General features: G+C 57.7%; 57 protein-coding genes and 1 riboswitch (2 of these 58 cut by a window edge). Of the genes, 24 read left to right on the top strand and 33 right to left on the bottom strand.

Annotation, left to right across the window (positions count from 1 at the left end; genetic code table 11):
- A protein-coding gene (locus tag DK510_RS13815; protein WP_109312582.1) for a type I glyceraldehyde-3-phosphate dehydrogenase crosses the window boundary here: on the top strand, window positions 1–32 show its end. The gene continues 955 nt to the left of window position 1, outside the view; only the last 32 of its 987 coding nucleotides appear in the window; the start codon falls outside the window, past its left edge; its stop codon occupies window positions 30–32.
- 94 nt (window positions 33–126) lie between these two features.
- Here the strand turns inward: DK510_RS13815 and DK510_RS13810 are convergent, their stop codons facing one another.
- Both DK510_RS13810 and puuE read right to left on the bottom strand, forming a co-directional pair.
- Window positions 127–615, bottom strand: a complete 489-nt coding sequence (locus DK510_RS13810; RefSeq protein ID WP_109312581.1) for an ureidoglycolate lyase — start codon at window positions 613–615, stop codon at window positions 127–129.
- Complete coding sequence (gene puuE / locus DK510_RS13805) at window positions 612–2030, bottom strand: allantoinase PuuE (protein WP_109312629.1); 1419 nt, start codon at window positions 2028–2030, stop codon at window positions 612–614. The genes DK510_RS13810 and puuE overlap by 4 nt, the downstream gene beginning before the upstream one ends.
- A gap of 161 nt (window positions 2031–2191) precedes the next feature.
- Between puuE and uraH the strand changes: the two genes are divergently transcribed.
- Window positions 2192–2548 (top strand): hydroxyisourate hydrolase, encoded by a 357-nt coding sequence (gene uraH, locus DK510_RS13800; RefSeq protein ID WP_109312580.1) that lies wholly within the window; start codon window positions 2192–2194, stop codon window positions 2546–2548.
- A 33-nt stretch (window positions 2549–2581) separates the two neighbouring features.
- Here uraH and DK510_RS13795 read toward each other — a convergent pair whose 3' ends face one another.
- Window positions 2582–3505 carry a LysR family transcriptional regulator gene (locus DK510_RS13795; protein ID WP_109312628.1) on the bottom strand — a complete coding sequence of 308 codons (924 nt, stop codon included), beginning with the start codon at window positions 3503–3505 and terminating at the stop codon, window positions 2582–2584.
- A gap of 96 nt (window positions 3506–3601) precedes the next feature.
- Between DK510_RS13795 and DK510_RS13790 the strand changes: the two genes are divergently transcribed.
- The 3 genes from DK510_RS13790 (at window position 3602) to DK510_RS13780 (ending at window position 10865) form a co-directional block, all read left to right on the top strand.
- Window positions 3602–4825: a urate hydroxylase PuuD gene (locus tag DK510_RS13790; RefSeq protein WP_109312579.1), complete on the top strand. Its 1224-nt coding sequence runs from the start codon at window positions 3602–3604 to the stop codon at window positions 4823–4825.
- Window positions 4826–5040: 215 nt separating this feature from the next.
- Window positions 5041–6789, top strand: a complete 1749-nt coding sequence (locus DK510_RS13785) for an autotransporter assembly complex family protein (protein WP_234999083.1) — start codon at window positions 5041–5043, stop codon at window positions 6787–6789.
- On the top strand, window positions 6786–10865 hold the full coding sequence (locus tag DK510_RS13780) for a translocation/assembly module TamB domain-containing protein (RefSeq protein ID WP_234999082.1): 4080 nt from the start codon (window positions 6786–6788) through the stop codon (window positions 10863–10865). The genes DK510_RS13785 and DK510_RS13780 overlap by 4 nt, the downstream gene beginning before the upstream one ends.
- 12 nt (window positions 10866–10877) lie before the next feature.
- On the opposite strand, the gene DK510_RS13775 is transcribed toward DK510_RS13780, so the two are convergent.
- The 7 genes from DK510_RS13775 to ychF all read right to left on the bottom strand — a co-directional run bounded on the left by DK510_RS13775 (window position 10878) and on the right by ychF (window position 19452).
- On the bottom strand, window positions 10878–11399 hold the full coding sequence (locus DK510_RS13775) for a thioesterase family protein (RefSeq protein WP_109312577.1): 522 nt from the start codon (window positions 11397–11399) through the stop codon (window positions 10878–10880).
- On the bottom strand, window positions 11383–12189 hold the full coding sequence (locus DK510_RS13770) for a cyclase family protein (RefSeq protein WP_109312576.1): 807 nt from the start codon (window positions 12187–12189) through the stop codon (window positions 11383–11385). The genes DK510_RS13775 and DK510_RS13770 overlap by 17 nt, the downstream gene beginning before the upstream one ends.
- A gap of 111 nt (window positions 12190–12300) precedes the next feature.
- Complete coding sequence (gene fdhF / locus DK510_RS13765; protein WP_109312575.1) at window positions 12301–15084, bottom strand: formate dehydrogenase subunit alpha; 2784 nt, start codon at window positions 15082–15084, stop codon at window positions 12301–12303.
- Window positions 15085–15097: 13 nt separating this feature from the next.
- On the bottom strand, window positions 15098–16801 hold the full coding sequence (locus DK510_RS13760) for an NAD(P)H-dependent oxidoreductase subunit E (RefSeq protein ID WP_109312574.1): 1704 nt from the start codon (window positions 16799–16801) through the stop codon (window positions 15098–15100).
- 85 nt (window positions 16802–16886) lie between these two features.
- Complete coding sequence (locus DK510_RS13755) at window positions 16887–17768, bottom strand: LysR family transcriptional regulator (RefSeq protein WP_109312573.1); 882 nt, start codon at window positions 17766–17768, stop codon at window positions 16887–16889.
- A gap of 69 nt (window positions 17769–17837) precedes the next feature.
- Window positions 17838–18347, bottom strand: coding sequence for a GNAT family N-acetyltransferase (locus DK510_RS13750; RefSeq protein ID WP_109312572.1), 510 nt, complete (start codon window positions 18345–18347; stop codon window positions 17838–17840).
- Between the two features lie 7 nt (window positions 18348–18354).
- Window positions 18355–19452 (bottom strand): redox-regulated ATPase YchF, encoded by a 1098-nt coding sequence (gene ychF / locus DK510_RS13745; RefSeq protein ID WP_109312571.1) that lies wholly within the window; start codon window positions 19450–19452, stop codon window positions 18355–18357.
- 198 nt (window positions 19453–19650) lie between these two features.
- Here ychF and DK510_RS13740 point away from each other — a divergent pair, with 198 nt between their 5' ends.
- From DK510_RS13740 to DK510_RS13705, 8 genes are all read left to right on the top strand, one after another.
- Entirely contained in the window at window positions 19651–20136 is a 486-nt protein-coding gene (locus DK510_RS13740; protein WP_109312570.1) for an acyloxyacyl hydrolase, read from the top strand.
- Between the two features lie 79 nt (window positions 20137–20215).
- A complete protein-coding gene (trpA, locus tag DK510_RS13735; RefSeq protein ID WP_109312569.1) occupies window positions 20216–21007 on the top strand; it encodes a tryptophan synthase subunit alpha in 792 nt (263 codons plus the stop codon).
- 154 nt (window positions 21008–21161) lie between these two features.
- The gene (locus DK510_RS13730) at window positions 21162–22328 is read left to right on the top strand and encodes an alpha-hydroxy acid oxidase (RefSeq protein ID WP_109312626.1); all 1167 of its coding nucleotides are present in this window, start codon (window positions 21162–21164) and stop codon (window positions 22326–22328) included.
- A 267-nt stretch (window positions 22329–22595) separates the two neighbouring features.
- Entirely contained in the window at window positions 22596–23252 is a 657-nt protein-coding gene (locus DK510_RS13725; protein ID WP_058279479.1) for a 50S ribosomal protein L25/general stress protein Ctc, read from the top strand.
- A gap of 257 nt (window positions 23253–23509) precedes the next feature.
- A complete protein-coding gene (gene pth, locus DK510_RS13720; RefSeq protein ID WP_109312568.1) occupies window positions 23510–24190 on the top strand; it encodes an aminoacyl-tRNA hydrolase in 681 nt (226 codons plus the stop codon).
- Window positions 24191–24272: 82 nt separating this feature from the next.
- Entirely contained in the window at window positions 24273–25436 is a 1164-nt protein-coding gene (locus tag DK510_RS13715; protein WP_109312567.1) for a serine hydrolase, read from the top strand.
- A gap of 9 nt (window positions 25437–25445) precedes the next feature.
- Window positions 25446–25823, top strand: coding sequence for a DUF2237 family protein (locus tag DK510_RS13710; RefSeq protein ID WP_109312566.1), 378 nt, complete (start codon window positions 25446–25448; stop codon window positions 25821–25823).
- An 85-nt stretch (window positions 25824–25908) separates the two neighbouring features.
- Window positions 25909–26229 carry an antibiotic biosynthesis monooxygenase gene (locus tag DK510_RS13705; RefSeq protein ID WP_109312565.1) on the top strand — a complete coding sequence of 107 codons (321 nt, stop codon included), beginning with the start codon at window positions 25909–25911 and terminating at the stop codon, window positions 26227–26229.
- Between the two features lie 31 nt (window positions 26230–26260).
- Here the strand turns inward: DK510_RS13705 and DK510_RS13700 are convergent, their stop codons facing one another.
- The 8 genes from DK510_RS13700 to DK510_RS13665 all read right to left on the bottom strand — a co-directional run bounded on the left by DK510_RS13700 (window position 26261) and on the right by DK510_RS13665 (window position 32397).
- A complete protein-coding gene (locus tag DK510_RS13700; protein WP_234999081.1) occupies window positions 26261–26908 on the bottom strand; it encodes a class I SAM-dependent methyltransferase in 648 nt (215 codons plus the stop codon).
- Between the two features lie 26 nt (window positions 26909–26934).
- Window positions 26935–28182, bottom strand: a complete 1248-nt coding sequence (gene trpB / locus DK510_RS13695; protein ID WP_109312564.1) for a tryptophan synthase subunit beta — start codon at window positions 28180–28182, stop codon at window positions 26935–26937.
- Between the two features lie 67 nt (window positions 28183–28249).
- Window positions 28250–28585 (bottom strand): DUF3291 domain-containing protein, encoded by a 336-nt coding sequence (locus DK510_RS13690; protein ID WP_109312563.1) that lies wholly within the window; start codon window positions 28583–28585, stop codon window positions 28250–28252.
- Between the two features lie 46 nt (window positions 28586–28631).
- Window positions 28632–29273, bottom strand: a complete 642-nt coding sequence (locus DK510_RS13685; protein ID WP_109312562.1) for a phosphoribosylanthranilate isomerase — start codon at window positions 29271–29273, stop codon at window positions 28632–28634.
- Window positions 29274–29282: 9 nt separating this feature from the next.
- Entirely contained in the window at window positions 29283–29633 is a 351-nt protein-coding gene (locus DK510_RS13680) for a lipopolysaccharide assembly protein LapA domain-containing protein (protein WP_058279540.1), read from the bottom strand.
- Between the two features lie 7 nt (window positions 29634–29640).
- Window positions 29641–29925, bottom strand: a complete 285-nt coding sequence (gene ihfB / locus DK510_RS13675; RefSeq protein WP_037310872.1) for an integration host factor subunit beta — start codon at window positions 29923–29925, stop codon at window positions 29641–29643.
- 271 nt (window positions 29926–30196) lie between these two features.
- Window positions 30197–31873 carry a 30S ribosomal protein S1 gene (gene rpsA / locus DK510_RS13670; RefSeq protein ID WP_058279471.1) on the bottom strand — a complete coding sequence of 559 codons (1677 nt, stop codon included), beginning with the start codon at window positions 31871–31873 and terminating at the stop codon, window positions 30197–30199.
- Window positions 31874–32121: 248 nt separating this feature from the next.
- Window positions 32122–32397, bottom strand: a complete 276-nt coding sequence (locus DK510_RS13665; protein ID WP_234999080.1) for a DUF6525 family protein — start codon at window positions 32395–32397, stop codon at window positions 32122–32124.
- A gap of 214 nt (window positions 32398–32611) precedes the next feature.
- On the opposite strand from DK510_RS13665, the gene DK510_RS13660 reads away from it, so the two are divergent.
- Window positions 32612–34087: a sulfatase-like hydrolase/transferase gene (locus DK510_RS13660; protein ID WP_109312623.1), complete on the top strand. Its 1476-nt coding sequence runs from the start codon at window positions 32612–32614 to the stop codon at window positions 34085–34087.
- 95 nt (window positions 34088–34182) lie between these two features.
- Here DK510_RS13660 and DK510_RS13655 read toward each other — a convergent pair whose 3' ends face one another.
- A complete protein-coding gene (locus DK510_RS13655) occupies window positions 34183–35871 on the bottom strand; it encodes a tryptophan halogenase family protein (RefSeq protein ID WP_109312561.1) in 1689 nt (562 codons plus the stop codon).
- A gap of 306 nt (window positions 35872–36177) precedes the next feature.
- Window positions 36178–36702 carry a hypothetical protein gene (locus tag DK510_RS13650; RefSeq protein ID WP_058273167.1) on the bottom strand — a complete coding sequence of 175 codons (525 nt, stop codon included), beginning with the start codon at window positions 36700–36702 and terminating at the stop codon, window positions 36178–36180.
- A 218-nt stretch (window positions 36703–36920) separates the two neighbouring features.
- On the opposite strand from DK510_RS13650, the gene DK510_RS13645 reads away from it, so the two are divergent.
- The gene (locus DK510_RS13645) at window positions 36921–37400 is read left to right on the top strand and encodes a YHS domain-containing (seleno)protein (protein ID WP_058273166.1); all 480 of its coding nucleotides are present in this window, start codon (window positions 36921–36923) and stop codon (window positions 37398–37400) included.
- Between the two features lie 30 nt (window positions 37401–37430).
- Here DK510_RS13645 and cmk read toward each other — a convergent pair whose 3' ends face one another.
- From cmk to miaB, 10 genes are all read right to left on the bottom strand, one after another.
- The gene (cmk, locus tag DK510_RS13640) at window positions 37431–38057 is read right to left on the bottom strand and encodes a (d)CMP kinase (protein ID WP_109312560.1); all 627 of its coding nucleotides are present in this window, start codon (window positions 38055–38057) and stop codon (window positions 37431–37433) included.
- Window positions 38058–38062: 5 nt separating this feature from the next.
- Window positions 38063–39415, bottom strand: a complete 1353-nt coding sequence (gene aroA, locus DK510_RS13635; RefSeq protein WP_109312559.1) for a 3-phosphoshikimate 1-carboxyvinyltransferase — start codon at window positions 39413–39415, stop codon at window positions 38063–38065.
- Window positions 39416–39483: 68 nt separating this feature from the next.
- Window positions 39484–40194: a tRNA (guanosine(46)-N(7))-methyltransferase TrmB gene (locus tag DK510_RS13630; RefSeq protein WP_109312622.1), complete on the bottom strand. Its 711-nt coding sequence runs from the start codon at window positions 40192–40194 to the stop codon at window positions 39484–39486.
- Between the two features lie 103 nt (window positions 40195–40297).
- Entirely contained in the window at window positions 40298–41479 is a 1182-nt protein-coding gene (metK, locus tag DK510_RS13625; RefSeq protein ID WP_109312558.1) for a methionine adenosyltransferase, read from the bottom strand.
- Window positions 41480–41484: 5 nt separating this feature from the next.
- A riboswitch (SAM-SAH riboswitch) is annotated at window positions 41485–41533 on the bottom strand.
- Between the two features lie 45 nt (window positions 41534–41578).
- Window positions 41579–43072, bottom strand: coding sequence for an apolipoprotein N-acyltransferase (lnt, locus tag DK510_RS13620; RefSeq protein ID WP_109312557.1), 1494 nt, complete (start codon window positions 43070–43072; stop codon window positions 41579–41581).
- Window positions 43069–43956 (bottom strand): hemolysin family protein, encoded by an 888-nt coding sequence (locus tag DK510_RS13615; protein WP_058279463.1) that lies wholly within the window; start codon window positions 43954–43956, stop codon window positions 43069–43071. Before DK510_RS13615 ends, lnt begins: the two co-directional genes overlap by 4 nt.
- A 36-nt stretch (window positions 43957–43992) precedes the next feature.
- The gene (gene ybeY / locus DK510_RS13610; protein WP_109312556.1) at window positions 43993–44487 is read right to left on the bottom strand and encodes an rRNA maturation RNase YbeY; all 495 of its coding nucleotides are present in this window, start codon (window positions 44485–44487) and stop codon (window positions 43993–43995) included.
- Between the two features lie 39 nt (window positions 44488–44526).
- Window positions 44527–45549, bottom strand: coding sequence for a PhoH family protein (locus DK510_RS13605; protein ID WP_109312555.1), 1023 nt, complete (start codon window positions 45547–45549; stop codon window positions 44527–44529).
- A gap of 154 nt (window positions 45550–45703) precedes the next feature.
- Complete coding sequence (locus DK510_RS13600) at window positions 45704–46459, bottom strand: outer membrane protein (RefSeq protein WP_234999079.1); 756 nt, start codon at window positions 46457–46459, stop codon at window positions 45704–45706.
- 193 nt (window positions 46460–46652) lie between these two features.
- Window positions 46653–47972 (bottom strand): tRNA (N6-isopentenyl adenosine(37)-C2)-methylthiotransferase MiaB, encoded by a 1320-nt coding sequence (miaB, locus tag DK510_RS13595; protein ID WP_109312554.1) that lies wholly within the window; start codon window positions 47970–47972, stop codon window positions 46653–46655.
- A 120-nt stretch (window positions 47973–48092) separates the two neighbouring features.
- On the opposite strand from miaB, the gene DK510_RS13590 reads away from it, so the two are divergent.
- Complete coding sequence (locus DK510_RS13590; protein ID WP_109312621.1) at window positions 48093–48956, top strand: hypothetical protein; 864 nt, start codon at window positions 48093–48095, stop codon at window positions 48954–48956.
- Window positions 48957–48985: 29 nt separating this feature from the next.
- Here the strand turns inward: DK510_RS13590 and DK510_RS13585 are convergent, their stop codons facing one another.
- The gene (locus DK510_RS13585; RefSeq protein WP_109312553.1) at window positions 48986–49783 is read right to left on the bottom strand and encodes a phytanoyl-CoA dioxygenase family protein; all 798 of its coding nucleotides are present in this window, start codon (window positions 49781–49783) and stop codon (window positions 48986–48988) included.
- 86 nt (window positions 49784–49869) lie between these two features.
- On the opposite strand from DK510_RS13585, the gene DK510_RS13580 reads away from it, so the two are divergent.
- Window positions 49870–50760 (top strand): LysR family transcriptional regulator, encoded by an 891-nt coding sequence (locus DK510_RS13580; protein ID WP_109312552.1) that lies wholly within the window; start codon window positions 49870–49872, stop codon window positions 50758–50760.
- A 1-nt stretch (window position 50761) separates the two neighbouring features.
- On the opposite strand, the gene irrA is transcribed toward DK510_RS13580, so the two are convergent.
- On the bottom strand, window positions 50762–51178 hold the full coding sequence (gene irrA / locus DK510_RS13575) for an iron response transcriptional regulator IrrA (protein ID WP_109312620.1): 417 nt from the start codon (window positions 51176–51178) through the stop codon (window positions 50762–50764).
- Window positions 51179–51366: 188 nt separating this feature from the next.
- Between irrA and fabA the strand changes: the two genes are divergently transcribed.
- From fabA to DK510_RS13555, 4 genes are read left to right on the top strand one after another with little or no spacing between them, the layout of a single operon-like run.
- Window positions 51367–51876, top strand: a complete 510-nt coding sequence (fabA, locus tag DK510_RS13570; protein ID WP_058279458.1) for a bifunctional 3-hydroxydecanoyl-ACP dehydratase/trans-2-decenoyl-ACP isomerase — start codon at window positions 51367–51369, stop codon at window positions 51874–51876.
- Window positions 51877–51907: 31 nt separating this feature from the next.
- On the top strand, window positions 51908–53137 hold the full coding sequence (gene fabB / locus DK510_RS13565) for a beta-ketoacyl-ACP synthase I (RefSeq protein ID WP_109312551.1): 1230 nt from the start codon (window positions 51908–51910) through the stop codon (window positions 53135–53137).
- Between the two features lie 5 nt (window positions 53138–53142).
- Complete coding sequence (locus DK510_RS13560) at window positions 53143–53934, top strand: enoyl-ACP reductase (RefSeq protein ID WP_108860946.1); 792 nt, start codon at window positions 53143–53145, stop codon at window positions 53932–53934.
- 59 nt (window positions 53935–53993) lie between these two features.
- Window positions 53994–54182: a hypothetical protein gene (locus tag DK510_RS13555; protein ID WP_109312550.1), complete on the top strand. Its 189-nt coding sequence runs from the start codon at window positions 53994–53996 to the stop codon at window positions 54180–54182.
- Between the two features lie 18 nt (window positions 54183–54200).
- Here the strand turns inward: DK510_RS13555 and DK510_RS13550 are convergent, their stop codons facing one another.
- Window positions 54201–54629 (bottom strand): peptidylprolyl isomerase, encoded by a 429-nt coding sequence (locus DK510_RS13550; protein ID WP_109312549.1) that lies wholly within the window; start codon window positions 54627–54629, stop codon window positions 54201–54203.
- Between the two features lie 128 nt (window positions 54630–54757).
- Between DK510_RS13550 and DK510_RS13545 the strand changes: the two genes are divergently transcribed.
- The 3 genes in view from DK510_RS13545 to DK510_RS13535 are tightly spaced (each overlapping or abutting the next) and all read left to right on the top strand, a layout consistent with a single transcriptional unit that may run on beyond the window.
- Complete coding sequence (locus DK510_RS13545; protein WP_109312548.1) at window positions 54758–55444, top strand: haloacid dehalogenase type II; 687 nt, start codon at window positions 54758–54760, stop codon at window positions 55442–55444.
- Window positions 55444–56271, top strand: coding sequence for an alpha/beta fold hydrolase (locus tag DK510_RS13540; RefSeq protein ID WP_109312547.1), 828 nt, complete (start codon window positions 55444–55446; stop codon window positions 56269–56271). The genes DK510_RS13545 and DK510_RS13540 overlap by 1 nt, the downstream gene beginning before the upstream one ends.
- A protein-coding gene (locus DK510_RS13535; RefSeq protein WP_109312546.1) for a threonine/serine dehydratase crosses the window boundary here: on the top strand, window positions 56268–57203 show its 5' portion. It continues 39 nt past the right edge of the window; 936 of the gene's 975 nt are visible here — the first part of the coding sequence; the start codon lies at window positions 56268–56270; the stop codon falls past the right edge of the window. The genes DK510_RS13540 and DK510_RS13535 overlap by 4 nt, the downstream gene beginning before the upstream one ends.

Below are 57203 nucleotides of genomic sequence, written 5' to 3'. Positions count from 1 at the left end.
TGGATGTTGCCCGCCTTATGACAGATGGCTGAATTTGCCTGGGCGCAGCGGGCGGGCTTGCCCGCGCGCTGCCTGGCCCAACGGGTCACAAGCATCTTTGATGCGCATTGACCGGGCGGGAGTTTCCTATCCGCCTATGATCTCAAACGGAGTGTCAAACCAGAACTCCTCCAGATTAGTCCCCTCACCAATCCGATCAATCACAGCGAATAAGCCGGGCGCGTGCAATGGGGTCAGCACCCCATGCCATGTGCCGCGAAAATAGTTCACACCCTGTCCGGGCTTGGTCACAAATGCCTGCGGATGTCCGGGCCGCCCGCCATCATCCGGGGCCACGACAACCAGAAAAGGCTGATGTGTCATTGGGATGAACGCCTGACTGCCCTCGGGGTGACGCTCAACCATATCCAGTTGATAGGGCAAGTATCGCGAATTGGCGTTGAACAGGCTGATCCCAGCACGTCCGTCTGTGAAATCCAGTCGTGCCAGATCATGGTAGCGACCACATTGCCCCTGATTGATGATCTTGTCCGGATCACCGGCCACTTCGATGACATCACCAAACGGGGCAAATGCCTTGGCCGTCAATGGCGCAGTCCTGACTTGCGCGCTCATGAGGGTAAAACGTCCCGTAACCGGAATTCGGCGATCCGCTCGACCTGACGGCAAGCCTCGGCGAATTCGATGTCCTTATCCTGATCGATCCGCCGTTGAAACGCCTGAAGGATAGACGTTTTGTCGTGATCACGTACGGCGATGATAAACGGAAAGCCGAATTTCTCGGTGTATTTCTGGTTCAAGCCCGTGAACATCGAACGCTCTTCATCTGTCAGAGCATCCAACCCGGCCGAAGCCTGCTCGGACGTGCTTTCCTGCGTCAGCCGCTTTGCCTGCGCCAGCTTTCCGGCCAGATCCGGGTGCGCGGTCAGGACACCCATCCGTTCTTCCGCAGAGGCGGAGCGGAACATGCGGGTCAGTGCATTGTGCAGCCCACCTGCCGTGTCATTGGCCGGTCCCAATTCCAGCTCATACGCCCGTTCGGCAATCCAGGCGGAATGCTCGAAGATGCCGCCATACGTCGCGACAAACGCGTCCCGATCCATCTGAGCAGGCTTCGGATGCGGCACCGCCGGATGGTGTTCCGCCCAGTGTTCGGCGATCTGCAACCGTGTCGCAAACCAGACATCGGAAAAGCCGCGCGCGTATTCCAGGAAACGTTTCAACGCCATCACCCGGCCAGGTCGTCCGATCAGGCGGCAGTGCAAGCCGATCGACAGCATCTTGGGCGCTCCGCCCTCGCCCTCGGCGTATAGCGCATCAAAGCTGTCTTTCAGGTAGGAATAGAACTGGTCACCCGCATTGAATCCCTGCGGCGTGGCAAAGCGCATATCGTTGCAATCCAACGTGTAGGGTACGATCAACTGATCCCGCCCACCCGCTTGCACCCAATAGGGCAAGTCGTCCGCATATGTATCGGCCACATAGGCAAATCCGCCCTCTTCTGCCACCAACTGAACAGTATTCTCGGAACAGCGCCCTGTGTACCAACCACGCGGGCGTTCTCCGACGACCTCGGTGTGAAGACGGATAGCCTCGGCAATTTGTGCGCGCTCTTCATCTGCGGGCATGTCTTTATGTTCGACCCATTTCAGACCATGGCTGGCAATCTCCCACCCCGCTGCCTTCATCGCAGCCACCTGATCCGGCGAGCGGGCCAGAGCAGTCGCGACACCGTAGACCGTGATCGGCAGATCCTGCATCAACCGGTGCAACCTCCAGAATCCGGCGCGCGCGCCGTACTCATAGATCGATTCCATGTTCCAATGGCGCTGGGCCGGCCATTGGGCGGCCCCCACGATTTCGGACAGAAACGCCTCGGACGCGGCATCGCCGTGCAGCACGCAATTTTCACCGCCCTCTTCGTAGTTCAGTACGATCTGAACGGCCAGCTTCGCGCCGCCCGGCCATTTGGCATCTGGCGGGTTGGCACCATATCCGATCATGTCACGAGGATAGCGAGAGGGCTGCATGGCATCTTCCATTCTTGATCTTTTGAATAGCCTTACCCCAGAAACACACCGATGATTATCAAATCAATCCGAACGCTGTTTCCGGTTCTTTCGGCATTTCCACTGTTTCAAACTTTGCGTCAGACTGTGACAAAGCAAAAGACAAATCAAAGGAGAGACCCGTGGCTGGCTATCTGACGACCCATGTTCTGGACACTGCACGCGGCTGCCCGGCTGAAGGATTGAAAATCGCACTCTATCGGGTGTCGGGGAACTCGCATCGCAAAATCGCCGAGATGGAGACCAATTCGGACGGGCGCACTGACAGCCCAATCTTGCCACAAGACTCTTTCAAAACTGGTACTTACGAACTGGTTTTCTTCGCCGGAGACTATCTGCGCGCATCGCGCCAGGCTGCTGATGACCCGCTGTTTCTGGATCAGGTGCCGCTCCGGTTTGGCATGTCTGATGCCGAGGCACACTATCACGTACCTCTGCTGCTGTCCCCTTACGGCTATTCGACCTACCGGGGCAGTTGAACCGCGGGATGGCGTTGCCGCTAAACGGCAGCTCTATGTGTCAGCAGTTTCCGACCCACGCACGACCTTGCCGATCCGCGCAATCATGAAATCCATGAACAAACGCGCCTTTGGGTCCTGATGGCGGCGATGTGTGTATAGGCAGGCCATTTGAACAGACACCGGCGGCGTTTCGACCGCAACGGAGACTAGACGCCCCGAACTGAGGTGTTCGGCAACTTCAAAAACCGGTTTCATCGCGATCCCCTGCCCCGACAGCGCCCAGTCAGTCAGCACGTCACCGTCGTCACATTCGAACCGGCCAGAAACTGCGAACCGTTTGGGACCGTCAGGCGTTTCCAATTGCCACTGAAACTCGGTCGCGCCGGGAAACCTCAGATTCAGGCATTCATGGCGCTGCGACACCAGGTCCGCGCCCGTTGCCGGCATGCCCCTGCGTTCGACATAGGCCGGAGCGGCACAAAGCACGCGCTGGCAGTCGGCGATCTTTCGAATACGCAGAGTACTGTCTTCGGGCTGGCCGATAAAAAAAGCCAGATCCAGACCTTCAGTCGTCAGATCAACGGATCTGTCAGTCAACCGCAGGCGCACATCGATCTCGGGATATTCCGAAAGAAAATCGGGCACATGCGGTGCCAAAACCCTGCGCCCGACCCCTAGTGGAGCTGCCACAAACAACGACCCCCGTGGTGCCTCGGTCAGATGGACGACCTGCGCTTCGGCATCGTCCACCGCATCCAGAACGGCCACAGCACCGGGATAGAATGCCCGCCCCTGCTCTGTCGGGCTCAGGTTGCGCGTCGTTCTTTGAAACAGGCGAACGCCCAGATGATCTTCAAGCTGAGATATCCGCGCCGACGTCACCGCAGGCGAGATTCGCAGGTCTCGCCCAGCAGCGGACATGCTGCCAAGGTCATAAACCCTGACAAAGGTACGGATGTTGTCTAGATAGGACATCTTTTCGTTTTTTTTGATACAGTTTGACAATATCAGGGAATACCGAAGAAAGTGCCCTTTGCCTAGTGTGACGGCAACCAATCGGAGAGCTTTCTCATGTACGACTTCGCCGTGTTCTGGGACTGGATGGCTTTTGCCGTGCGCTGGCTGCACGTTATTACCGCCATTGCCTGGATCGGATCCTCATTTTATTTCATCGCACTGGACCTTGGTCTGAACCGCGACATCCCCGGCCCGGCGGATGGCGAGGAATGGCAAGTACATGGCGGCGGCTTTTACCACATTCAGAAATACCTAGTTGCGCCCGAACGGATGCCGGAACACCTGGTTTGGTTCAAATGGGAAAGCTACGCGACCTGGCTCAGCGGGGCCGGGTTGCTGATGATCGTGTACTGGGTGGGCGGAGAGCTTTATCTGATCGACGCACAAAAAGCCGATCTGGCGCTGTGGCAAGGCATTCTGATTTCGGCCGCCTCGCTGACTGTCGGTTGGCTGATCTATGATTTCCTATGCAAATCGGGTTTGGGTGAACGTCCTACCCTGCTGATGGTGCTGTTGTTTGTGCTGCTGGTTGTTATGGGATGGGGCTATAATCAGGTATTTACCGGTCGTGCGATGATGCTGCATCTGGGGGCATTCACGGCCACGATCATGACAGCCAACGTGTTTTTCATCATCATGCCGAACCAACGCATCGTGGTAGACGATCTGAAGAACGGCCGTACACCTGACCCAAAGTACGGCAAAATCGCCAAGCTGCGCTCGACGCATAACAACTACCTGACATTGCCGGTGGTGTTCCTTATGTTGTCGAACCACTACCCGCTGGCCTTTGCGACAGAATACAACTGGATCATCGCGGCTCTGGTCTTCCTGATGGGCGTGACCATCCGACACTACTTCAACACGCGCCACGCACGGGCAGGCGATCCGACCTGGACGTGGCTGGTCACGGCACTGTTGTTCATCGCAATCATGTGGTTGTCTACTGCCCCTATGTACAAACCTCTGGAAGAGGCCGAAGCACAGCCACTGACACCGTTTGAACAGAAATATGCTGCCGCCGATGGCTTTGAAGAGGCCCATGACGTTGTTCTTGGACGCTGTTCGATGTGCCACGCGCGCGAACCGGTGTGGGAGGGCATTTTGTGGGCGCCAAAGGGCGTATTGCTGGAAACTGAAGGCGACATTGCCCGCAACGCCCAGCAAATCTATCTGCAGGCGGGGGTCAGCCATGCGATGCCCCCCGCAAACGTCACCTTCATGGAGCCCGAGGACCGCGAGGCAATCATCCGCTGGTTCCGCAACGCAGGTTCCTGATCCCGAGACCGATCAATCACACAGGTCGCAATATTCAGGCGACGCTGGATTTAGTCTTTTCCTGCAAGGACTCTGATGCTCTAACATGAATGTAATCAGCCGTTGCTTTGCAAAAAACGGCAAATGTGATTTCGAGTTGGGGCAGTTGGAGCTATCAGATGCCGGGGAGCAGGCCGCGCGCCTTTTTGAAGAGATGCCTTCTCGGCGCGATTGCAATGACCCTGCCGACCGCATTGGCCGCGCTGGAAACCACCTTAACAGCTCCGGGTGCTTCAAAAGAGCTTATCGAGCGGATGGAGGAAACCTCCTCGGTTACGACGGCCGAATCTCGCGGGCTGGACACGCCGCTTGAGATCTTGTCGGCGGCGCTTTCGGATTATCGCACTCTAGTCCAAATTCTTTATGACGAAGGGTATTTCAGCCCAGTCGTAAGCATCAAACTGGACGGAAAAGAAGCAGCTGAGATCAGCTCGCTCAGCGTACCGGCGCAGATCAATAGCGCGGTAATCACGGTCAACACCGGCCCCAAGTTCACCTTTGGCGAAGCCATCGTACAACCGATAACACCCGAAACAGTTCTGCCCGAGCAGTTTGCGGTCGGCAAACTCGCGACCACCGGCGCGATCCAACAAGCCGCGTCAGCTGGCGTGCAGGGTTGGCGCAACGCGGGTCATGCCAAGGCCGAAGTTGAAGGCCAGAAAGTCATTGCCCGCCATGCCGAGGCCAAGCTGGATGCCGAGATCGACCTAACCCCCGGCCCGCGCCTCAGATTTGGCAAAATGATCATCAAGGGCGACACCGATGTGCGCCACCGGTCAATCGAAAAGATCGCCGGTTTTCCGGCGGGTGAGGTGTATTCGCCCGAGAAAATCCAGAAAGTCGGCACACGGTTACGGCGGACCGGGACCTTCAACGTTGTTTCGATTGAAGAGAGGGACACTCCGAACCCGGACGGCACATTGGATTTCGACGCCACGTTTGAAGATCTGCCAAAACGCCAGCTGACCTTTGGCGCCGAGATCGCGTCGCGCGACGGTGTCGACGTGACCGCGACCTGGACGCATCGCAACGTGTTCCGGCGTTCCGAACGCCTGCGGTTCGAGGCGGCAGTCCGTAATATCGGCGGTGCCGAGGATATCGACGGCCGGATCGGCTTGCGTCTGGATCAGCCCGACCGGCTTGGCCCTGATGACAACACTTTCTGGAACGCGCTTCTGGAACGGCGCAACACAGAAAACTACAATGTCACCGTTGCGTCGCTGGCCTACGGTGCCCGGCGCACGTTCTCTGATCGGCTATATGCCGAAGCCTCAGCCGGGTTTCAGTGGTCCAGCGCGGACGACGCCTATGGCGATGACCGCAGGTTCCGATATTTCATCCTTCCCTTGCGGTCGGAATGGGACGAGCGCGACAGTAAGGTCAGCGCAACGCGCGGCTTTTATCTGGACGCGCAGATCACGCCCTTTGCTGGTCTGTCCGAAACCGAAAGCGGCATACGCATGTTTTTTGACGGGCGCAGCTATACCAGCCTCGGCACCGGCGGACGGCTGGTTCTGGCCGGTCGCGTACAGCTGGGATCAGTGCTCGGGCCATCACCGGACGGTGTAACACCAGACTTCCTGTTTTTCTCGGGCGGTGCCGGAACGGTTCGCGGCCAACCTTACGAGAGTCTTGGCATCCCTATCGGCACTGGTATTGCAGGGGGCAAATCTTTCCTTGGTCTTTCCGCCGAGGTGCGTGGCAAAGTCACCGAAGCCATATCTCTGGTCGGGTTTTATGACTACGGTACGGTGGACACATCCTCATTCATCGGCAGCGGCGCAGAATATCACGCCGGCGCCGGGCTTGGGGTTCGGTATGATCTGGGCGGATTTGGTCCGTTGCGGCTGGATCTGGCCGTTCCAGTGCAGGGTGACACCGGTGACGGCTTGCAGTTTTATATCGGGATCGGACAGGCATTTTGATTGGACGTCGCGCATATCCGTTATTGTTTTCGGGGCTGATGCTGTCTGCCCCTCTGCCACTTGCCGCGCAGGAGGAAGGCGGCAGCATGCTGGAGAACTTCCTGCAGGATACGCTCTCTGGCGACGACCAAAACGTGACCGTTAAGGGCCTGCAAGGCGCGCTGAGCGCGCGCGCGACGATTGAAGAGATCACAGTTGCCGATGATGAAGGTGTTTGGCTGACCATCAAGGACGCCGAACTCGACTGGAACCGTCTGGCGCTGATCCGCGGCCGATTTTCGGTCAACTCACTGACCGCGCAGGAAATCGATATTTCCCGTGCGCCGGGCACAACGACCAAGGAAGAACCACCTGCTTCGGCGGAAACGCAACCGTTTCAACTGCCCGAACTGCCGGTTTCCATCGAAATCGGTGAAATCCGGGTGGATGAGCTGTCTCTTGGTGAGCCGCTGATCGGTGTCGCTGCTGATCTGAGCGTGACAGGCAACCTGTCGCTGGCAGATGGGGCGCTGGACACCAATCTGGACGTGATCCGACTGGACCGCGCAGGGGATGAGATCAAGCTGGCCGCAGGTTTCCAGAACTCTACAAGTGAGATCAATCTGGATTTGCAAGTGAACGAAGCCTCTGGTGGTCTGATTTCAACCGCGTTGAAAATCCCTGACAGCCCGCCGATCGGCCTGACGGCCAAAGGCGCGGGCCCGCTGTCGGATTTCACCGCTGATATCGGGCTGAGCAGCGACAACCAGATGCGCGTTACCGGGCAGGTTCAGCTGCAGGCGGCCGAGGGTGGCGCAGCGGACAGTATTGCGTTCACCGCTGATCTGAACGGCGATCTGACACCCTTTCTGGCGGAGGACGTCGATCCGTTCTTCGGACCAAAATCACGGCTTTATGTCGATGGTCAGACCAAGCCCGAAGGCGCGTTGGATATTTCGGATTTGGAACTCATCACGCAGGCGCTGGACCTGAAGGGTGAATTGCAGCTGGGCGAAGGCAGCACTTTGCAACTGGCCGCGCTGCAAGGGCGCATCACCCCGCCAGATGGGGAAGCCGTCGTACTGCCGGTGGCTGGAGGCGACACATCGCTCAAGGCGGCACAGATTTCGGCCCTGTTTGACCGCCAGAACGGCAACCTTTGGGATCTGAGCCTGACGGCCAACGAATTCGCGTCCCCGCAGGCCAAGCTGGGTGATGCCCGGATCACCGCACAAGGCACCCTGGACCAGGGCGAGGTTCTGACCGTCGATGGCGACGTTCAAATCGCGGTCGGCGGAATAGAGATGGCCGATGACGCGTTTACCACGGCTTTGGGCGATCGCATCACGCTTGATGGACAGTTCGACTATAGCAGCGACCAGTCACTGAACCTATCGGGGTTCGAGCTTGTGGGCTCTGACTACACGCTGGCGCTGGACGCGCTGATTGCCGGGCTGACCAGCGGCTTGACGGTCGACGGAACGGCCAAGCTGGACGCAACAGACCTGTCGCGCTTTTCGGACCTTGCCAAGCTGGATCTTGGTGGGCAAGTCTCGGCCAGCGTGACTGGAAAAGGTTCACCGCTGGAACGCAGCTTTGACGGCAAAGTCATGGTTCAGGGCCGCGACTTGTCTACTGGCCGTGACGATATCGACCCGGTTATCACCGGAGAGACCACGATCACTCTGGACGCAAGCCGCGGCACAAACGGCATAACTATCCGTGAATTCGATCTGGACAGTGAGGCCGCCAAAGCCGTGGCCAGCGGTGTTGTGACGACGCCCGACGGAAACCTGACCATTGATGGGCAGGCCCGGGTCAACGCATCGGATTTGTCGGTCTTCTCTGGCTTGGCAAAACGCGACCTTGGCGGTTCCCTACAGGCGACCGTGAACGGTACAGGCACGGTACAAACGCTGGAATTTGACGGCACGGCCAGCGTGACAGGTCAGAGCATCAAGACTGGTATGGCCGATATCGACCCACTGCTGACCGGCAGAACCGAGATCGAATGGGACGGCGCCAGAACCGCAGACAGTATCGACATCCGCAGCGCCTCGGTGAATGGGCGCGCCCTCGCTGCGCAAGTACAAGCGGTTGTAGACGATCCCACCGGGGATCTGTCGGCAGATGGCCAAGCGCAATTGAATGTCCCGAACCTGTCCCTGTTTTCCGGTTTGGCCGGGCGTGATCTGGCGGGTTCGATCGCGGCAAACGTGCAAGGCAACGGTTCCTTGTCTACCCGAGCCTTCGATGTTCAGGGTAATCTCGATGCCAACGACATTCAGACCGGCTTCGAGGCCGTGGACAAACTGATCCAGGGCAAGACGACCCTGTCCGTAGATGCCCAGAATGGGGAAGATGGCCTTAGCATTCAAACGTTCCGCCTGAACGGCACAGCCATAACTGCCACAGCATCGGGAACGCTGGACCGTCAGTCAGGTGGCTTGGATTTCTCGGTCAAGCTGGACGATCTGGCACGGGTGATGAACACAATGTCCGGTCCGCTGACTCTGGACGGAAACGTGGCCCCGACATCTTCGGGCGTAGAAGGCACGGTCAATCTGAATGGTCCCGACAGTTCGTTCGCCAAACTTGCTGGGACGGTGGACAACGATGGATCGGCGGATCTGGATTTTGACGCCAAGTTCAACCGGATCGAGCGTTTTTTGCCTGAATTTCCCGGTACAGTGGCCGCCAATGGCAGCGCCAAGCGCAACAAGGGTGTTTGGACTATCGACGCAAAAGCCGACGGACCCGCAGATATCAAAAGCAACGTCGCGGGAACGTTTGACGAAAGCACCGGTGAAGCCGACATGAAGGCAGTCGGCGGCGTCAATCTTGGCATCGCCAACATCTTTATCACGCCCAACAAGATCGAAGGCAGCGCCCGCTATGATCTGACGCTGTCGGGTAAACCCGAGCTGGAATCCCTGTCCGGTTCGATCACCACTTCCGGTACGTCGCTGGCAATTCCCGGCGCGGGACAAACGATCACAGGCATCAGCGGATCGGTCCAACTTGCAAACAGCCGCGCCACTATTTCCCTGAGTGGCGGACCACGGGCAGGCGGCAATTTTACCGTCAGTGGACCAGTAGACCTTACGCCACCATTCAATGCCAATATCACAACTGCCCTTAACAGCCTCGTGCTGACTGACAAGTTGCTGTTTGAAACCACACTGAACGGACAAATTGCCATGACCGGGGCGTTGGCCGGTAACAGTTTGATCTCTGGGCAGATCACGTTTGACGAAACCAATATCAACCTCGCGGCTGCATCAGGTGCCGTGGGGGCGGCACCCGTCCCGGACATCGTGCACGTAAACGAAAGCAAGCCGGGTTATGTGACCCGTGAACGTGCTGGTTTGGTTGAAAAAGAGGGCGCGGGAAAAAGCGATTCTCGTATCGCCCTGGATGTCAGTCTTTTGGCGCCCAAGGCCGTGTTTGTCCGAGGGCGTGGCGTCAACGCTGAGCTGGGTGGAAGAATAAAAATCGGCGGTACAACGTCTTCGATTGTCCCATCAGGTCAGATCGAATTGATCCGTGGTAACTTTGACATTCTGGGTCGCAGGCTGGCCCTGACCAAGGGCATTGTGACGCTGCAAGGGGACCTGACGCCCTATATCGAGTTCGAATCCTCGACCAGCACCTCTGATGGTACGGCAACGATCGAGATCGCCGGACCACTGGACTCGCCCGAGGTCAACGTCTTTTCCGACCCGGAGCGCCCGGCCGAGGAAGCTTTGGCCATGCTGCTGTTCGGTAATCGCTTCTCAGAGTTGTCACCGTTCGTAATCGCTCAGATGGCGGCCTCGCTGGCGCAACTCAGCGGCGCTGGCGGAGACGCGACCAAAGGCCTGCGCGAGTCTACGGGCGTCGACACCGTGGACATCGGCGTGTCCGACGGTGGCGCGGGCCGGCTCGGCGCCGGAGCGTATCTGAGCGACAACCTCTACACCGATTTCACTGTCAACACAGAAGGCGACACCGAGGTGAACCTGAACCTGGACGTTACCGACAGTTTCACTGTGAAAGGCACTGTAGATGGACGGGGTGAGACTGGTGTTGGGGTCTTTTTTTCGCGCGACTACTAAGCAGGCCTCAGTTCACTTTCTGCGGATGCCGATCGGGTGTCCGACCTCTGGGGCCGGGTCGATCGCCGCATGATCCCTCACCATGCTCTGAAGACGCGCGACGGCCCAGTCCGGATAGGGAACCGACCGGCCGGTCGTATGGCTGACATTCATGAACAACGCTTCCTGAGTGGCGCAGATAGTACCGTCTTTTTCAGACACCATCTGTGCGAAATAGTGGCCGCGTTTGTGATCTGCGTCCAGCATCCGAAACCGGATGCTAAAGGCCTCACCCTCAAGTATTTCGCGCAGGAAATTCATGTGGGATTGCAAAATATAGGGCCCCTGCCCCATCGCATTGACCTGCGCCTCACCCAACCCAAGGTGATCTACCATCAACAGCTCTAGCGCATTGTCAAAGGCGACGCCGTAGTAGCCCACGTTCATGTGACCGTTATAGTCGATCCACTCGGGGCGCGCCTTGAACCCACGGAATTCAAGCGGGGCATCATAAGGTCCGTCATGCCCGGCCAGCGTTTCAGGCGTCGGTTGCATCAAATGCTCCTTCTTGGGTCTCAAAGATTGCGACCGCGCGGATAAATCCGGCTGAGGCCCCTTTTATCTTGAACGGGAAACAGGAAATCTCGAACCCGGTGGCTGGTAAGGTTTCAAGGTTCGTCAGTTTTTCCATGTGACAATAGCCGACCTCCATCGAGGCCCGATGCCCTTCCCATATAATAGATGCATCTTGCGTTTCAGCATATTCTTGCGCGGTCAAGGGAAACGGTGCGTCCCAGCTCCAGGCGTCGGTTCCTGTCACGCGCACCCCGCGTTTGGTCAGATACAGCGTTGCCTCGCGCCCCATGCCGCACCCTTTGGCCAGATAGTCCGGATACCCATACCGCGTGCCAGCCGAGGTATTCACGACCACGATATCCAGCGGCTGCAATTCGTGGCCAATCCGTTTCAATTCAGCTTCGACATCGGCGGCGGTCGCCACATAACCATCGTCGAAATGGCGAAAATCCAGTTTCACGCCGGGGTTCATGCACCATTCCAGCGGCACCTCGTCGATGGTGATCGCCCTCTCACCATTGTTCATGGTCGAATGGTGATGGTAAGGCGCGTCCAGATGGGTGCCATTGTGCGTGGCGATCTGAAGGCGTTCGATGGCCCAGCCCTCGCCGCCGGGCAGGTCATCTTTCTGCAGGCCCGGAAAGAAGGACATGACTTGTTCGGCGGTCTGGTCATGGGACAGATATTCGATTTCCGGCAACATGATTGGCGGGTCCGACACGATGCCGGTTTCCAACGGAACGGATAAATCGACGAAACGGCGTGCCATGCAATACTCCTCCACCAATAACGGTGACAGGGTTGGCTGCAGGTAAGCTGCTGTCAAGGAAAGAAAAAGGCGACCCAATGGGCCGCCCTTCCAATACTGTATGTGACGGATTTACTCCGCCGCGATGGCGTCTTCGATCTTTTCGACGCGAATGGCCGAGAACTTGAACTCGGGGATCTTGCCGTACGGGTCGATGGCCGAGTTGGTCAGAATGTTCGCCGCCGCCTCGACATAGGCGAACGGAATGAACACCATATCTTCGGCGATCGCCCGGTCGGCTCGAACCATGATCTCGATCGAGCCACGACGGGTAGTGAGACGGATCACTTCGCCCGGCTCGATCCCCATCAGTTTCAGCTGACGCGGGTTCATCGAACAGTTTGCTTCCGGTTCCACAGCATCCAGAACGTTGGACCGGCGAGTCATCGACCCGGTGTGCCAGTGTTCCAGCTGACGGCCGGTTGTGGCAATCATCGGGTATTCCTCATCCGGCGCTTCATCCGGCGGGATGACGCTGGCCGGAGTGAACTTGGCCCGTCCGTCTGTCCGCGGGAAGCCATCACCGAACACGATCGCCTGTCCCGGATCGGTTTCACTGAGCGACGGATAGGTGATCGTCTCGGTCTCAAGCCGCTCCCAGGTGATGTTGTCGAGTGACGCCATGGTCAGCTTCATCTCGGCAAAGACCTGAGACACATCCGTGTAGTCCCAGTTCAGCCCGATGCGCTGCGCAAGCTCGACGGTGATTTTCCAGTCCTCACGCGCCTCACCCGGAGGTGCCACAGCCGGACGCACACGCTGAACCTGACGGTTGGTGTTCGACACGGTGCCGTTCTTTTCATACAGCGCCGAGGCGGGCAGAATGATGTCGGCATAGTTGGCCGTTTCGGTCAGGAAGATATCCTGCACGATCATCAGCTCCAGCTTGGCCAATGCTTCCCGTGCGTGACCAACGTCCGGGTCGGACATGGCCGGGTTTTCGCCCTGAATATACATGCCCTTGATGTTACCCGCATAGGCCTGATCAATGATCTCAGTGACGGTCAGGCCCTTCTCGTTCGAGAAGTCATCCGAGTTCCAGACGTTGTTGAATTTGGCCCGAATGCCGTCATCCATAACCGACTGATAATCCGGCAGGAACATCGGGATCAGACCCGCGTCAGACGCGCCCTGCACGTTGTTCTGACCACGCAGCGGGTGCAGACCCGCACCGGGTTTACCAACATTGCCGGTCATCAATGCCAGCGAGATCAGGCATCGCGAGTTATCGGTGCCGTGAATGTGCTGACTGACGCCCATACCCCAGAAGATCAGACCAGCCTGGGCCTGCGCGAAGGTACGCGCGACACGGCGCAGCTGTTCTGGCTCAATGCCACAAATGGGCGCCATTGCCTCGGGCGTGAAGGCGCGCAGATGCTCTTTTTCGGCTTCCCAGTTCTCGGTCCAGCGGTGGATGTACTGGCTGTCGTACAGTTCCTCTTCGACGATCACGTTCATGATCGCGTTGAGCATCGAAACATCGGCACCGGGGCGGAACTGCAGCATTTCGTCTGCGAACTTGCGCATACCGACGCCGCGCGGGTCCATCACGATCAGCTTGCCACCGCGCTTGGTGAACTGCTTGAAGTAGGTTGCGGCCACGGGGTGGTTTTCGATCGGGTTGGCCCCGATGATGATAACCACATCCGAGTTCTCGACCTCGTTAAAGGTGGCGGTCACTGCGCCCGAGCCCACGTTCTCGATCAGCGCCGCCACGGATGAGGCATGGCACAGACGGGTACAGTGGTCGACGTTGTTGTGCTTGAAGCCCTGACGAATGAACTTCTGGAAAAGATAAGCTTCTTCGTTGGTGCATTTGGCCGAACCAAAGCCAGCGACGTTGCGAGGATCTTCATCACGCAGCGCCTTCAGCTTGGTGGCCGCCAGATCCATTGCCTCTTCCCAAGTCGCCTCGCGGAAATGAGTGCCCAGATTGCCCGGATCGACATTCAACCCTTTTGCAGGCGCATCCTCACGCCGGATCAGCGGTTTGGTCAGGCGGTGTGGATGGTGGATATAGTCGAAACCAAAGCGGCCTTTGACGCACAAGCGGCCTTCGTTTGCCGGGCCGTTGATGCCCTCGACATACTTGACCTTGCCGTCCTTGACCTTCAGCGAGACCTTACAGCCGACGCCGCAGAACGGGCAGACGCTTTCGGTCTCGGAATCGTAGTCTTTGCTGTCGCCCTGCTGCTTTTCGTCCAACACAGTGGCTGGCATCAGCGCACCGGTCGGGCAGGCTTGAACACATTCACCACAGGCGACACAGGTCGAATCCCCCATCGGGTCGTTCTGGTCAAACACCACCTGCGCCGTGTGCCCGCGACCGGCCATGCCGATCACGTCATTCACCTGCACGTCGCGACAAGCACGGACACAGAGGTTGCAGTTGATGCAGGCGTCCAGATTGACGCGCATTGCAACGTGGCTGTCATCCAGCAGCGGGATGTTCTCGGCTTCTTTCGCCGGGAAACGGCTGTCGCTGACATCGTTCAGCTTGGCCATATCCCAGAAGTGGCTGGATCTATCGTGCGCCTCTTCGGGTTGGTCGGCGACCAGCAATTCCATGACCATTGCGCGCGATTTCTCGGCCCGGTCGCTATCGGTTATTACCACCATTCCGTCCGCAGCCGGACGGATGCACGAGGCGACCAGAGTGCGCTCGCCCTCCACCTCGACCATACAGGCGCGACAGTTGCCATCCGGTTTATAGCCGGGTTGAGGCTTGTGACATAAGTGCGGGATCGTGAACCCCTGCCCCTTGGCGGCTTCCCAGATGGTCCAGCCCTCGGGCACGGTGACATCATCGCCGTTCAGGTTGAAGGTGACGGTCTTGGTTGGGCTTGCATCAAGCATGGCTCTGTCTCCCTCAGATTTCGTCAGCGAAGTGTTTCATGACCAGACGGATCGGGTTCGGGGCCGCCTGCCCCAGACCGCAGATCGAGGCATCGCCCATGACCTGGCACAGATCTTCCAGAAGATCCTGATCCCACTTGTCAGCCTGCATCAGCTTCACAGCCTTTTCGCAGCCCGCCCGGCAAGGCGTGCACTGCCCACAGCTTTCATCTTCGAAGAAGCGCAGCATGTTCAGCGCTGCATCGCGTGCGGTGTCCTGATCGGACAGAACCACCACAGCGGCGGATCCGATAAAGGTGCCATGTGGCTGCAGCGTGTCAAAATCCAATGGGATATCATCCATCGACGCAGGCAGCAGGCCCGAGGATGGACCACCCGGCTGATACGCTTTGAAGGTCTGACCTTCAATCATGCCGCCAGCGGCCTCAATCACGTCCAATATGGTCGAACCCGCAGGCAGCAGGTAAACACCCGGCTTGGCCACCCGCCCCGAGATTGAATAGCTGCGCAGGCCCTTGCGATCATTTTTTTCGACGGAGTTCAGAATCTGCGGCCCTTCGCGGCAGATCTTTGAGACCCAATACAGCGTCTCGACATTGTGCACCAAGGTCGGACGGTTAAAGACCCCAACCTGCGCCACAAACGGAGGACGGTGACGCGGCAGGCCCTTCTTGCCCTCGATCGACTCGATCATCGCGGATTCTTCACCGCAGATGTAAGCGCCAGCACCCCGGCGCAGGTCGATGTAACCCGGCTCAACGATCCCGGCCTCTTCCAACGCAGCGATCTCGCGGGCGAGGATTTCCAGCACCGCCGGGTATTCATCACGCATGTAGATGAAGCACGTCTCTGCCTCGACCGCCCAAGCAGCGATCAGCATACCCTCAAGGAAAACATGCGGCGCACGCTCTAGATAATAACGGTCTTTGAAGGTACCGGGTTCGCCCTCGTCACCGTTCACGGCCAGATAGCGGGTGCCTTCGTTCATGCGAACAAAGCCCCATTTCTTGCCGGACGGGAAGCCAGCACCACCCAGACCGCGCAGGCCTGAGGACAGAACGTCTTCTTGTACTTTCTCCCAGTCGCCGCTCTCGCGCAGCTCTTTCAGCTTGGCGTAGCCACCGTTTGCCTGGTAGGCGGCAAAGGTTTCGTAATCGGGCAGATGGGCGTGAGTATCACCGGCGGCAATTGCGGCCTGCACCTTTTCCGGGGTCGCATGGTCGATGTGGTTGTGACCAATCTCAAGCACCGGGGCCGTATCGCAACGCCCCATGCAGGGCGCGCGCACCACACGCACTTCGGATGCGTCCAAGCCATCTTCCAGTGCCTTCTGCAACTGCTGGGCACCGGCCATTTCGCAGGACAGAGAATCACAGACACGGATCGTCAGCGCGGGCGGAGGCGTCTCGTCTTCTTTCACCACGTCGAAATGGGCGTAAAACGTCGCGGTCTCATAGATCTCTGCCTGACCGATCCGCATTTCAATCGCCAGCGCGGCGATGTGATCAGCGCTGATATGGCCGTGCTCATCCTGAATCAAATGCAGAAATTCGATCAGCAGGTCGCGGCGGCGCGGGCGGTCGCCCAACAGGCGCGCAATCTCGGTCTGCGCCTCATCCGTGAACTGACGGCCTTTGGGCGTGTGCCGCCCTTTGCCTTTACCTGACTTCCAGACGCCCTTGGGTGCGCCTGATGGCTTGGTATCTAATGGTGCCATGATGCCCTCCGATTGAGGCTCCGTGTCTCATCAGAATAGCATATCGTCAAATCTCTTATCGCTATCGCACGATAACGACACCTTATCACCGTAAAGACGTCACCACAGCGCGCAAAGCACCAACCGTTGGCAATTCCGGGTCTCGGCTTAAGGTGGCCAGACAAATCGGTTTACTTACAACAGGATCGACCAGAGGCAGCACACGCGTCCCCTTAAGATCACCCAGCGCACGCACCAGAACGCGGGGGACAACTGTGGCTGCCAGCCCTTCACGCGCCATGACCATTGAGGCAGTAAAGCCACTGGTTTCAGCGACCACTTGGGGGTGGAGACCCTGCTCAGCGAAGATGCGGTCCAGTATGCGACGATTCTGCATCTGCGGCTCAAGCAGGCTGAGTGGAAACTCGGCGACCTGTGTCCATGGGATCGGCCCGGTTTCTTCGGTCATATGCGACGGGATCAACAGCACGTAAGTCTCTTCGTACAACGGCTGAACCTGCCGCAGGTCGGTGCCAATGCTGTCGCCATAGGTGATACCCGCATCCAGACTACCTTCGTCCAACCGGTGCTGAATGGACGAGGCCGACATGGTTTCGATCCGTGTGACAACGCGCGGATGCGCCTGATGCAGCCGCTTGATCAGCCGTCCGGTAAAGGCAATCGCGGTTGGGATTACACCCAGTTTGAGTGTCCCGGTAATCTCACCCTTTGAGGCCAGAACCTGCTGTTCCAGCGCCTTTGTCTCATCCAGAATGCGCCGCGCGCGCTGGACGATCATCTCGCCTTCTTCAGTCAGGCCCTGAAACCTGTTGGCGCGGCGCACGATTGAGACACCCAGCCGGTCCTCGAGATTCCGAATACGCATGGAAAACGCTGGCTGAGAAATTCCGCATTCCTCGGCCGCTTTGGCAAAATGGCGATGCCGGGCCAAGGCGCTAAGCAATTGCAGGTCGCGGATTTCGATCATGTTTCGGTATCCCAAGGTGAGGCCAGAAACCCAGATTAGCGGCTTTTACGTTGGGGGAAAGCGATGTGTTCAGGTCAAAGACAAGGCATAGACATTGTTGAGATAGCCCTGGTCTGCAATCCGGAACTGGGTCTCGCCAATCTGTACAAACCCATTGGCCAGATAGAAGGCGATGGCCGGATCGTTTTCTGCATTGGTGGTCAACCAGACGGAATCGGTCCGTTGCTCTCGGCAATGCGACAGCGCTGCCGCAAGCAGGCGCGTGCCGATCCCTTTGCCGTGATGACGCGGCTGAACATAGAACGTCGAAATTTCCATACCCGACCACCCCGCGATAGGGGCATCACAGACCGGAGAGACGCGAATGAACCCGTCGATCCCCTGTGAATTATTCGACACCAGAATGAACTCTTCCGGATCGCTGATCAGGGCACCGATACGCGCTGGCGTGAACTCGGCCAGCGCGTAATCCGCGAAAAAACCGCTAACCCCACGTTTGAGATAGGTGCCAATCCAGACTTCAATCGAGATCGCAGCGATGCTTGACGCATCTGAATGGTCCGCTACACGCAGGATCAATCGGCGCTCAGGTATTGAACAAAAAGTGCATCACATCGCCATCCTTGACGATGTAACCTTTACCCTCGGCCCGCATCTTGCCCGCCTCTTTCGCGCCCTGTTCGCCATTTGCGGCGATGTAGTCGTCATAGGCGATCGTCTCAGCGCGAATGAAACCTTTTTCGAAATCGCCATGGATCACACCAGCAGCCTGTGGCGCAGCGGTGCCGGTGCGGATGGTCCAGGCGCGGGCCTCTTTCGGGCCAACGGTAAAATAGGTTTCCAGCTTGAGCAGGTCATAGCCGGCACGGATCAGACGGTCGAGACCGGGCTCTTCAAGACCCATTTCTTCCAGGAACATCTGTGCCTCGTCTTCTTCCAGCAGGCTGATCTCTTCTTCGATTTTGGCGCTGATGATGACGTGGGAATTGCCCTGAGCCGCGGCCATTTCAGCCACGCGGGCGGAGTATTCGTTACCCTCGGCGGCTTCTTCCTCGGACACGTTGCAGACATAGAGAACCGGTTTGGTGGTCAACAGCTGCAGCATCGTCCATGCCTTGGCGTCTTCGTCAGAGACTTCGACCAGACGCGCGGGTTTGCCGTCTTCCAGCATCGCCTGCGCTTCAGCCAGTAAACGTTCCTGCTGCTGCGCCTCTTTGTCATTGCCTTTCAGCTTTCGCACCAGATTGGCGCGGCGCTTTTCGATGCTTTCCAGATCGGCCAACATCAACTCGGTCTCGATGGTATCGGCATCCGCCACGGGATCGACGCGGCCGTCCACGTGGGTCACATCGCCATCTTCGAAACAGCGCAGCACGTGGGCAATGGCGTCGGTTTCACGGATGTTGGCCAGAAACTGGTTGCCCAGCCCCTCACCTTTCGAGGCACCCTTCACCAGACCGGCAATATCCACAAAGGTCATACGCGTTGGGATGATTTGCTTGGAGCTTGCGATGGTGGCCAGCTTGTCCAACCGGTCGTCAGGGACCGCCACATCGCCCACATTGGGTTCGATCGTGCAGAACGGGAAATTCGCCGCCTGCGCAGCTGCGGTTTTGGTCAGCGCATTGAAGAGGGTCGACTTACCCACGTTCGGCAGACCCACGATTCCCATTTTAAAGCCCATGACGGCCTCCTGCATAGCATTCGAGCGCAGCTTCTATGCAGGTCGGGCACAATGCGCAAGCCAGCGGGCGCATTAGGTACGCAAAGGCGTTTTGACAACACAATTGATTGTCACGGCTTTGTGCGCTTGCTCACATTGAAATGAGAGCACTAGAATCACCAATTAGCAATTTAGAAAAATTGAATAGTGAATGCTGACATGAGATCTTTCGTTCTTGCCCTTGCGGTTCTTTTCGCCGCGACCTCCGCACACGCGCAATCAGTTGTCTTCGGTGCCGGATATGCAGATTTTTCCGAAAGTGACGCAAAAGACCAGGCCGCCTTTTCGGTCGAATACCATCACCGCCCTTTCTACGAGGCAACACGCCTATCCGCGACATGGGGCGGTGCGCTGACCGTGGACGAAGCCGGTGACGTCCATGTGGGTGCTGGCCTGATCGGTACATATACCTTCGCTGAACGCTGGTTCGTAGAAGGCAGCGTCATGCCCGGCTATTTCTCTGAATCAGAGGAACTGAACGACCTGGGCGGCAGTTTCCAGATCCGCAGCCTGTTGGGCGTCGGTTATACGCTGAACAACGGCAACAAAGTCTCGGTGGCGATTACGCATAAATCCAATGCAAGCACGCAGCAGGAAAACCCGGGCGTCAATTCTGTGCTGCTGCGATACCACCTTGCGTTCTAGGGGCTGCGCTGCGAACCGGGATTGATTTCCCCTCAAAGTTTCTGCACATCAGTTCTGAACCTGATTGCAAGGACAGCTTATGACACGTATCGACGCCAAGTTCGCCGCTCTGAAAGAACAGGGAAGGAAGGCGTTCGTCGCCTACATCATGGCCGGTGACCCGGATTTCGAAACCTCGCTTGAAATCGTAAAGGGCCTGCCCGGCGCAGGTGTCGATGTCATCGAACTGGGTCTGCCCTTTACCGATCCAATGGCAGACGGCCCGACGATCCAAGCCGCCGGTCAACGCGCACTGGACAGCGGCATGACTTTGCAGCGGACTTTGGATCTGGCCCGAGCTTTCCGCGAGACCGACGACACCACTCCGATTGTGCTGATGGGCTACTACAATCCGATCTACAGCCGCGGCGTCGATAAGTTCCTTGCAGATGCCAAAGAGGTCGGAATTGACGGTCTGATCGTCGTCGACCTGCCGCCCGAGGAAGACGAAGAACTGTGCTTGCCTGCGCAGGCTGCTGGATTGAACTTCATTCGTCTGGCCACGCCAACCACCGATGACAAACGCCTGCCCCGCGTTCTGCAGAACACGTCGGGTTTTGTGTATTACGTGTCAATCACCGGCATTACCGGTGCGGCCGAAGCCCAAGCTACAAATGTTGGCCCCGAGGTCGCCCGCATCAAATCCGCAACCGATTTACCAGTGATCGTCGGGTTCGGGATCAATACACCTGAAAAATCACAGGCAATCGCAACTGTTGCTGATGGTGCAGTGGTCGGCTCCGCTATCGTCAGCCAGATCGCTGCGGGCAAGCCCACCGGCGAAGTTTTGGATTTCGTGAAATCTCTAGCTGACGGCGCACACTCAGCCTGATCGAGACCTGATCAATTTTTAACGCGGTCGGCCCTGTCCGGCCGCGTTTTTTTGTTGCCCGGAATACGTGGCGTCGCATCGCAACGTCCCAGCGTTGCGAGGGCCTCAAATGGTTGGTAAACAAAAAGAACCAATCCCGCGAAGGCCGAAACATATGCCCGTTATTACCAATATCGACGACCTGAAACGCATCTACGAACGCCGCGTGCCGCGCATGTTTTTCGACTATGCCGAAAGCGGCAGCTGGACCGAACAGACCTTCCGCGACAACAGCTCGGATTTCGAAGATATCAGGCTGCGCCAGCGGGTCGCCGTGGACATGGACGGGCGCTCGACTGCATCGCAGATGATCGGGCAGGATGTTGCGATGCCGGTGGCTCTGGCCCCAGTGGGCCTGACAGGCATGCAGCACGCGGACGGTGAGATGAAGGCCGCAAAGGCTGCCGAAGAATTCGGCGTGCCCTTCACCCTGTCGACCATGTCGATCAACTCGATCGAGGATGTCGCAGGGCATACAAGCAAACCCTTTTGGTTTCAGCTTTATGCAATGAAGGATCAGGATTACGTCGGTCGCCTGATCCAACGCGCCAAGGATGCCAATTGTTCCGCATTGGTGATCACCCTGGACCTGCAAATTCTGGGGCAGCGCCACAAAGATCTGAAAAATGGCTTGTCCGCGCCTCCGAAACTGACAGCCAAGACAATCGCAAACCTCATGACTAAATGGGCTTGGGGGATAGAAATGCTGGGCGCACATCGGCGCGAATTTGGCAATATCGTTGGTCATGCCGAAGGCGTTTCTGACGCCTCGTCGCTGGGCGCGTGGACGGCCGAGCAATTCGACCCCAGCCTCGATTGGAAAAAGGTCGAAAAGCTCATGGAACAATGGGGCGGCAAGGTGATCCTGAAAGGCATTCTGGATGCCGAAGACGCGAAGATGGCGGCTAAGCTGGGCGCAGATGCCATCGTTGTTTCAAACCACGGCGGGCGACAGTTGGACGGGGCGCTCAGTTCGATCCGCGTTTTGCCTGAAATCATGGACGCAGTTGGTGACGACGTCGAAGTCCATCTGGACAGCGGCATCCGGTCCGGGCAGGACGTTCTCAAAGCGCTGGCACTTGGGGCCAAAGGCACTTACATCGGTCGCGCTTTTGTCTATGGGCTGGGTGCGATGGGTCAACAAGGTGTCACCACCGCGCTGGATATCATCCACAAAGAGCTGGATACCACGATGGCCCTGTGCGGCGAGCGGGATGTGAGTAGTCTGGGTCGTCACAACCTGCTGATCCCCGAGGATTTCGGCGGTCGTTGGCAGGCCTGATCTCGCAAAACCTTGCAGCAAACCATGTTAAACGGGGCTCTACGCCCACTGCAGCAAACTGCGAATCCCCTGGGATATTTTTTGCCAGATGAAGCTGGGGATCAGCTCTTCATTTGGCCCCAAATATCCCGGAGCGCGAGGCAGAGCCTCGCAAAGTATGAAGACCGCTAAAAACCCCTTTTCAAACCTGACAATTCAAGCTAAGGACGCGGCTTCACGCGGGCATACAGCCTTGGAGGATGCCCGCCCTAACATTGGAGAATTATCATGGCTGGAGAGATTCCTGATCTCGTAGCTCTGGAACGGACGGGGACAGGCAAGGGCGCCGCTCGTCAGGCACGCCGCGACGGCATGGTTCCGGGCATTGTATTTGGTGGCGACAAAGAACCGCTGCCGATTCAGATCCCGTTCAACGAACTGTTCAAGCGCCTGAAAGCTGGCCGGTTCAAGTCGACCCTGTGGAACCTGAAAGTTGAAGGCCAGGAAGACGTCCGCGTCATCTGCCGCGACGTTCAGCGTGACGTCGTCAAAGACCTGCCGACCCACCTGGATCTGATGCGCCTGCGTCGCACCACCAAGATCGCGCTGTTCATCCCGGTTGAGTTCATCAACGAGGAAGAAGCACCCGGCATCAAAAAGGGCGGCGTTTTGACGGTTGTCCGTCCGGAAGTCGAACTGCTGTGCACCGCAGGTGATATTCCTGAGAAGATCACTGTTGACGTGACCGGCATGAACATCAACGACGTTGCCACCATTTCGTCGGTCGACCTGCCCGAAGGCACCAAGCCGACCATCGATCGTGACTTCGTGATCGCGAACATCTCGGCACCGACCGGTCTGGTAACGGATGATGACGAAGAGGGTGAAGAGGGCGAAGTGGCCGTAGACGAAGTTGAAGTCGTCGGTCAGGAAGCCGAAGAATAAGTTCAGGTTTCTGTACCTTGAATTTGAAACGGGGCTCCTTTGGAGCCCCGTTTTTTTTGTCGAATGCGGATCTTCGCGCTAGCTTGCCGCCGGCTCCGGCATTCACTCTGGCAGATTGAAATCACGGCCCCTACTGGCCAGGCGCGCCTCACCTGCTGCTGTTAGTGACAGGCAATGGCAGACGAAGTCTCACTGGAATTCCGAACCAATTCGGGGCATGAGGAAGCAAGTCGTACAATGACGCGCGGAGCAGAACCATGAAACTTTTTGTCGGGCTGGGCAATCCGGGGCAGAAATATGCCCGGAACCGGCACAATATCGGCTTTATGGCACTGGACAGGATTGCCGGCGATCACGGTTTCGGCCCGTGGAAATCAAAGTTTCAGGCAGAAATCGCCGAAGGGCGGTTAGGCTCGGAAAAGGTGCTGCTGGTCAAGCCGCAAACCTTCATGAACCGCTCGGGTCAATCCGTGGGTGAGGCCATGCGCTTCTATAAGCTGGACTCGACAGATGTGACCGTTTTTCATGACGAGCTGGATCTTGCGCCCGGTAAGGTGCGTGCGAAAGCAGGTGGAGGTCACGCTGGGCATAACGGTCTGCGGTCGATTCATGACCATATCAGCCCGGCCTATGATCGAGTTCGTCTGGGCATTGGGCATCCGGGCCGTAAGGAACTGGTCTCGCCTTATGTCCTGAGTGACTTTGCTAAGGCAGATTCGGATTGGCTGGAAGACGTCTTACGGGGGGTTTCCGACGGTGCCGGTCATTTGGCAGATGGCGATGGTGGCAAATTCATGAACGCGGTCGCATTGCGCACCGCACCGCCACGGTCATCAAAAACCGCTGCGGCCTCCTCGAAATCGGTCGCTGCAGCTACCCCTGAACCCGAGGCGGACACCAGGTCCGCCATGCAAAAACTGATGGACAAGTTCAAGTAAGGTCAACGATGTTGCCGCTACGTCTCAATTGCGAACTGCGCCAGTCCGCGCTCCAATGCACACCAAAAGCGGGAGGTAACATATGCGAACCCTGATGAAATGGGTGCTGCGCATCGTTTTGATGTTGGTGCTGGCAGCGGTGGTCGTTGGCGTTTGGAAGCGCGAGGAGATTCAGCGCCTGATGGCAGTGAACTCTTTGTTTTCCGAAGAAAAGATCATTTACAACTTCTCTCACATGGATGACGCCTTCCTGACTGTCGACCTGCCAAGGGGGGAAGGTGCGACATTCGAACTGCCCTACGGCCCCGGTTTTGACCTGCCCGAGGGCACGGACAAATGGGTCGAAGACCGGGCCGTAACCTCTTTGCTGGTGATGCAGGACGGGCAGATCAGGTTCGAAGAATACTATTTGGGGACCGCCCCCGAGGATCGCCGGATATCCTGGTCGGTCGCCAAAAGCTATCTGTCCGCCCTGTTCGGCATCCTGATGGCCGAAGGCGCCATCGACTCGCTGGACGATCCGGTGGTCAAATACGCCCCGAAACTGCAGGGCACCGCTTATGATGGCGCAACGATCCGCAATGTTCTGAACATGGCCAGCGGTGTGACCTTCGACGAGGACTATCTGGACTACAACTCCGACATCAACCGAATGGGTCGCGTCGTCGCCCTGGGTGGAGAGCTGGATGACTTTGCCGCCTCGCTGAACGAAACGTTCGTCGAGCCCGGCGAGACATGGCAATATGTCTCGATCGACACCCACGTTATCGGCATGATTGTTCGCGGTGCGACGGACCGGTCTGTGGCTGATTTGCTGACCGAAAAGATCATCGAACCTCTGGGCCTTGAACGCGACGGCTACTATGTCACCGACGGTGCTGGCGTGGCTTTCGTCTTGGGCGGGTTGAACTTCACCTCTCGCGACTTTGCCCGGTTTGGACAGATGATCCTGCAAAACGGCGAGCATAATGGCCAGCAGATCGTGCCCGCCGAATGGATTGCGGAATCCGTTTTTCCGAGCGCCCCGACCGAAGCCGGAGAGATCGGGTATGGCTACCAGTGGTGGATCCCCGTCGGCGCGCATGAAGGCGAGTTTCTGGCCCGTGGCGTTTATGGTCAGTACATCTATTTCGACCAACCGCGCGGTGTTGTTATCGTTTCAACCGGGGCTGATCGCAGTTTCCGTGACGATGGCGTCAACGAAACAAACATAGAAATGTTCCGCACAATCGCCCAAAGCCTGTAAGGTGTGCCCATGCAAAAACTGGACAGCATAAACGTTCTGGGGGGCGTCCTTGCCCCCTGCTCCCGCGATCCACAGACCGGTTTTTTTCGGGACGGGGCCTGTAACACCTGCGCCGAAGATCAGGGCAGTCACACGGTCTGCGCGGTCATGACGGCCGAGTTTCTGGCCTATTCCAAGTATGTTGGCAATGACCTCAGCACACCGCGCCCCGAGTTCGATTTTCCCGGTCTCAAGCCCGGTGACAACTGGTGCCTGTGTGCCGGGCGCTTCCTGCAGGCCCATGACGAGGGCTGCGCGCCCAAGGTTGATCTGGAGGCCACACATCAGCGGGCATTGGACATCGTCCCTATTGGAATTTTACGTGAAAATGCCGTCGAACCTGATTGACCTCAGGGGTAAAAAGACATCAAAGAAACCCGCCAGCCGAAACTTTGTTTAGCAAGCGCGAAACCGTCAAAAAACGAGGTAGGCTATGAGCTTTATCGCCATGAACCGCTTCAAAGTCCGTTTGGGCAGCGAAGCCGATTTCGAATCCGTTTGGAAAGACCGCGAAAGCCGGTTGAAAGAACTGCAAGGATTTCAAGAGTTCCGCCTTCTGAAAGGCCCCGAAGGCGACGGGTATCGGCTGTATTCCAGCCACGTGATTTGGGACAATCGCAGCGATTTCGCGGCCTGGACCAATTCCGAACAATTCCGCGATGCGCACAAGAATGCAGGCAACGGCAAGACGCAGTCGGCTCTGATGGGACCACCTCAGTTCGAGGGGTTCGAAACGGTTTTGCATCAGAGCTGATCAATCCATGTCGCCAACACCGGATTGATGTTTACACGGCGCGGGCCAGATAGCCGCGCGATGTGCGCGAGGGCGGGCCAGTTGGAAAACTGTGCTCCGCCTCCAACACCCACCCCGCGTCCTTAAGCATCTTGGCCACCTGTTGCGGTCTGTACGAACGGTGACGCCATTGAAACCAGATAATCGCGTTGCACCAGTGTGGTTTGCTGACGACCAGCCACAGCTTTGCCGCTGGCGCGGCCTGCCTGCGCATGTGGCGCAGGGCGTCGGTAGGGTTTTCGCAATGTTCAAGGACATGGGCTGCCAGAACGCAATCAAAAGGCTGGGCTGGTGGAAAATCCTCCAACCGGGATCGGGCAGTCTGGGTCGTAACGCCCCTTAGGGCCAGCGCACCCTCGGCCTGTTTCAGCATTTTCCCGGACGGCTCGAGCAGTGTGACCTTACCTTCGGGCTGAATGACCGCCCGTGCCTCGGCAAAAGCACCTGTCCCGCACCCCACATCCAGCCCGTTCCGGCCTAGATCATCCGCTGAACCGATCGACAGAAACCCCAGATAGGCATCAAAATAGCCCAGCAGACGCATCTTATCCGCCCAGCCGGGGGCTGCGGCATCGTACTTTTGATCGAGACTTTCGGAACTGGACGCGTTCTGCATGCCATGCAGCGTGACATGAAACACCCGGGGCGCAAAGCCCCGGGCGCGCGTTATCCGGCCGAACGGCCTTCGGTGTCGGACATATCAAAGTTCAGGTATTTGGCGACCGTCTGAACGTCCTTGTCCCCGCGACCGCACATGTTCATGCAGATCAGGTGATCCTTGGGCAGTACGGGCGCGATCTTCATGACATGCGCCAACGCGTGGCTGGGCTCCAACGCGGGGATGATGCCTTCGGCTGCACAGCACAGCTGAAACGCTTCCAGCGCCTCTTTGTCGGTGATCGAGACATAGTTCGCGCGACCGATGTCATTCAGCCAGGAATGCTCGGGCCCAATGCCAGGGTAATCCAAGCCGGCCGAGATCGAATAGCCTTCGAGTATCTGGCCGTCATCGTCCTGCAGCAAGTAGGTGCGGTTACCGTGCAGTACACCCGGACGACCACCGGTCAGCGAGGCGCAATGCTCCATCTTTTCGTTCACGCCCTTGCCGCCAGCCTCGACACCGATGATGTTGACGCTCTTGTCGTCAAGGAACGGGTAGAATAGGCCCATCGCATTCGACCCACCGCCGATGGCGGCGATAAGCGTGTCGGGCAAACGGCCTTCGGCCTTTTGCATCTGTTCCTTGGCTTCCTTGCCGATGATCGACTGGAAATCACGCACCATCGCCGGATACGGGTGCGGGCCCGCCACGGTACCGATGCAATAGAACGTATCACGTACATTGGTGACCCAGTCACGCAGCGCGTCGTTCATCGCGTCCTTCAGCGTGCCTCGTCCGGAAGTAACCGGAATTACCTCGGCACCAAGCAGGCGCATACGGAACACGTTGGGCGCTTGACGCTGCACATCGTGCGCACCCATATAGACCACACATTTCAAACCGAACTTGGCGCAGACGGTGGCTGTTGCCACACCGTGCTGCCCTGCCCCGGTTTCCGCGATGATCCGGGTTTTGCCCATGCGCCGCGCCAGAATGATCTGGCCCAGAACATTGTTAATCTTGTGCGCGCCGGTGTGGTTCAATTCGTCGCGTTTCAGATAGATTTTCGCACCACCCAGATGCTCGGTCAGGCGTTCCGCGTAATACAGCGGCGAGGGGCGACCCACATAGTTCGCCCACAGATCGTCCATCTCGGCCCAGAAGGTGGGATCATCCTTGGCCTTCTCATATTCCTCTTCAAGCGACAGGATCAGCGGCATCAGCGTTTCGCTGACAAACCGTCCGCCGAAGATGCCAAACCGGCCTTGCTCGTCGGGACCGGACATGAAGGAATTGAAAAGATCGTTGGCCATGGGTGTCTCCCTCGTCGTACCCGTTGTTCATAAGAGGTAGTGGATGGTTTTGCCATGGCAAAACGTATCATTTCGCGGGCCTGAATCGATGCTTCCAGATCCGCAGGGCCTGCTCTTCGGTTGGAACTGCAATGCATGAGAAATGGTGGAACGCATGCGTGATGGACAACCGGTCCGATGCCTCAAGAACGCGCCTGTGTGGTCCCGAATGGGCAAATGTCAGCATGGCCTCGGCGTCTTGCCAAACACTGAGTGAAAAGTAGAGACCGCCGTGAGGGAACATCTGCGCATGCTCGCATAATGGATCCCCTCGCGCCTGCTTCAACGCTTGCCCGGCCCGCCAAAAGAACTCTGGCGCGTTGTACCAATGTTGCAGGGAAACCCCACCAATCGCTGCAATCATCTTTGTTCCTCCCCAGCGCTATATACGGGGGAAGTCAGCATTCAGATCAATGAGTGGCGGATACGAATTCGGAAATCTTAATGGTATCTTTAACTCCCGGCGCGCTTTCGACACCCGAAGACACATCGACTTGTTTTGCACCGGTCATCCGGATCGCCTCGGCAACGTTGTCTGGCGTCAGTCCCCCGGCCAGCATCCATGGCTTTTGCCAGTATTTCCGGCCGGCCAGCAGCCGCCAATCAAAGGCCAACCCATTCCCGCCCGGCAGTTCGGATGTACGCGGAGGTTTCGCGTCGATCAGCAACTGATCTGCAACCTCGGAATACAGGTCAATTGCGCGCAGATCCTCGGCCTCGGCGATGCCGATTGCTTTCATCACCGGCAAGCCAAACCTGTCGCGAACCTCAGAAACACGCTGCGGTGTTTCTTTGCCGTGCAGTTGCAACATGTCCAAGGGCACGCTTGCGACGACGCGGTCCAGTTCAGCGTCCGTCGCATTCACGGTCAAGGCGACTTTGGCTACGCCTGCTGGCACAAGTTGGGCCAGTGACGCGGCCGCATCAATTTCCAGATGACGCGGCGATTTTTGGAAGAAAACAAACCCGACATATCGCGCGCCAGCGTTAGCCGCAGCGCGCACATGATCAGGTGCGGTCAGCCCGCAGATTTTAACAGCTACGTTCGTCATAAAAGTGCCTTAGCTGGCTTCGTCCAGCAGAGCCAGAACGTCGTCCTTGCCCTCGTTCTGCTTTTTCTTGAGCTTCTTGACCTCACGCTCAAGCTTGCGCACTTCTCCGGTCTTGGTCGAGGCATCGCGGCGGTGTTTATGCTCGCGCAGCCATTCCCACAGGAAGCCGATGATCAAACCGGCCACGACGCCGCCCAGCACCACGATGAACAGTGGCAAAGACGTTGAGAAATTGAGCCCCAGCAACTCGGCCAGGGCATCCGGCATCAGTTTCAACTCGACCATCTGGCGATTGGCCAGCGAGATTGACACAAGAACGATCCCGAGGATCGCCAGGAAAGCATATCGAAGGTAACGCATCATGGTGTCAGGCTTTACCGTTCAATCGGTCCCTTAGCAACTTGCCAGTTTTGAAGAATGGAACACATTTTTCTTCGACCTGCACGGTCTCACCCGTACGAGGATTGCGGCCAACACGCGCGTCACGTTGTTTGACCGAGAACGCACCGAAGCCGCGCAGTTCAACACGGTCGCCACGCGCCATGGCATCTGTCACTTCTTCGAACACGGTATTCACAATCCGCTCGACATCACGCTGATAGAGATGCGGGTTTTCGTCGGCGATTTTCTGAATCAGTTCTGAACGGATCATGAGTGTTACCCTCCCAGGCGACCGGTTAACCATGTCTATACTTCTGGACAGTATAGGAAAAAACCGTGATCGGGGGAACGTAAACTCTGCGTGCAAAGCATTCATTTTACAGCAAAGTCGCGCGATTTTTTGCTTGTTCAGGCAAAATCCGCTCTTAAAGCGTGAACGACGGCCGCGATAAGCCCAAATTTTGGAACATATTGATTCGCAACAAAAACGGCCCCGCGCGTCTGCACGGGGCCGTAAATTCGGCTGAAAATCCAGCCTGAGCTTAGTCGCCGGATTTCAGCGCTGCACCCAGGATATCGCCCAGCGATGCGCCCGAGTCGGAAGAACCGTACTGTTCCACGGCCTCTTTCTCTTCGGCGATCTCACGTGCCTTGATCGACAGACCCAGACGGCGAGTCTTGCTGTCGACATTGGTGACGCGGACGTCGATCTTGTCGTTAACCGAGAAACGCTCGGGGCGCTGCTCTGCACGGTCACGCGACAGGTCGGAACGACGGATGAAGGACTTCATGCCTTCGTATTCTACCTCGATGCCGCCATCTTCGATCGCAGTGACTTCGACAGTGATGATCGAACCGCGCTTCACGCCGCCAACGGCTTCTGCGAACTTGTCACCACCCAGGGCTTTGATCGACAGCGAGATACGCTCTTTTTCCACGTCAACTTCCGAGACAACGGCCGAAACCATGTCGCCTTTGCGGTAGTTCTGGATCGCATCTTCGCCACGTTCGTCCCACGACAGGTCGGACAGGTGAACCATGCCATCGATGTCGCCTTCGAGGCCAATGAACAGACCAAATTCGGTGATGTTTTTGACTTCGCCTTCGACTTCGGTGCCCTCGGGGTGTGTTTCTGCAAACACTTCCCACGGGTTGCGCATGGTCTGCTTCAGGCCCAGAGACACACGACGCTTGGCGCCGTCGATTTCCAGAACCATGACGTCGACTTCCTGGCTGGTCGAAACGATCTTGCCGGGGTGGACGTTTTTCTTGGTCCAGGACATCTCGGACACGTGCACCAGACCTTCGACACCGGCTTCCAGCTCGACGAACGCGCCGTAGTCGGTGATGTTGGTGACGCGACCCTGATGGACCGAGCTCAGCGGATACTTGGCAGCAACCAGATCCCATGGATCTTCCTGCAGCTGCTTCATGCCCAGGCTGATGCGGTGGGTCTCTTTGTTGATCTTGATGACCTGAACCTTAATGGTTTCGCCGATCGTCAGGATCTCGGACGGGTGATTCACACGACGCCATGCCATGTCAGTTACGTGCAGCAGGCCATCAACGCCGCCCAGGTCAACAAACGCACCGTATTCGGTGATGTTCTTGACCACGCCTTCGACGGTCTGACCTTCGGTCAGGTTGCCAATGACTTCGGCACGCTGTTCGGCACGCGATTCTTCCAGGATAGCACGGCGCGACACAACGATGTTGCCACGGCGGCGGTCCATTTTCAGAATCTGGAACGGCTGCTTCAGACCCATCAGCGGGCCAGCGTCGCGCACGGGGCGAACGTCAACCTGCGAGCCGGGCAGGAACGCAACTGCGCCACCCAGATCGACGGTGAAGCCACCTTTGACACGACCAAAGATTGCACCTTCGACGCGCTGGTCGTCGGCATATGCTTTTTCCAGACGGTCCCATGCCTCTTCACGGCGGGCCATCTCGCGCGAGATAACGGCTTCGCCACGGGCGTTTTCTGCGGCGCGCAGGTAGACTTCTACCTCGTCACCAACAGCGATTTCAGGAGCTTCGCCGGGATTCGCGAATTCTTTCAGATCAACGCGGCCTTCCATTTTGTAGCCAACGTCGATGATGGCTTGGCCGGCTTCGATCGCCAGTACCTTGCCTTTGACAACAGAACCCTCTTCGGGCGTGTCCATTTCGAAGCTTTCGTTCAGGAGGGCTTCGAATTCCTCCATGGTTGTATCAGCCATCTGGCAGTGTTTTCCTTTACATACGTTTTTACTGGCCGAGCGGTTGTCTCCGCCGGTCTTGTTTCATGGTGTCATCGGACGTGATCCGGTGCGCCCCTGAGCAAACAAACACAAAGGGCCGAGGTGACCCGGCCCTGCTCAGTAACGTCATCCGGACGTTGACCGCCCTTGTGTTGACAGCGCGCGTATATGCGGAATTCCCGACATGTGCAAGAGGAAAGCCTTGATATACAGGGCATCGGCCGCCGTCACACTCGGCGCGCCATGTCCCAAACGCGCCCGTCCCGTTGCAACATAGATTGCTCAATCGCATTCAATCGCGAATAGGCATCATCTGGATTATGCGCGCCGCCTACTTTATGCCAAATGCGCAGCGCCGAGGCCGGGCTCCACGGCAAACAAGCCGAGGCAAGCCACAATCGCAATTCGGCAGGCAACGCATCATAGGCCTGCATTGGTGATCCCGTCCGCCGGCGGCGTTTGATCCGGCTGCGCAGGTTTCGGTTCTTTCTGCGGTCAGTCATTGTGCGCTCCGTTCATCGGCGCGCACGAACCTAGACTGTCAGGTGTCAGTGGATATCGCCATGCTCGCTCGATAATTTTGCTATGTTATTACATTGGTAATATCCATGTGCAACCGCCCTCGTAATGGCATTGCTCGATTCCCGCGAAGAATGTCGTGTTTCGCACAGCAAAGTCTGCGCCAATTGCGAAACTTTGAAAAAGTCGGAGGATCTCATGCGTCAACACCTGAATTTTCTCGTCATCGTTTCAGACGAACACCGCAAAGACGCGATGGGATGCGCTGGCCATCCGATTGTCAAAACACCTAATCTGGATGCACTGGCCGCGCGCGGCACGATGTTTCAGTCCGCCTACACACCCTCACCCATGTGCGTACCCACACGGGCGGCGCTTGCGACCGGTGACTGGGTTCACACGACAGGAAACTGGGACAGCGCAACACCCTATGACGGACATCCGCGCAGCTGGATGCGGCAGTTGCGCGATGCAGGGCGCGAGGTCGTCTCTGTTGGAAAACTGCATTTCAGGTCCAACGAAGACGACAATGGCTTCTCGCGGGAAATCCTGCCGATGCACGTGGTCGGAGGTGTCGGCTGGGCCGTTGGGCTTTTGCGCGAAAACCCACCAGACTATGATTCGGCATCCGAGCTGGCGGGTGATGTGGGCGTCGGGCCCAGCACCTATACCGATTACGATCTGGACATTGCCGCAGCAGCCGAGGCCTGGCTGGCCGATCCCGCGCGACAGGACAAACCCTGGGCTGCATTTGTGTCGCTGGTCAGCCCACACTATCCCCTGACCTGTCCCAAGGAATGGTACGACCTTTACGATCCAGCTCAGATGGATTTGCCAGTCGGGTATGGCAAAGGGCTGCCTAATCATGAAGAGCTGCGCAACATCGCCGCGTTCTTCAACTATGAGGACTATTTCGACGAACAGAAAATGCGCGAGGCGAAAGCGGCTTATTATGGCCTGATCTCACTGATGGATGATTGCGTGGGGCGCATCCTGAAAGCCTTGTCCGACAGTGGTCATGCTGAAAATACGGTCGTGATCTATGTCTCGGACCACGGTGACATGATGGGGGATCAGGGGTTTTGGACCAAACAGGTAATGTATGAGGCCAGTGCAGGAATTCCGATGATCGCGACCGGCCCGGGTATCCCGTCGGGACGGCGCGTCACCACATGTACCAATCTGACCGATATCGCTGCAACTGCCCGGGACGTCTGCGGCGTCGAAGCCGACGACGGCAACGCGGGTCAACCCGGCTTGTCTCTGATCGAGTTGGCCAAAGCACCGGACGACCCCGACCGGACCGGTTTCAGCGAATACCACGATGGTGGGTCAAAAACCGGCAGTTTCATGGTGCGATGGGGCGAATGGAAATACGTCTATTATGTCGGACAGCCCCCGCAATTGTTCGACCTGTCAACCGATCCGCAGGAACAGACCAACCGCGCGCAGGATCGGGTAAATGACCCGCAGGTTCAGACCGCGCTGGCCGAAGGGGAACGCCGCCTGCGCGAAATCTGCGACCCCGAAGAGGTCAACGCCCACGCCTTTGCCGACCAGCGCAAAAAAATCGAAGACCTGGGCGGAGAAGAAGCCTGCCGCACGGCCTTTGTCTTCAATCACACGCCCACCCCATCCGAGCAGGAAAAGCTGCGTGAAGGACCCGCGCTTTAACGCAGGTATTTTGCATTTCTCCAGTGGGTCCTCGGTCCGCGCAGCGCAGTTCAATGCTGCGACCACCGCAAAGCTGCGCGGAGCGCTAGGACCTTCTAGAACAGTTGCAGGTCCTTCTTGCCGCTTTGGATTTCGGCAAGGTTCGGCATGTTCTGGATTGCCACGGGTGCAAGTTGTTCGCCCGGCATCGCGACGGTCGGTTGCATCGCAGCCGCCATACCAAAGGCTGGGGGCTGCTCCAGCTCTCCTCGGATATCGCGCAGCAGTGTTTTGTGATCCGGCATCGCCTTGAGGATCTGCGCAAGATCCACCTTCGCGCCCTTCCACCACTGGAACCAAATCGGTTTCTTCAACGGCCGCAGACGATCACGGATGCCGGTCCCATAGCCGGTGTCATAGACCTGCTTGCCCAAAAGAACCGTCTGATAAACGCGGAAATTAAACAGTGTGGCGAATTCGATATCGTGTTCCATGGGCAGGCGGTGCTGCCACAATTCCAGGTTTTCGGCCAAACGATCCGGTATCTTCATCTCTGTGCGCGCATCGATCCAATATTGATCATCCGTGCGGTTGCCCAGGCGATAGTGCAGACAGATGAAATCCAGGACCTCGTCATACATCTTGTTCATTTGCCGGTTATATCTTGCCCGCAGCGATGGTTCGATGTCGCGTGTAGGCAGGTGTTCTGCGAACCAGCGCACCGCATGATCAACCATATGGATTGCGGTACTTTCCAACGGTTCAATGAACCCGCCAGACAAACCGATTGCCAGACAGTTCTTGACCCAGGCATTGCGCACGCGCCCGATGCGCATCGGGATCACGCGCGGTGTCAAACCTTTGCCGCTGTCGCCTAGCCATTCGAGATATTCATCTGCCGCCTGATCATCCGTGCGATGCGCCGATGAATACACATAGCCTGTGCCCACACGGTTGTAGAGCGGTACCCGCCATGTCCAACCGGCGCCCAGCGCGGTAGACCGGGTGACGCTTTCGATTTTCTCTGGGTCGGGATGTTCAATCTGCAACGCCATGGCGCGGTCGTTGGGCAGGTAATCCGAGTAATCCATAAACGGCTCACCCAGTGCTTTGTTGATGATCAAACCGCGGAACCCGGTGCAATCTATGACCATCTCGATGTCGTGACGGCCCTTACGCTCTAACATCAGATGGCTGACATTGCCCTGTTCATCCAGCTCAACCGCCTGCACCTCATCCTGGATATGCTCAACGCCGCGCTTGGTGCAGACCTTGGTCAGCATGCCCGCAAATTTCACAGCGTCCAGATGATATGCATAGCCAAACCGTTGCTCGAACTCGGGCTGACCCAGCGGTCGCCCGCCCTTGCACAGGCGGGCCAGATCGTCATGCGGCGAGATGGATTGCGTAAAGTCCCGATCGCCATTGCCAAAGCGTAAGAAGTATTCGGCGGCTTCCAATCCTTCCAACAACTGACCGTGGGCAAAAGGGTTCACGTAGTCGATGCGATTGCCCTTTGAGTCCTTGTTCCAATTGCAGAACTTCACGCCCAGCTTGAACGACGCATTGGTCTCGCGAAAAAAATCCCGCTCGGAAATGCCCGCCTGACGCAGAGTGACCGGCATGCGCGGCACCGTGGCTTCACCGACGCCAACGGTGGCGATATTGGGGCTTTCGATCAGGCAGATGCGCGGGCGATCCTTGGGGGCCGAGGTGCGTGAAAACACCATGTCCAGTATCAGCGCGGTCATCCAACCCGCCGTGCCACCACCCACGATAGTGATCTTACGCAAACGATTATTCATATTGTTCTGTCCCTGTTGGCTTGAGGGATTTTTTGGCTGCTTCCCCTTTTTGTTTTTGAGGATTGTATGGCAGCCTTCCCTTCTGGCATGGAAAAAGCATAGCAGGTTTCCTGCGTCCAGCTAGGGTCTAGCGCGCCCTGACCTGAATGTACCTTCCTTCTTTCGGCAAAGCGACGCTCGGTCACGGCACCCTGCCCCGGGCAGTACACATAACCGCGATGCGTTAAAGGCAAACCGGGCCGCCGATGGACCGCAGCTTCTGCGCGGCAACTTGAAATCAGAGCAAACGCAATTCCCGGGCGCGTGTCAGATTTCCTCACCTTTTTTCAGAAGCTCTTCGATCAGATCGCGCTGCAAATCCTGGCTGTCGCCCCCTCCGAATTCCGCCGCTCCACCGGTGTACAAGGTGCCATAGGTCTTGGCGATATTCACTGTCTGGGCCAGCCCCGAGATCAGTTGGTTCTTGTCCAGCCGGGATAGCGGATGGATGTACGCAGCCCACAAGATACCATTTGCGAGCGCGTAACGCGCGTCCAGCGTACTGTCAAAATTCGCCTGCATCACGCGTTCAAGGTCAGCGGGCGACAAATCTTCGGCGCTGCCAATCGCGACCATGGCCCGCATCCGATCCGCATTGATATCCGTAACGACCAGCACCGTTACGTCCCCAACCTTCAGCTCAAATCCCGGTCCAAACGGTTTCGCGTCAGGATCGAGCGCAAAGATGATCTTTCCCAACCGCTCATACGTCATTGGGGGTTCCGGCTCAGCCGTCTCTTGAGCCAATGCACTTCCGGCAAGGAAAATCATCAATAAGGCTAATCGGATCATGGCATCGCTCCTGCAGGCTATAGGCCGACAATAGGGTCGAGGCACAGACCTGACCAAACAAAGCTTGGTGAACAGTATTTCGAAGGCACCGACAGCTTTGAACGATCTGCAAGATACTCAGGGCCTTCTGCGATAGCTCGTTCAGAACCGAGTTCCTAGCTTTGGTTCAGCGGCTGGCAGACCTGCTGGCCGGATACTGAACCGGAAAGGAAACACAAATGAAGTCTCTCGTTCTTACCACCCTAATCGCCACATTGCCCCTGATCGCAGCCCCGGCCTTTGCTGCGGATGAGATCAACGTATCAAACGGTATTTCTGCCGCCGGTGCGCCGCTTGCCGCGCATGGGGTCGATCTGGTGACTCTCGTTAACGACGGCAACCCGGTCGATGGCTTTGCCACCCACTCGGCCACTTATGACGGCGCATCTTATTACTTCACCAGCGCCGCCAACCGCGAAGCGTTCGAGGCCAACCCGGCGGCCTACCTGCCACAACATGGCGGGTTCTGTTCGTTCGGCGTTTCTGTCGGCAAAAAATTCGACGGCGATCCGGATCAATACCTGGTGGCTGACGGAAAGCTGTATCTGTTCCTGAACGCAGATACTCGCGCGGCGTTCCTTGAAGATGTCTCTGCCACATCCGAAACCGCTGACAATCAGTGGTCCAAGATCAAAAGCATCGCGGTCGGAGAACTGTAATCTGGCCACAAAAGACCAAGGCCTGCACGGTTACGACCGTGCGGGCTTTTTTGCTTCGATGACCTTGATAGCTTTTTCCAACGCGGCTTCGACGCTCAAATCTGACGTGTCCAGCAGGACTGCATCCTCTGCTGGCTTCATCGGCGCAGTGCTGCGTTCCGTATCCCGCGCGTCGCGCTCTTTTACGTCCGACAGCACCTGTTCACGCGAGATATCATTGCCCTTCGCGATGAGCTCAAGGAACCGACGCTCGGCCCGAACTTCGGGGCTGGCGGTGACGAACAGTTTCACCTCGGCCTTGGGACAAATCACAGTACCGATGTCGCGACCATCCAGCACCGCGCCCCCGCTGCGGCGCGCAAACGCCCGCTGAAAGTCAACCAACGCGGCCCGAACCTCGGGGATCACGGCTACTTTTGAGGCTGCTTGCGCAATCTCGGCCGTGCGCAAATCGCCCTGCTCCAACTCTTCGGCGGTCAGGGCGTGCGCTGCCGCAATCGGCTCCAGTCCCTGCAAAGTCCGCCTGCCGACCGCGCGGTACAAAAGCCCGGTGTCCAGATGCGCGAAGCCAAATCGGGCCGCGACCGCTTTTGAGATCGTGCCCTTGCCCGCTGCAGATGGTCCGTCAATGGCGATTGTGAACTGCGAATCTAACATCAAACCTACCGATTATTACGCTGCAACTTCGCACCCAACGTGGCCATCAAAGGTTCAAAAATCGGGAACGAGGTGGCGATCGGGCCCGCATCGTCGACGGTTACACCCTTTTTGGCCCCCATCCCCAAAATCATGAACGACATGGCGATCCGGTGGTCCAGAAAGCTTTCGCAGGTGCCGCCACCGGGGACGTTGCCGATGCCCAGCCCTTCAACCGACCACCATTCATCACCTTCTTCGACAGTTACACCATTGGCGCGCAGGCCCCGAGCCATTGCGTCGATCCGGTCGCTTTCCTTTACGCGCAGTTCTTTTACGCCGCCCATCATCGTGACACCGGTGGCATTTGCCGCAATCACGGACAAAACCGGGTATTCATCAATCATCGAGGCCGCGCGTTCCGGTGGAACATCGATCCCCTTCATATCCGGCGAGTACTTTGCGCGCAGATCGGCGACAGGTTCGCCGCCCTCTTCGCGCTCATTCTCATAGGTCAGGTCTGCACCCATCTCGCGCAGCGTAGTGAACAACCCCGCACGGGTGGGGTTCAGGCCGATGCCCGGCACCAAAACGTCCGACCCCGGCGTGAGCAGCGCCGCGCAGACCGGAAAGGCCGCGCTGGACGGGTCGCGTGGCACGGCAATGACCTGTGGTTTCAACTCGGGGCGACCGGTCAGAGTGATAACCCGGCCCTCATCAGTGTCCTCAACGGTGATTTCCGCACCAAAGCCCGCCAGCATCCGCTCGGAATGGTCGCGTGTGGCCTCTTTCTCGATCACCACAGTTTTGCCGGGGGCATTGAGGCCAGCCAGCAGCACCGCAGATTTTACCTGGGCGGAAGGCACGGGTACCTCGTAGCGCACCGGCGTGGAGTCAGCCGCGCCAACGATAGTCATCGGCAAGCGCCCCCCTGAACGGCCCACCGATTGCGTTCCAAACAGCGCCAGCGGATCTGTGACCCGCGCCATGGGGCGTTTGTTCAGGCTCGCGTCGCCCGTAAAAGTCGCAGAAATCGGACAGGTCGCCATCGCGCCCATAATCAAGCGAACACCGGTGCCCGAGTTGCCGCAATCAATCACCTGATCGGGTTCAGCAAAGCCACCGACACCTACACCATGCACAGTCCATTCGCCGCCGCCGTGGTCAGTGACCTCAGCCCCGAAGGCGCGCATGGCCTTGGCGGTGTCCAGAACATCTTCGCCTTCCAACAGGCCCGAGATCTTGGTCTCGCCCACGGCCATCGCACCCAGGATCAGCGACCGGTGCGAAATAGACTTATCGCCGGGCACCTCTGCCGTTCCGGTCAGCGGGCCGCAAGGATGCGAGGTCATCGGGATGGGCGTGCCGTGTCCGGACATGGGGGCTCCTGTTTTCGCTATCAGTTCAAGGCGGATTAGCGAATTGGGGCCGGTTGGTCCAGCCGCAATCAGTCTTTGCGGCGGAAGGTCAGGTAGTGTGGCGTACGGCCTTCACGCAGAGCCTTCTGTTCATAGCGGGTGGAAATCCAGTCATCCCACGGCTCGCGCCAGTCAGCAGGACGCTCGGCCAGCCATTCGAACCCGGCGCGCGGCACCTCTTCCAATGTCTGGCGCACATAGTCGGGAATGTCCGTAGCAACGCGAAAAATAGACCCCGGCTTCAGGGCACGGGCCAAAGGCTCCAGATGTTCCTGCGTCACGAAACGGCGACGGTGGTGCCGTGTTTTTGGCCAGGGATCAGGATAAAGTAGAAAAGCGCGTGAGATGCTGGCCTTGGGCAGAACATCGAACAGATCGCGCACATCGCCCGGATGCACCGCCAGATTTTCGACTCCGGCCTGACGAATCTTACCCAACAGCATAGCGACGCCGTTGATATACGGTTCGGCCCCAATAATGCCGATATCGGGGTTGCTGGCAGCCTGGTGAACAAGATGCTCACCCCCACCAAAGCCGACCTCAAGCCAGACCTCCTTGCCACCGAACAAACCGATAAGCTCCAAGGGATGGCGTTCGGGATTGGTTTCCCAATCCACCGCACCCGGTGACAGTGCATCAAGGTCTTCGTTCAGATACGTCTTTTGACTGGGCTTCAGGGTTTTCCCTTTGAAGCGGCCATAGAAGTTTCTGCGCGGGCGTTGTGGGGTTTGGGTGCTCATGGCGGTGGCCATACTGCGACGCCAAGGTTGGTTCAAGAGGGGCGTAGCAATCAGCGGCCAACAAAAAAAGCGCGCCGTTGTCGGCGCGCTTTAATTATTCGGATCAGACGGCCGCTTTCAGCGCATCCGCCAGATCAGTCCGTTCCCAGCTAAAACCGCCATCCGCCTCGGGTTCGCGGCCAAAGTGGCCGTAAGCCGCCGTGCGCTGATAGATAGGTTTGTTCATCTGCAGGTGCTGCCGGATTCCGCGCGGGGTCAGATCCATGACCTGGCCTACAGCCTTTTCAATCTCGGCGTTCGAGATTTCACCTGTGCCATGTGCATCTGCATAGATCGACAGCGGTTTGGACACGCCGATCGCATAACTCAGCTGGATCGTGCAGCGTTCTGCCATTCCGGCGGCCACAACATTCTTGGCAAGGTAACGCGCGGCATACGCAGCCGAGCGGTCCACCTTGGTCGGGTCCTTACCCGAGAACGCGCCCCCGCCGTGCGGGGCTGCGCCACCATATGTGTCTACGATGATCTTGCGCCCGGTCAGACCTGCGTCACCATCCGGGCCACCGATCACGAATTTGCCAGTGGGATTCACGTGCCACTCGGTTTCGTTGCTCAACCATCCTTCGGGCAGTGATTCACGAATGTAAGGCTCGACAATCGCGCGGATGTCGGCGGAACTCAGCGCTTCGTCCAAGTGTTGTGTCGACAGCACGATCGAGCTGACACCCACAGGTTTTCCATCACGGTAAACGACTGACAATTGCGACTTGGCATCAGGACCGAGCGCGGGTTCGCTGCCATTTTTGCGCACATCGGCAAGACGGCGCAGGATCGCGTGCGAATACTGGATCGGTGCCGGCATCAGCGCGGGCGTTTCCGTGGTCGCATAACCGAACATGATGCCCTGGTCACCGGCACCTTCGTCCTTGTCCGCGGCTGCATCCACACCTTGTGCGATATGCGCGGACTGTTCGTGCAGCAGGTTCGTAACCTCGACGGTTTCGTGGTGGAACTTGTCCTGCTCGTATCCGATATCTTTTATACAGGCGCGCGCAATCTCGTCGATGCGGCCCATGTAATCGTGCAGCTTTTCCTGATCAGACAGACCTACTTCGCCACCGATGACGACCCGGTCGGTCGTAGCAAAGGTTTCGCACGCCACGCGCGCTTCGGGTTCTTCATTCAGAAATGCGTCAAGCACTGCATCGGAGATCCGGTCGCAAACCTTATCCGGGTGCCCTTCGGAAACAGATTCCGAAGTAAATGTGTAGTTCTGTCGGGACATGAAAGTGCTCCATTAAGATTATCCCATCACGTCAGGAAGCCGTTGTAATGAGCATGCAACGGGATACGCATCAAGAAACACAGCGTCAATGCGAAAATACTATTGCTGTTCTCTGGCGTTGCGCCAAAGCAGCGCAAAAAACGCCAACAGCGCGACGAAAACCGGTGCATCACCCAGCCGGGCGTACACAGTCGGAGCCAGCGCCTTAGGCAAAGTCGCATCGACAAAACCGGCCTGCCCCAGGGGCAATGCTTCCGTAACCCGACCCAGTGGGTCAATCATCGCCGACACTCCGGTATTGGCCGACCGCATCATTGGCAACCCTTGCTCGATGGCGCGCATTTGCGCCTGAGCCAGATGCTGATACGGCCCCGAGCGCGTTCCGAACCACGCATCATTGGTGATCTGCAGCAGAAAATCGGCACGACCTGGTGCAGACAAGACATCCTGAGTGAAGACCGCCTCATAGCAGATAAGGGGTAATGCCTTCCCCAGCTTGCCAGCGTCCATCAGTGCCGCACCCGGTCCGGCGCTAAAGCCATTACCGGTGGTGGCAGCCATTCCGTAAATTCCGAACTGGGCCAAGATGTCACCAAATGGGACATATTCGCCAAAGGGCGCCAGATGATGCTTGTCGTAAAGCCCCTGCTGCCGGCCATCTTCATCCAGATAGATCATCGAATTGTAAATGCGCGGGCCGTCCCCTCTCTGAATACCCAGAAATACGGGCGTCCCCTGCGCGACATCGGCGATTGCGGTCAGATAAGGCTGCGCACTGCCTAGCCATGCAGGAACCGAGGTTTCCGGCCAGACAATCAAATCCGGTCGCGGGGCCGCCGCCGTAAACTCTAGTTGTCGGGCAAAAAACAGCGGGGCGTAATCCGGGTCCCATTTCTGATGCTGGGGCGCATTTGGTTGAATGAGGCGAACAACACTGTCAGTGTCCGTAACAGCCGGGCGCGACGCGGCATAAATCAATGCGAAACACGCGGTTCCAACGGTCAGGCCTAACGGCACCACGTAGCCGTTGCGCTGCGACAGCGCGGCCCCAAGCGGCAAAGTCGCCAGCAAAGTCACCGCGCCCAGCCCATATGGCCCGAACAGAGACAAAAGCTGCGCGCCCTGTGTGTTCACCCAGACCTGCGCCAGCCCCGCCCAGGGAAACCCCGTCAGGACATACCCTCGGGCAAATTCCAGCAGTGAGATTGAAATCGCCAGAAACACGGCCTGTGATACGCCATCGCTGTCGGGACGCCGCACCAGCCAAAAAGCTAGCGCCCAAAACAGCGCGAGGCCGCCTGCCATGAATGTTAGGGCAAAAGGCGCCATCCATCCGTGACGTTGGGCATCAACAAGGAACGGTTCGACAATCCAACTGAGCGCATGTGCGAAATACCCGGTCGCAAAGGCCCAGCCCAACCACGCCGCCCTCGCCCGCGTCTCAGTCGTAAGAAATAGAGGTGACAGCAGGATCAGTGCGATCACTGTTGCCAGCCAAATGCCGAGCGGAGCAAGCCCAAACGCCGCGGCCGCGCCCAGCAGAGCTGCGGATATTAACCGCAGCCAAAACGGCCAGCCCTGTGCAGGGTTCATTCAACGCGATCCGGCAACATGACACGCAGACGTTTGATCCGGCGCGGGTCGGCATCGATCACCTCGAACTCGGGACCTTCGGGATGCAACACGACCTCGCCTCGTGCGGGAACGCGACCAGACAGCATGAAGACCAATCCGCCCAACGTGTCGATTTCTTCCTCGTCCACGTCTTCGTGACTTGTCAGAGAACGCCCGATCTCGGCCTCGAAATCTTCTAGCGGAACGCGCGCCTGCACAACATAGCAACCGGGCTTGTCCTGAATCCAAAGCTGACCTTCGTCGGCATCGTGCTCATCGGCGATCTCACCGACCACCTGTTCGATCAGATCCTCGATCGACACCAGACCATCAACACCGCCGTATTCGTCAATCACCAGCGCCATATGGCGGCGTTCGGTCTGCATCTTCGTCAACAACACGCCAATAGGCATCGACGGCGGCACAAACAACAAAGTGCGCAGCATCGAGACCAGATCAAACTCTGAACCCGTGCCATTAAATCCGTGCGTAAGCGCAAAATCCTTGAGGTGCACAAACCCCAAAGGCGTATCAAGCGTTCCCTCGTAGACGGGGATACGGGACAGGCCGCTGTCGCGGAAAACCTGGGCCAGCTCATCCTTGCTGATTGTCGAGGGCACAGACACGATTTCCGCGGTCGGAATAGCCACATCTTCGACCCGCATTCGCCGCAGGTTAATCATGCCGCGAGGCTGAACCATGTCGACCTCATGTCCATTGGTCGCGCTGACCTCTTCGTCGCTCTGCGGCGAGAACGCGTCCACTATTCGAGAAAAGAAGCCAGCATTTTTGCTGGCATTTTCACCGCTGTCCTTCGGTTGCGCGCTCTGCGCCGCCATAGAACTGCCGTCTGTATCGCCCATAATCCTGTTCCAAATGATCGGCCAATGCGGCCACTATTACATACTATATGGGTCATCTATACCCATTTTGCCAAGTATCTCGACCTCGACCTCTTCCATCAAAGTGGCGTCGGGGTCACGGATGTGGTCATAGCCCAGCAAGTGCAACACTCCGTGAATGATCAGATGCGTGACGTGATCGTCCATAGTTTTGTTGGCGTCGGCCGCTTCGCGTGCGCAAGTATCAAAGGAAATCGCAATGTCGCCCAGCGCGATTTCGCCCGTAAAGTCTGGCGCGGGTCGGGCAGGTCTCTGCCCCGCTTCGTCAGCGGTCAGATCTTCGGCTGGCCAACTCAGCACATTGGTCGGAGTGGGCTTTTCCCTAAATTCCGCGTTCAGATCAGCTATTCGCGCATCATCGCAGGCCAGCAGGCTGACTTCGCACAGCTCGGCGTCCAGATCGCAAAAGTCCAAAACAGCTTTTATCGCGCGCGCGGCCAACGGTTCAAGCTGTTGCCAGCGCGCATCTTCGATCGTCACTTCCAGGTTCATCTCACCGTGTCCAAAGCCCTGTGGCCGCAACCGGGACGACTATGCTTTTTCGCGGCCCGAGTCGGCCTCATACGCTTCGATTATGGCGGCGACAAGCGGATGGCGCACAACATCCTTGGACGTGAAATAGTTGAAGCTGATATTCGGGATCGTGCTCAACAAACGCTCGGCATCAGCCAGACCCGATTGAACACCACGCGGCAGGTCGACCTGTGACCGGTCGCCGGTGATCACCATTCGGCTTCCTTCACCCAGACGGGTCAGGAACATCTTCATCTGCATTGTCGTCGCGTTTTGCGCCTCATCCAGCACAACAAACGCATTCGCCAAGGTACGTCCCCGCATGAAGGCCAGCGGCGCGATTTCGATTCGCTTTTCTTCAATCAGTTTGGCCAGTTGCTTGCCCGGCAGAAAATCATTCAAAGCGTCGTACAACGGTTGCATGTAAGGATCGACTTTGTCTTTCATGTCGCCCGGCAGATAGCCCAGCTTTTCGCCAGCTTCGACTGCAGGGCGGCTGAGGATGATCCGATCAACATGGCCTCCGATAAACATCGATACGCCAGCGGCGACTGCAAGATAGGTCTTACCCGTACCGGCAGGGCCAATCCCAAAGGCAAGCTCGTTCTGGAACAGGGACTGGACATATGCCTTTTGCGCATCTGTGCGCGGCTCGACCAGTTTCTTGCGCGTCTTGATTTCGACCGTGCCGCCTCTGAACATCTCAAGCTGATCACCGTCGCGGCTGCCGGTTCCCGTCTCCGAACCACCCATCCGCAACTCGCGGTCCACATCGGCCGCTTCGACGTCACGTCCGCCTTCCAGGCGTGTGTATAGCGCCTGCAAAACCTCGATGGCCTGCTTCTGGACGTCTTCGTCACCCATAACGGCCAGCTGATTCCCGCGGCGCACAATTTGAACAGATAGCTTTTGCTCAATATCTGTCAGATTGCGGTCATATTCCCCGCACAGGTCTATTAACAATCGGTTGTCTGGAAACTCAACAAACGCTTCGCGCTGAGGCATTTCATCTTGCGGTGGGTTTAGGGCACCGATGGCCAATCCGCTCTCCTGTCTTGGCGTTTCACCTTGAGCGTAGACAGGAAGTCTTGGTGGGCGCAAGCCACAGTTTCATTTTTTCCGCCCAAATGGCAAAACCGCCAATGCGCCCGGCCCGTGCGCGGCACCTGCTGGCGCCGCTGTTTTAGTCGGCGTGTCAGAACCGATAGTTCAAACCCAGCTTCAGACCGCGATATTTCGGTGTCGATCTGGTTGAGGTTCCATTGCCGAAATCCACGTTTTCAGCGCTGAACTGAACGTATTCGAACTCACCCGTGATCGACCAGTGTTCGGTCAGGTTATGTTCGGCCCCGATGCTGGCGGTAAAGCCGCTGCGTCGGCCGCCACTTTCGAAGAATTGCGAGCCCCCCTGGACAGCCTGTCTGCTTGTTGTGTTGATGTCGCCATTCACATATCCAGCCGACACAAAATACAACACTGTACCGCTTTTATTGGTCAGGCCATTGCGCAGCCGAATCGAGAACACGTCCGATATTTCGGAACCGCCCGTGACCGTCTGGCCGTTGATCTGGTTGGAGGCGTCATCGCTAAGCGAGCCGAACTCGTACCCAAGCTCAAACCCGTAAACATAGTCGCGCCCGCCGCGCGCAGGCAAAACGCCGCGCCACCCGGCACGCACGCCACCCAACGAACCGCTCAGGTCCAGGTCGCCTACTTCCGAGGTTCCGCCGGGTCCAGTCAGTCCAAATCGATCGTCGCCCCCGAAAGCGTACGCGCCCGTAGCACCCAGATAAAAGGCGCTGACGTCACTGCCGAACCGTTTTGGGTTGACGACAGGAGGGTCAGAGAGACCTTGATCCAGATTGCCTGCAGCGGTCACGCCGGGAAGCACCGAAACAGCGATCGCGGTGGTAAGGGCGGATCTCAACAGCCGCCCAGAAAAACGTTTCAAAGTCTTCACTCGTACCCTTTCCATTCACCGACCTGCCCATCCCATCGGCAAGAGATGAGGTTTCCCAAAGGCACAAAACACTCGACCCTTAAGCAACCTGATTTTTCTCGGAACATAATTCCGAGTAATAAATCAAGGGTAAATTTGGAATTAACAAAACCGTATGGTTTTCAAAATCCAAGTAACGGACACGTTACCGCAACGCGCCCGCCAATGAATTTGCGCCCGAGGACATAATCCGGACATCGCGCAATTCGCCCACCGCAACATCAGCGTCAGACACGTGAACCGAATGAAGATACTCGGATTTTCCGACCATCTGACCTGGCAGGCGACCCGGTTTTTCAAACAGAACTTTCACGTCCCGACCAACCATCGCGTCCTGAATCTCGCGCTGGTGACGTGTAATCAACCCCTGAAGCCGCTGCAGACGGTCATCCGCAGCCTCGGGATCAACCTGAGACCGCTCAGCCGCCGGTGTTCCGGGGCGGGTCGAGTATTTGAACGAATACGCATATCCGTATTTGACCTCTTCCACCAAATCCATGGTGGCCTGAAAATCCTCTTCGGTCTCTTCAGGGAAGCCGACGATGAAGTCGCCGGACATCACGATATCCGGGCGCGCAGCGCGAATACGCTCGATCAGGCGCAGATAGCTCTCGGCGGTGTGGCTGCGGTTCATTCGCTTGAGGATGCGATCCGAACCCGACTGAACCGGCAGATGCAGATAAGGCATCAGCTTGTCGCACGTCCCGTGCGCCTCGATCAGGTCGTCGGCCATGTCGTTGGGGTGTGAGGTGGTGAACCGGATCCGCTCCAGCCCGTCGACCTTGTTCAGCTCCCAGATCAGACCGGCCAGCGTCATATCACCATTCGGACCAGCGCCGTGATAGGCGTTGACGTTCTGCCCCAGCAGAGTGATTTCGCGCACCCCGCGTTCGACCAGATCGTTCGCCTCGCGCAGGATACGATCGGCGGGACGGCTGACTTCGGCACCGCGCGTATACGGCACCACGCAGAAGGCACAGAACTTGTCGCAGCCTTCCTGCACCGTCAGAAATGCGGTCGGTCCGCGTTTTGCCTTGGGGCGGTTTTTAAGTTTTTCGAATTTGTCTTCTTCGGGGAATTCCGTGTCCAGCGCCTTGACACCGGTGCGCGTCTTCGCCTCCATCTCGGGCAGGCGGTGATAGCTTTGCGGACCGACAACAAGGTCAACAATCGGCTGGCGGCGCATAATCTCTTCGCCTTCTGCCTGTGCAACACATCCCGCAACGCCGATCTTGAGGTCGGGCTTTTCAGTCTTCAAACCTTTGAACCGGCCAAGCTCGGAATAGATTTTTTCCGCAGCTTTTTCCCGAATATGGCAGGTGTTCAGCAAGATCATATCCGCATCATCGGGGCTTTTGGTTTCCACGTAACCCTGACCGCCCAGCGTTTCCGCCATACGCTCGCTGTCGTATACGTTCATCTGGCAACCATAGGTCTTGATGTACAGCTTTTTGGGTTCTGACATGAAAACGGCCTTTGCATTCGCGGGATCGGCGTCGTCTATACCCTACGAACGCCGCTTGCAATGGCGACGCGATTACCCGATTTTGACCCGAAACTCCAGCAAGGCGGCAGCGGACAGGCAATGCAATACGAATCTCTCGACTCTTTCCTGCAAACGGGCAAGGCCGCTTTGGCAAAGGGACCCCTCGCATTGGTTTTTGTCGAAGATGACGTCGAAACTGATAGCACCATCCGTCACCATCTGAATCTGGGCTTCAAGTCCTTGATCGTGTTCATGCCGCAGGAATTTGCGCTGGACGCCGAACTTGAGGATCAAGTTCACCGCGTCTCTCTCAGCTGCGTCCCGCGCACCGTCGTGTTTGAGACGATCAACAAGATCATTCAGGCGGCGCCAAGTTTGTGGATGTATTACTGCTTCAACGCCGAGTACCTCTTTTTTCCCTTTTGCGAGACGCGTTCCATCGGTGAGATGCTGGCGTTTCATACCGAAGAGCGCCGCGACTCGATGCTGAGCCATGTTGTCGATCTTTATGCCGAGGATCTGAACGAATTCCCGAACGGCGTGGCACCTGAACACGCGATGATGGATCGCACCGGGTATTTTGCCCAGGCGCGGCTGGATTCAATAAAGCACCCGAAGGAGCGCCAGCTGGATATGTCTGGTGGTTTGCGATGGCGGTTCGAGGAACACGTTCCCGCACAAAGCCGCCGAATTGATCGGATCGCCCTATTCAAATCCAAACAAGGATTGTCATTGCGACCGGATCACACGTTCAACGACGAAGAATACAACACGTATTCCTGCCCGTGGCATCACAACCTAACGGCTGCGGTGTGCTCGTTCCGGGCAGCCAAAGCCTTGAAAACCAACGCAGGATCTACTTTTGACATTCCGACATTCCGCTGGCGCAATTCGATTCCGTTCGAATGGTCGTCAAATCAATTGCTTGAGATGGGGTTGATCGAAACGGGCCAGTGGTTCTGACCCGTCTCTTTGACCTTTTCGGTGTCTGATCACCGTTTCAACAACATTGGAAACCAATCTTCACGCAGGCGCTGGCCGGGCACCATGTCATGCCCCGGAAACGGCGGAGATGTTCGTCCTGGCCGCTCGACATAACGCGCATCGTCACCAACCAACCTCAGTGAAAACGCGCGACGGCGGCTGTCAGATTGATTTCCCCGCGCGCCGTGAAGCGTGCGATAGTTGAAGGCAACCGCGTCGCCCGGCTCCATCTCGAACTCGACAACCCGCATCCCTTCGGCATCGGGGTCCGGGGCCGGGATGTACTGGCCTTCGTCAGGAAAGAACCCATCTTCCGAAACCCAGCGGGTCGGCAAGACCTCTTTCTCCCACCGGTGCGAGCCTGCCACGCAGCGCAGCGTGGCTTGCGTGACCGGATCAAGTGGCGACCAAAAGCTGATCGTTTGCTGCCCTTCGACAAAGTAGTACGGACCATCCTGATGCCACGGCGTCGCCATCGAGGTTCCGGGCTCTTTGACCAAAACGTGGTCGTGGAACATCTGCACTGTATCCGACTGCATCAAATCTGCCGCGACTTCTGCCGCCGGGGATTCGTGAATGACCGTCTGAAATTGTTCAATGCGCGACCAATTGCAATAATCGTCGAAAAACCGACCCGTCTGGCCTTTTTTCTTGTTCTCGGATGCATAAGGTCCGGGATCCGCCATATTCGCTGCCACCCCTTCGCGCAGGGCCTCAACGTGATCGGCAAATAGCCCTTTGATCAGGACTACGCCGTCCCGTTGATAGGTGTCGATCATTTCGTGAGTAACCATGGGGTGCATCATGTCTGTCTCCGTGCCGGTAGTACGACGATCTGCACATGGATGACCCCTCTGTTCAAATAATATCTTTCTAAGGTAGGTTTAATTTCATGTTATATATTTCACTTCGCCAATACGAATATGTCTGTGCTATCGGCCGCTTCGGCAGCTTGTCTGCCGCCGCGCAGCAGCTGAACGTGTCACAACCGGCGCTGTCCACCGCCCTGACGCGCGTCGAATCGCATCTTGGCCATCCGCTATTTTCGCGAAAACGCGGGGCCGCGCTGGCGCTGACCCCGCAAGGACGCAGATTTATCGAAGACGCGGAAAACTTGCTGACCAATGCGGCCCGGCTTGAGAAAGCGGATCAAGTCAGTGCAACCAGGGCACAGTTACGATTGGGGTGTTTCGTGGATTTGGCCCCTTTTTTGCTGGCCAAGGCGCTGCTCCCGCTGCGCGTGGCACTGCCGGATTTGACCGTCTCGTACAAGGTGGATGGATTCGAAGGGCTGATATCTGACCTGATCGACGGGCGAATAGATTTGGCGCTGACTTACAGCCTGAGCATGGATGCCGGATTTCAACAGCTAACCCTTTTCCCCAGCAGGCCAAACGCCATCATGGCCCCGAACCACCCATTGGTACGCGCGCCGTCTGTTTCGCTGAGCGAGCTGGCCGCCCATCCGCTGATCCTGTCAAACGAAGGCCTCTCATCACAGCACGTGCTTGGGTTGTTTCGGCAGATCGGATTGCGACCTGCAGTGGCACACCGAGCGGCAACGCTGGAAATCCAACGCAGTCTTGCCGCTCATCATGAGGGGGTTGCGATCAGCTATGCCACCCCGCCCTCGGACGTCAGCTATGACGGAATGCCCCTGGTCAGTCGCCGAATCCTGGATGACATCGCTGCGGAACCTGTGGTTCTAGCGCGCCATGGCACCGGCCCAACAGAGCCGCACATTGCACAGGCGGAACAGATTCTGATGGATTTTTTAGTCTAAGTTACTTTTTCCGCAGACGGATCACTACGTCGACCGACGCGATTTCAACGCCCTCGGGCGCTTCGGGCAGGCGTTGAATCACCAATTGATCCGACGGCGCATCACTCAGGCGGCTTTCGTCTTCCCAGAAAAAATGCGGATGATCGTGGGTATTGGTATCGAAATAGCTTTTCGAACCATCAACCGTGATCTCCTGCAGAACCCCGGCCTCACAAAACGCGCGCAGCGTGTTGTAGACCGTTGCCAGAGATACGGCGTCCCCATTCTTTTTGGCCGCTTCAAACAGGCTTTCGGCAGTGACATGCCGATGGCGACCATCGCCGACTAAAAGCTCGGCCAAAGCGACACGCTGGCGCGTTGGGCGCAGCCCCGCGTCAACCAACCAATCTGTGGCTCTGTTCTGGCTCTGAGGTGTCATCAATCCGAAACCCAATTGTTGCTGAACCATATATAGGTGCTGTGTTCGGGTAATTTCAAATGAAATTCATTCGCAAAGAATGCCGTCTGCACAACAGGATGTGACGTGCTGCTCTTGCAGGACCTTGCATACGGGTGCTAGACGAGGCCAGATATAACGAACGGACCCCTGGCAGGAGAGGCGGCAGAATGGCCCAATTCCCGAGCAGCTTTGACAAGGACGATCTGCTGAAATGCGCCCGTGGCGAATTATTCGGCCCCGGCAATGCGCAATTGCCTGCACCTCCGATGCTGATGATGGATCGGATCACCGACATCTCGGCCGATGGTGGCGCGCATGGCAAAGGCCATATTCTGGCTGAATTCGACATCACCCCTGACCTGTGGTTCTTTGATTGCCACTTCCCCGGCAACCCGATCATGCCCGGCTGTCTGGGGCTGGATGGCCTGTGGCAGCTGACCGGGTTCAACCTGGGCTGGCGTGGCTGGCAGGGACGCGGCATGGCCGTAGGCGTCGGCGAGGTCAAACTGACCGGCATGGTCCGCCCCGACCGCAAGATGCTGACCTACAAGATCGACTTCAAAAAAGCGATCCAGACCCGCCGTCTGACCATGGGTGTGGCGGATGGTATCGTCGAAGCGGACGGTGAAATGATTTACGATGTCAAAGACATGAAAGTCGTTCTGTCCGAAGCCTGAGCCTGACCGGCCCGAAATAAGGAGCACGCACATGCGTCGAGTAGTTGTCACCGGTTTGGGGGTTGTGTCCTCCATCGGGAACAATGCCCAGGAAGTAATGGCCTCTCTCAAGGCCGGAAAGTCCGGCATCGAGGCCAACGAGCAGATGGTCGAACACGGCTTTCGCAGCCAAATCGCCGGAACGCTCAAGATTGATCCGGCTGAGCATGTAGACAAGCGTACCCTTCGCTTCATGGGTCCCGGTGCAGCATACGCACATATCGCCATGAACCAGGCTATCGCCGACGCGGGCTTGACAGAAGACCAGGTCGTGAACCCGCGTACCGGTTTGGTTGCCGGTTCCGGCGGTCCGTCGACCAGCGCAATGCTAACAGCGCATCAAACAGTCCTGAAAACTGGTGCGACTAAGCGTATCGGCCCGTTCGCCGTGCCAAAATGCATGTGTTCGACGATCTCGGCCAACCTTGCGACCGCGTTCAAGATCAAGGGCATCAACTACTCGATCACCTCGGCCTGCTCGACCTCGCTGCATTGCATTGGTAATGCAGCCGAACAGATCATGCTGGGCAAGCAGGACGTCATGTTCGCTGGCGGTGGAGAAGAGCTGGATTGGACACTGTCCTGCCTGTTCGACGCGATGGGTGCGATGTCATCCAAATACAATGACACGCCGGACAAAGCGTCGCGTGCGTTTGACCAGGACCGTGATGGCTTCGTCATCTCGGGCGGCGGCGGGATCGTCGTTCTAGAGGATCTGGAGCACGCGCTGGCTCGCGGTGCAAAGATTTATGCCGAAGTGACCGGTTATGCGGCCACATCGGATGGCCACGACATGGTGGCCCCGTCCGGTGAAGGTGGCGAGCGCGCGATGCGTCTGGCTCTGTCGACCATGCCCGAAGGGCGCAAAGTCGGCTATATCAACGCCCATGGCACCTCGACCCCGGTTGGAGATGTCGGCGAAGTTGAAGCCGTGCGCCGCATCTTTGGTGAAGGCAATGTGCCCCCGATCTCATCGACCAAGTCGATGACCGGACACGCACAGGGTGCGGCAGGCGCGCTTGAGACGATCTTCTGCCTGCTGATGCTGGACAATGATTTTATTACGCCGTCGATCAATGTCGACACGCTTGCCGAAGGCATCTTGCCCGGTGAAATTGCAACTCAAGTAGTTGAAAACGCAGGATTGGACAGTGTGATGACCAACAGCTTCGGCTTTGGCGGCACCAACGGGTCCATGATCCTGTCGAAGTATAACGGGTGAATGTAATGTCGGATCTTCTAAAAGGTAAACGCGGCCTGATCATGGGCGTGGCCAATGACCGCTCGATTGCGTGGGGCATTGCCAAGGCCATGCATGAGGCCGGTGCCGAACTGGCATTCACATATCAGGGCGAGGCGTTCGGTAAACGTCTTGAGCCGTTGGCCCAAAGCCTGGGCAGTGATTTCATGGTGGACGCGGACGTCACGGATGACGCCTCGCTGGATCGCGCATTCGAAGAGCTTGGCGCGCGCTGGCCCACCATCGACTTCGTGGTTCATGCGATCGCATATTCGGACAAATCCGAACTGACGGGACGTTTTCTGAACACCACGCGTGCCAACTTCAAGCACTCGCTGGACGTGTCGGCGTATTCCTTCATCGAGGTCGCGCGCCGCGCTTATCCGCTGATGCAAGAGAATGGCGGCACGCTGCTGACCCTGACGTATCAGGGATCGAACAAGGTTGTGCCGAACTATAACGTCATGGGTGTGGCCAAGGCCGCGCTGGAATCGGCGACCCGCTATCTGGCCAACGATCTGGGCCCGGAAGGCATTCGCGTTAATGCGATCTCGCCCGGCCCGATGAAGACGCTGGCAGGTGCCGCAATCGGCGGTGCCCGCAAGACTTACAAGTTCTGCGATCAGAACGCGCCCATGCGCTCGAACGCAACGCTCGAGGCTGTTGGCGGTACGGCGGTTTACCTCACTTCAGACGCGGGCGCATGCACCTCGGGCGAGATCATTCGCGTCGATGGCGGCTTCCACGTTCTGGGCATGCCGCAGCCTGATCACATGTGACCTGAACTTTCCCTGCCCGCGCCAAGATTTCACCATCTTTCACGGGCAGGGATATCGGCATGAGCAAAGCCGAACATATCCTTACCAGCAACACTCGCAGCATCCGGTCACGCCGCAGATCCGGGTTTCTGGGCACGCGTGGTCTCGTCGCGTTATTGGCCCTGACCACCCTATTGTTGTTTGTGTTTTTCACACAGCCGCAGATGCGGGAAACCGTTAAAGCCTGGATCAGCCTCATATCAGGCTGATCCAACTCGTTTCATGGGTCAGTTGATCGAAACGACCTCGATATCGAAAATCAGATCCTGACCGGCCAATGGATGGTTGGCATCCAGCGTGACGGTTGCTTCGTCAGCCTCAACCACCGTTACCGGAACGGCCTGTCCGTCCGGCGTTTGCATCTGCAACTGAGTGCCGGGATCCAACTGAATATCGTCCGGAATGCCTTCGCGCGGGATTTGCTGGCGCGCCGCGGGGTTGATCGGACCGTAGGCGTCAACGCAGGCGATCTCGACCCGCTTTTTGTCCCCAATGTTCAAACCCGGCATCGCCGAATCCAAACCCGGGATAATCTGGCCCGTGCCAACGACGAATTCCAGCGGGTCACGTCCTTCGGAACTGTCAAAGACGTTTCCGTCCAACAGCGTTCCTGTGTAATGGATGCGAACCGTGTCGCCTTGTTTGATTTCGGTCATATTGGTCTCCGGCCTCATTTGGGGTTTAGCGGCCAAGCCTAGGAGGTAACACGACATTGTAAACCCCACCCTCTTTCATGCCCGTTATTGTTGTGCAAACCTGCGCCGGACGATCAGGAGGGGACCGGATGCCAATCACAACCTGCATTTTTGATGCATATGGAACGCTGTTCGACGTGGCCGCCGCCGCGCGGCAAGCAGCCGGGGAACCGGGCTTTGAGAAACTGCAGCAAAAGTGGCCCGAACTTGCCAATCATTGGCGCCTGAAACAGCTGCAATACACTTGGCTGCGCGCGGTCACGGATGCTCACGCGGATTTCTGGGATGTTACACAGGATGGCCTCGACTGGGCGCTTGAGGCGACTGAGCTGCACGGCGACGCCACCCTGCGGCAGCGGTTGCTGGATCTCTACTGGGAATTGCAGGCCTATCCGGAAGTTCCGGAAATGCTGCGCGCATTGAAATCGGGTGGATTGCAAACAGCGATTTTGTCGAACGGCTCACCACCGATGCTGGACGGCGCGGTCCAGTCTGCGGGTATCGGAGAGGTTTTGGACGATGTGTTGTCGGTGGAAAGCGTCGGCGTGTTCAAACCGGACTCGCGTGTCTACGACCTTGTGCAAGAGCGTTTCCGCTGCGCCCGCGACGAGGTGCTGTTCGTCAGTTCAAACGGCTGGGACGCGGCTGGTGCCAGCGGGTATGGCTTTGTAACCGCCTGGGTCAATCGCGCCGGGGAGCCGATGGACCGCTTGCCATGGAAACCTGCGCATGTACTGTCCGACCTGACGACGATTCCGCAACTGGCTGGACTTTAATGGCATTTTTCACTTCGTCAGATGACAGGCTTCTTTTTTTCGAGGACACCGGCTCTGGTACACCTGTCCTTTGCCTTGCCGGGTTAACCCGCAACAGCAAGGATTTTTCGTTCCTCACGCCGCATCTGGGCGACATGCGGGTAATTGCGATGGATTACCGTGGTCGCGGACGCTCGGACCATGACCCGGACTTCATGAACTACAACGTCCTTCGCGAATCTCAAGACGCGATCGAGTTGCTGGACCATCTTGGTTTGGACCGTGTGAATGTCATAGGCACGTCGCGTGGGGGACTGATTGCCATGGCGCTTGCCGCCAGCCATCACGAACGGCTGTTGGGTGTTGTCCTGAACGATGTTGGCCCGGTGCTGGAACCATCGGGTATCGCCAAGATCATGGAATTTGTCGGCAAGCAGCCCGTTTCCAAAACACATGATTTGGCGGCTCGGGCGTTGCAGCACGTCTTGGGGCCCCAATTTCCCGGCGTGTCACTAGCGCGTTGGCGACAGCAGGCGGAAGTCCAATTCGACGAAACGCCAGATGGTCTGACCCTCTGCTATGATCCTGCGCTGCGTACAGCGCTTCTGGAACAGGCCGCTGCAGGGCCCGCCCCTGATCTGTGGCCCCTGTTTGAAGCACTGCAGAGCATTCCAACCGGCGTCATTCGCGGCGCAAATTCGGATATTTTGGGCAAAGACACGCTGACTGAAATGCACAACCGCCACCCTGATCTTATATCGGCAGAAATACCCGACCGTGGTCATCCCCCGTTTCTGGATGAACCACAGTCAGTAGAACTCATTCGCAAGGTACTAGTCACCGCATGAGCACACTTGAAATGATCGAGGCCGCCGCCGAGCGCCTTAGAGGGCATGTTCGCGAGACACCGATTCTAACCTCGCCGTTTCTGGACGAAATCGCGGGCCGCCGCGTGCTGGTGAAACCCGAATGCCTGCAACACACCGGCAGCTTCAAGTTTCGCGGCGCCTGGTCGGCCATTTCGGCGCTCAGCGACGCGCAACGACAACGCGGCGTGATTGCCTATTCTTCGGGCAATCACGCGCAGGGCGTGGCCTATGCGGCCACACAGCATGGGATTTCATCGGTCATCGTCATGCCCTCTGACGCACCGCAGCTAAAGATCAACAACAGCCGCGCGCTGGGGGGCGAGGTCGTTCTGTATGACCGCGCGAACGAAAGCCGCGAAGAAATTGGCGAGGCGCTGGCGTCCCAACGCAGTCTGACCCTGATCCGGCCTTACGACGAACCTCAGGTCATCGCAGGACAAGGCACAGTCGGGTTGGAGCTGGCGCGGCAGACGGCCGATTTGGGTTTCGAAAAGGCAGATGTTCTGGTGTGCTGCGGCGGCGGCGGGTTGACCTCAGGCATTGCGCTGGCGCTGGAAGGCCACGCGCCGGGGCTGCGGGCTCGCCCGTGCGAGCCCCAAGGGTTCGACGACGTCAAACGGTCTTTGGCAACCGGGCATATTCAAAGCAACAACGCCGCATCGGGCAACATTTGCGATGCGATCCTGACGCCGGAACCGGGCCAGATCACCTTTCCGATCCTGAATAGGCTGTGCGGTCCGGGCTTGTCGGTGTCCGAGGAAGACGCGCTTCGCGCCATGGCGCAGGCGTTTTTGCGCCTCAAGATCGTGCTGGAACCAGGCGGGGCAGTATCGCTGGCCTCAGCCCTTTTCCGCGCCGAAGAAATCGAGGGCGACACTGTGATCGTAGTAGCATCGGGCGGCAACGCCGAC

The sequence above is a fragment of the Ruegeria sp. AU67 genome, from assembly GCF_900312795.1.
Classification (GTDB): Bacteria; Pseudomonadota; Alphaproteobacteria; order Rhodobacterales; family Rhodobacteraceae; genus Ruegeria; species Ruegeria atlantica.
The sequence above is the reverse complement of the archived record's forward strand: the minus strand, read 5'-3'. Positions and strand labels throughout refer to the sequence as shown.

Bases quoted from the DNA above. Each gene is read 5' to 3' on its own strand.
- DK510_RS13650 (WP_058273167.1), bottom strand. From the start codon at position 36,702: ATGATCCGATTAGCCTTATTGATGATTTTCCTTGCCGGAAGTGCATTG.
- DK510_RS13685 (WP_109312562.1), bottom strand. From the start codon at position 29,273: ATGACGAACGTAGCTGTTAAAATCTGCGGGCTGACCGCACCTGATCAT.
- pth (WP_109312568.1), top strand. From the start codon at position 23,510: ATGAAACTTTTTGTCGGGCTGGGCAATCCGGGGCAGAAATATGCCCGG.
- DK510_RS13645 (WP_058273166.1), top strand. From the start codon at position 36,921: ATGAAGTCTCTCGTTCTTACCACCCTAATCGCCACATTGCCCCTGATC.
- DK510_RS13790 (WP_109312579.1), top strand. From the start codon at position 3,602: ATGTACGACTTCGCCGTGTTCTGGGACTGGATGGCTTTTGCCGTGCGC.
- DK510_RS13715 (WP_109312567.1), top strand. From the start codon at position 24,273: ATGCGAACCCTGATGAAATGGGTGCTGCGCATCGTTTTGATGTTGGTG.
- DK510_RS13660 (WP_109312623.1), top strand. From the start codon at position 32,612: ATGCGTCAACACCTGAATTTTCTCGTCATCGTTTCAGACGAACACCGC.
- DK510_RS13770 (WP_109312576.1), bottom strand. From the start codon at position 12,189: ATGGCACGCCGTTTCGTCGATTTATCCGTTCCGTTGGAAACCGGCATC.
- cmk (WP_109312560.1), bottom strand. From the start codon at position 38,057: ATGTTAGATTCGCAGTTCACAATCGCCATTGACGGACCATCTGCAGCG.
- DK510_RS13550 (WP_109312549.1), bottom strand. From the start codon at position 54,629: ATGACCGAAATCAAACAAGGCGACACGGTTCGCATCCATTACACAGGA.
- DK510_RS13560 (WP_108860946.1), top strand. From the start codon at position 53,143: ATGTCGGATCTTCTAAAAGGTAAACGCGGCCTGATCATGGGCGTGGCC.
- ybeY (WP_109312556.1), bottom strand. From the start codon at position 44,487: ATGAACCTGGAAGTGACGATCGAAGATGCGCGCTGGCAACAGCTTGAA.
- ychF (WP_109312571.1), bottom strand. From the start codon at position 19,452: ATGGGCTTTAAAATGGGAATCGTGGGTCTGCCGAACGTGGGTAAGTCG.
- DK510_RS13585 (WP_109312553.1), bottom strand. From the start codon at position 49,783: ATGATGCACCCCATGGTTACTCACGAAATGATCGACACCTATCAACGG.
- aroA (WP_109312559.1), bottom strand. From the start codon at position 39,415: ATGTCCGGACACGGCACGCCCATCCCGATGACCTCGCATCCTTGCGGC.
- DK510_RS13690 (WP_109312563.1), bottom strand. From the start codon at position 28,585: ATGATTGCAGCGATTGGTGGGGTTTCCCTGCAACATTGGTACAACGCG.
- metK (WP_109312558.1), bottom strand. From the start codon at position 41,479: ATGTCCCGACAGAACTACACATTTACTTCGGAATCTGTTTCCGAAGGG.
- lnt (WP_109312557.1), bottom strand. From the start codon at position 43,072: ATGAACCCTGCACAGGGCTGGCCGTTTTGGCTGCGGTTAATATCCGCA.
- miaB (WP_109312554.1), bottom strand. From the start codon at position 47,972: ATGTCAGAACCCAAAAAGCTGTACATCAAGACCTATGGTTGCCAGATG.
- DK510_RS13555 (WP_109312550.1), top strand. From the start codon at position 53,994: ATGAGCAAAGCCGAACATATCCTTACCAGCAACACTCGCAGCATCCGG.
- fabB (WP_109312551.1), top strand. From the start codon at position 51,908: ATGCGTCGAGTAGTTGTCACCGGTTTGGGGGTTGTGTCCTCCATCGGG.
- DK510_RS13615 (WP_058279463.1), bottom strand. From the start codon at position 43,956: ATGGGCGATACAGACGGCAGTTCTATGGCGGCGCAGAGCGCGCAACCG.
- DK510_RS13775 (WP_109312577.1), bottom strand. From the start codon at position 11,399: ATGCAACCGACGCCTGAAACGCTGGCCGGGCATGACGGACCTTATGAT.
- DK510_RS13705 (WP_109312565.1), top strand. From the start codon at position 25,909: ATGAGCTTTATCGCCATGAACCGCTTCAAAGTCCGTTTGGGCAGCGAA.
- DK510_RS13795 (WP_109312628.1), bottom strand. From the start codon at position 3,505: ATGTCCTATCTAGACAACATCCGTACCTTTGTCAGGGTTTATGACCTT.
- DK510_RS13810 (WP_109312581.1), bottom strand. From the start codon at position 615: ATGAGCGCGCAAGTCAGGACTGCGCCATTGACGGCCAAGGCATTTGCC.
- DK510_RS13655 (WP_109312561.1), bottom strand. From the start codon at position 35,871: ATGAATAATCGTTTGCGTAAGATCACTATCGTGGGTGGTGGCACGGCG.
- fabA (WP_058279458.1), top strand. From the start codon at position 51,367: ATGGCCCAATTCCCGAGCAGCTTTGACAAGGACGATCTGCTGAAATGC.
- DK510_RS13580 (WP_109312552.1), top strand. From the start codon at position 49,870: ATGTTATATATTTCACTTCGCCAATACGAATATGTCTGTGCTATCGGC.
- DK510_RS13755 (WP_109312573.1), bottom strand. From the start codon at position 17,768: ATGATCGAAATCCGCGACCTGCAATTGCTTAGCGCCTTGGCCCGGCAT.
- puuE (WP_109312629.1), bottom strand. From the start codon at position 2,030: ATGCAGCCCTCTCGCTATCCTCGTGACATGATCGGATATGGTGCCAAC.
- DK510_RS13630 (WP_109312622.1), bottom strand. From the start codon at position 40,194: ATGAGCACCCAAACCCCACAACGCCCGCGCAGAAACTTCTATGGCCGC.
- DK510_RS13680 (WP_058279540.1), bottom strand. From the start codon at position 29,633: ATGCGTTACCTTCGATATGCTTTCCTGGCGATCCTCGGGATCGTTCTT.
- trpB (WP_109312564.1), bottom strand. From the start codon at position 28,182: ATGGCCAACGATCTTTTCAATTCCTTCATGTCCGGTCCCGACGAGCAA.
- DK510_RS13730 (WP_109312626.1), top strand. From the start codon at position 21,162: ATGCCCGTTATTACCAATATCGACGACCTGAAACGCATCTACGAACGC.
- DK510_RS13545 (WP_109312548.1), top strand. From the start codon at position 54,758: ATGCCAATCACAACCTGCATTTTTGATGCATATGGAACGCTGTTCGAC.
- DK510_RS13590 (WP_109312621.1), top strand. From the start codon at position 48,093: ATGCAATACGAATCTCTCGACTCTTTCCTGCAAACGGGCAAGGCCGCT.
- DK510_RS13740 (WP_109312570.1), top strand. From the start codon at position 19,651: ATGAGATCTTTCGTTCTTGCCCTTGCGGTTCTTTTCGCCGCGACCTCC.
- rpsA (WP_058279471.1), bottom strand. From the start codon at position 31,873: ATGGCTGATACAACCATGGAGGAATTCGAAGCCCTCCTGAACGAAAGC.
- DK510_RS13725 (WP_058279479.1), top strand. From the start codon at position 22,596: ATGGCTGGAGAGATTCCTGATCTCGTAGCTCTGGAACGGACGGGGACA.
- ihfB (WP_037310872.1), bottom strand. From the start codon at position 29,925: ATGATCCGTTCAGAACTGATTCAGAAAATCGCCGACGAAAACCCGCAT.
- DK510_RS13785 (WP_234999083.1), top strand. From the start codon at position 5,041: ATGACCCTGCCGACCGCATTGGCCGCGCTGGAAACCACCTTAACAGCT.
- fdhF (WP_109312575.1), bottom strand. From the start codon at position 15,084: ATGCTTGATGCAAGCCCAACCAAGACCGTCACCTTCAACCTGAACGGC.
- DK510_RS13665 (WP_234999080.1), bottom strand. From the start codon at position 32,397: ATGACTGACCGCAGAAAGAACCGAAACCTGCGCAGCCGGATCAAACGC.
- trpA (WP_109312569.1), top strand. From the start codon at position 20,216: ATGACACGTATCGACGCCAAGTTCGCCGCTCTGAAAGAACAGGGAAGG.
- irrA (WP_109312620.1), bottom strand. From the start codon at position 51,178: ATGACACCTCAGAGCCAGAACAGAGCCACAGATTGGTTGGTTGACGCG.
- DK510_RS13540 (WP_109312547.1), top strand. From the start codon at position 55,444: ATGGCATTTTTCACTTCGTCAGATGACAGGCTTCTTTTTTTCGAGGAC.
- DK510_RS13710 (WP_109312566.1), top strand. From the start codon at position 25,446: ATGCAAAAACTGGACAGCATAAACGTTCTGGGGGGCGTCCTTGCCCCC.
- DK510_RS13760 (WP_109312574.1), bottom strand. From the start codon at position 16,801: ATGGCACCATTAGATACCAAGCCATCAGGCGCACCCAAGGGCGTCTGG.